The sequence below is a fragment of the Microbacterium sp. JC 701 genome, assembly GCF_021026215.1.
GTDB classification, from domain to species: Bacteria; Actinomycetota; Actinomycetes; order Actinomycetales; family Microbacteriaceae; genus Microbacterium; species Microbacterium algihabitans.
On the sequence record NZ_JAJNCV010000001.1, the window covers coordinates 225,015 to 282,685 of the forward strand.

A 57,671-nucleotide genomic window follows, 5' to 3' on the forward strand; every position below is an offset into this window, starting at 1 on the left:
TGGAACTCGGCCTGGTTCCGGAGCGCTTCGGCGTTGTTCTCGAGGTACTTCGTCTTCAGGTCGTCATCGACGATTCCGTTGAGCTGCTCCGACTCCGTCTTCTGCTCGGTGAACGCGCTGAGGACCCCGTCATCGCCGATGACGCGCTCGATCTTCCGGTCGGCCTCGCCGATCCAGATGAACGGCGGGACCTTCACAACGAACTCATGGTCGCCCGTGCCGTCGATGGTCACGGCATCGACGCCGAGCTCCGCTTTCAGGCTGTACTGCACGAGCCGGACCTTCTGCACGAGCGGAAAATTCCGCAGTACGGCCGGGGGTATTCCCTCGGCGTCGGATACACCTCCGACGCCGAGCGTGAGGAGCACCGTCTGCTCCTCCTTCGTGATGAAGGTGACGACCTGCTCGTTGCGGACGACGCTCTGCGATCCGAGCGCGGAAGCCAGCCACGGCGGGGTCAGCAATCCCGCAGCGACGCCGACCGCCAGGACGCCGAGCACGAGCACGACGACGCCGAAAGTGGCCAGGTGAGACCACAACGGCACCGGGCGACGAAGGAACCTCACGACGCCCCCTCGACGGTGAGCTGCGGAAGCATGGGCGTGGCAGTCATGCGGCGAATCCCCCCAGATTCGTGCGGCGGTGCAATGGTGCGAACATACCGGCTCTCCGTTCCTCAGGCTCCGGCGTCCGCGGCGATGGCCTCGGCGTCGCGCACGCGGAGCTTCCCCGACATGAGCTGGGGGAGGAGCGCGTCGCGGGTCGCGGCGAGGGTGCGGTTTTCCTCGCGCGCGGCATCTGCCCGATTGACGAGAGCATCGATCGCGAGACCCAGCGACCGCGCCTTGTCAGCATTGGGGATACGAACTTGGGCTTGACCGAGTTGGATACGGCTAAGTTCTGTCTGCCCCGTACTTCCTTCGCCCAACGCCTCGATATCTGCCTCTATCGCCAGGATTGCCTGGCCGATGACGGAGGTTGGGGACACCATCGGGTTCGGACGAACGATCGTGATGTGCGAGTCGACGGTTGCTGTCTCAGTACTGGACCATCGAGCAACCCGGCCCAAGGTGCCCTGCCCGGTTGAGTTGACGAGGACGTCGTCGCGACGCAGCAGCTTCTCTGGTCGGACTCGTGGTGGGCTCGTCCATCGTGACGGTTCGAGGTTCACTGATTGGTCGCGGATGCATTTCTGGTTGAGCACGCGCGTGCCCTCATTCGGCTCCACATACTGCGGGGAAATTCCTCGGGCGACAAGGGTCGCGGCCTCGGCGATCGTCACCACGACATGGCCGTCGCGTAGCGATCCTGCCATCTCCCACCTCGCCGCACTCGAAAGCGACGCCGCGAGCGCCGTGTTCGCTGCGATCTTTTCGTCGAGTGCCCCCAGCACCTCCGCGGAGGCCCACTGTTCAGCGACGGGGGGCAGATCTATCTGCCATCGATTACAGAAGAGCTCGAACTGAAAATTCGATATCCCGGTGGACTGATTCTGGAACTCCCAGGTGCCACCTCTTTCATATAGGTCTTGGAGCGCGTAGAAGACGTACCAGGGAGATGCCTTGGACCGGTCTACCCGAACGAGCCGGCAAAAGCTCGCGGGGATAGAGTCCTCCGAAACTGACGAAAGCAAGGCGTCAGAAACGTATATGGTGCGGCCTGTCGGTCGGTCTTTCGTTCCTCCCGAAACTTCGAGCAGTATGTCTCCGTCGCGCAGTATGCGCTTCGCCGCCTTTCCTTCAAGTTCAAAACGAAGAGGCGCAGAGGAGATGTTCCGCTGAAGCGCTGCGGGGAAATCTGCCCCCCGGATGACGCGAACGGGGATGGTGCCAGGCGCTTGATTTTCTTTGCCCCATCCTCCGCCAATTGCAAAGTCAAGAATGTCGCCGAATCGTGTGCTCACGACACACGTCCCAACTGCTCGCGCACGACCTCCGCCAGCCGCGCCGACTCCGCGAACTGAGCCTCCAGCTCCGCGCGCAGCCGGGCAAGCTTCTCCCCGATCGGCTCGCCGTCGTCCTCGAGTTCCGCGGCGCCGACGTAGCGGCCGGGGGTCAGGGCGTAGTCGGCGGCCTTAATCTCGGCGAGCGTCGCCGAGCAGCAGAAACCCGGCACGTTCTCGTACTCGTCGAGAGCGGCATCCGAATCGATTCCGCGCCAGGCGTGGAAGGTGCCGGCGATTCTCGCGATGTCGTCGTCACTCAGGGCGCGTTCGGCGCGGTCGACCATGTGACCGAGGTTGCGTGCGTCGATGAAGAGCACCTCGCCGGCGCGTGCGCCCTTGTCCTTCGCGAAGAACCAGACACACACCGGGATGCCGGTCGAGCGGAAAAGCTGCGTCGGCAGGGCGACCATGCACGACACCAGGTCGGCCTCGACGATCTCGGCGCGGATGCGTCCCTCGCCGCCGGAGTTCGACGACATCGACCCGTTCGCCATCACGACGCCGGCCTGGCCGCGGGGAGCGAGCTTCGACAGGATGTGCTGGATCCACGCGTAGTTCGCGTTGCCCGCGGGCGGCACGCCGTAGCGCCAGCGCGGGTCGTCTTCGCTGCGCGACCAGTCCTTGATGTTGAAGGGCGGGTTGGCCATGACGAAGTCGGCCTCGAGGTCGGGGTGCAGATCGCGTGCGAACGTGTCGCCCCAGCGCGACCCCAGCTGGCCCGTGAGTCCGTGGATCGCGAGGTTCATCTTCGCCATGCGCCACGTGCGCTCGTTCAGCTCCTGCCCGTAGACCGAGATGTCGCTGCCCTCGCCGTGGTGCGCGTCGATGAACTTCTCAGCCTGCACGAACATGCCGCCCGAACCGCAGCACGGGTCGTACACGCGACCGCGCGTCGGCTGCAGCAGCTCGACCAGCACGCGCACGACGCCGGCCGGGGTGTAGAACTCGCCGCCGCGCTTGCCCTCCGCGGCGGCGAACTTCTCGAGGAAGTACTCGTACACCTCGCCCAGCAGGTCACGTGCGCGGCGGCCGTCGGAGCCACCCTGGCCCTGGGCGGCGAAACGCGCCGAGTTGAAGAGGTCGACGAGCTCGCCGAGGCGCCGCTGGTCGACGCTGTCGCGATTGAAGATGCGCGGAAGGGTGCCGTTGAGCTGCGGGTTCGCCTGCATCACGGCATCCATCGCCTCATCGATCAACGCGCCGATCGACTTCTCAGGGGCATTCATCGACGGCCCAGAGCCCTTAGCTCGCTCGGCGAGAAAGCCCCATCGAGCATTGGTGGGTACCCAGAACACGCCACGGCCCGTGTACTCATCCGTGTCGTCGATCAGCCCAGCGATCTGCTCCTCGTCGTATGACTCAGCGAGGAGCTCGGCGCGGATGGCCGCGCGGCGCTCGTCGAAGGCATCCGACACGTACTTCAGGAAGACCAGGCCGAGGATCACGTCCTTGTACTGCGAGGCATCCATCGATCCGCGCAGTTTGTCCGCGGCTTTCCAGAGCGTGTCCTTCAGCTCTTTCATCGTCGACGGCATCTGGGGCGCGGCTTTCGGGGTGCGGGGCATGCGAGTCCAATCTTCTTCGTTCAGGGGTTTTCGTCATCCGGGGCGTCGACCAGGGCGACCGCCCCGGACGTTGCGGCGGTTACGAGCAGGGCGGCGTACTCATTGAGGCGCGCAGAGCGAGCCTCGAGATTGGCGCGGGCTTCGGCGATGGTGTTGAGAGCCCGAGCAAGGGGAGCTGCGCTCCGATGGTCGACGCGACGGAAGGTCCATCGCTTCCACGCCCCGGGACCGGTCATCGCATCGAAGATGTCCGCGGCAACCACTTCGGAAACGAGCCCTCCGGGATCCTTCTTGTTGATGCGAAGGACTCGAGCGGGGTATGCGACGACCTTTGAGCCATCCCTATCGACCCACGCAGCGGCAGTCGGGCTCGTACGGAACACGATGTCACCCGGTTGAGTAAGCGAAGCCCGGGAATGCTCGGAGGCGAAGGTGAGTTGATCGATTCGCGCACCGCCAATGGTCGACGGATCATCAAGGTCGGACACGCACACGACCACCAGGCCATCTGAACCGAACAGCTCGCTCCTCACGCGTGTTCCTGAGACAACCCGCAGGTGCCTATTGCGGATGAGGTCGGATACCGGCGCAGGCCGCGGGACATCGTGGGGCGACGGGTCGATCTCGACCGGAACGAAATCAGCGCGGATGGAGTCGCCCGCAATGTCTAGGCGCGCGGCGACCTCGGCCCCAGTCGAGGGGCTCCTCTTCACTCTGCGCGCGGAAGAAGTCACGAGAGACTCGCTTCGTGCCTGCAGAGACGTGGTCGGCACTAGTCCCGCAAATCGAAACTGGCGCGCTTGCACATCGCGCGCGGCACCCATCGCGGCCGCGATATCGGAGACCATGTCGAAACGGGCCGCGGGGGTGAGCGAGACCGCGGACAAATCCGCCGTCGCCGTGAACCTGTCGGCAATCGCGGGAGCGCCCGCAGGGTTGCCCAGAACCCACAGGGAGAGCGACTCGCGTGAGGCGCTGGGCACCAACCCCTCGCCCAGCCGCACGATGCCCCGAACCCATCCCGACCGCAGAATGTCGGCGCGTTCGCGCTCCTCGGACCGCGGAAGCTCGTCCACGAGCGCGCGGGAGGGCCCGACCACCACAGCGGAGTCCGCGGCCCGCAAGGACAGGGCGACTTCCTCGGCGATGTGAAGCATCGAAGAGACATCGGCACCTCGCGTCGCGGGTACGCGCGTAACGATCACCGCCGGCAATGTCGCATCGTCGATGAGCGTATGTCCGTCAACAAGCAGGCGGCGCTTCAGCCGCCGGGCGGGTACGTCGGGCGGGAGGGAAAGACTTACGCCGTCGCCGAGCTTCTGGGCAAGCATCGACGAGAGGGACGCATCGTGAGGGTCCAGCCTCACAACACTGTCTTCATGCGCAAGCATCCGCACCATCTCAACGACAAGGGCCTTCGCCTCCGGGGCGAGTGCTCCCGCCGATGCGGTCGCGCGGCCCACGGATGACGAACGACCGGCAATCAACTGAATCGCCGCCGACGGCGAGTAGACGGAGTCGGTAAGGCTGAGGGCGTATTCAACCCACGGTGAACCTCGACGAGCGTGCTCTTCGATCTCGCGGCGCAGGAAGTCGTCTGAAGAGTCGACTTCGCGAGCAAACCGTGCGATGTCTGCGCCCGTGCTTCCATCAAGCCCTTCCGTGAAATGGGACAGCGCAACGAGCGCTTCCAACTCGGCCACGGCCTGCGCGTCTGAGAACGAGAGACCTCGGGGAGCAGCCACGCTCGCAACATCAGCGGCAGCGTGCGGGTTCTTGCCGTGGTCGGTGCGCGCCAGCCACTCAGCCACGTCGGGAGCTGAGAATTGCGGACGCCCTTCCTCTTCGAAGACTGGTGCCGGAAACGCGTCGGGCCCGTCATTGAACCGCGTTCGCCACATCGATGCGACGGATCGCCGCACGCCTGCCAGGCGAGAGACGCCTGCCAGATCGATGAACAGCGGCAAAGGTGGGGACACCTTCCGAGGCTATCGCTCCTGGCCCTTGTGACCTGTAGGTAACTGATAAGAGGGCTTATCACTGGCAAAGGTTTTGCTACAACGAACCCGCCGCACTATCGGATTGGCAGCGCAATCCGCGGCCAACCGCAGGGCGATGACGCGCCCTCGACCCTCAAGGAGACAGAAATGACCAGCACGACAAGCAAGCCCGCCACCTCTGAGATCAAGTGCCCGCACTGCGGCACCCTGTTCGCCATCGACGGCGCGCAGTACGCCAGCATCAGCGGACAGGTGCGCAACGCAGAGTTTGAATCCGAACTGCATGCACGCCTCGCTCAAGCCGAAACGGTCAAGGCGGCCGAGATCGCCCGGGCCGTCTCGGACACAGCCCTCAAGGCGCAGCAGCAAGCTACTGCAAAGGACGCGGAGATCGAGAAGCTCCGCGCCGAAGCAAAGGCGGCCGACACGGTTCGCGACCTGGCCGTCGCCACGGCGATGTCCGAGGCTCAGCAGAACCTCAGTGCCGCGAACGCCAAGCTCGCGCTCCAGAGCGCCGAGCAGAAGGCGAAGGACGCGGCCATTCGCGAATCGCACGCCAAAGAGCTCGCGCTCAAGGACGATCTCATCGAGCGATACAAAGATATGAAGGCTCGCCTCTCAGTCAAGCTGCTCGGCGAGACGCTGGAACAACACTGCGAGACCGAGTTCAACCGCATGCGGTCGCTCGCCTTCCCCGACGCGCTCTTCGGGAAGGACAGCGACGCAGCCAGCGGAACGAAGGGCGACTACGTCTTCCGTGACTTCAGCGACGGGGTGGAGTACGTGTCTGTCATGTTCGAGATGAAGAACGAGTCCGATGTCTCGGCGACCAAGAAGAGGAACGTCGACTTCCTGGCGAAGCTCGACAAGGACCGACGAGAGAAGGGATGTGAGTATGCCGTCCTCATCTCAATGCTCGAAGAGGACTCCGACCTCTACACGGGCATCACGGACGTCTCACACCTGTACCCCAAGATGTTCGTCGTCCGCCCGCAGTTCTTCCTGGCAATCATTGCGCTCCTTCGTAATGCCGCACAGGACACCATCACGGTCCGAGCCGAGCTGGAGCAGATCAAGAAGCAGAACATCGACATCACCGACTTCGAGTCCGACCTCGAGGAGTTCAAGTCGGCGTTCGGCCGCAACTACGACCTCGCCAAGCGCAAGTTCGACGCAGCGATCAAGGAGATCGACGTAGCAATCGATCGACTCCAAAAGGTTAAAGAGGGTCTGCTCGGGTCCGAGAACAACCTGCGCCTTGCGAACGACAAGGCGACGGCACTCACCCTCAAGAAGCTGACCAAGGGCAACCCCACAATGGCTGCCAAGTTCGACGAGGCTCGGAGTCAGGCCGACGACGAGGCGGCCTGAAATAGGACCCGCCTGATCTGAGAAGGGAAGATAAGCATGGATGCGACTGTCGACCCGATAGCGCATCTCGTTGATCGGGCGATTAAGGGCCTCGCAGCGCTGCCCGGTCCTTGATCCTCGGAAACTCAGCCCTGGCACGAAGTCATGCGCCGCAGCAGGGTGGACCGTGATGCACCTCGAGAAGATTGCTCAGGCGACAGCTCGAGGTGTTTGCCCCGAAAATTTTGCATGATTCCTGGACCGGTTTCCGAATGTGGGCCCGGGGCAGCGATACGAACCAGTTATGAGAGTCTGTACGCGAGGAGCGTTTTACGTATCGCGGGCATGCAGCCCAGCTGGGGGGTAGGGGCCAGTGTGCGTTGGACGACAGGCTGAAGTTTTCCGGGGGGTTTCGCGTGGTCGTGAAGTTGGACGTGAAGAGAACACAGTGGGCGGTGGGGAATGGGTTCTTCCACAGCGGTCAAGTCGCAACGCCGGCCACCGCAATCAATTATGTTTACGACTGCGGCGCCCTCGACCGAACGGCAAATCAAGCCTCACTGCGACGAGAGGTGTTGGTCAGCACCGAGCGGGAGAATAGTATCCAGCTGCTATTTATCTCGCATTTCGACTTCGACCATGTTTCTGGGCTGCCAACCTTAGCCGCCACCGCCACTATCGACCGCTTCTTCATTCCTCTGGTCCCCGCGGGGGAACGGTTACTGTCTTTCGCAGCCAACCTGACTGCTGGCAACGGAGATGCCTCACCAGTGATCGAGAGCTTCTACGAAGATCTCATCATCGACCCCGCACAGGCCCTAGCCAACCTAACTGCGAATCAGGCAGAGCGCGCGGCCATCGTGACCGTAGAGCCCACCACATCAGCAGACGTCCCCCTCAAGGACAGGGTGACAGACGCCCCGGAGGGACTGACACGAGATGAGGTTGCCGGAGCTCAGATCGATGCGGGCCTCGGGCTTGATTTCGAGCCCATTCGAGTGACTGCGTCGGCACAAGGGGCGGTTGTTTGGGAGTGGGTGACATTCGTCTCACAGCGGGCCCTCGATGCCGTTCCCGCGTTCGTCAACGCGCTCATCCGTCGCAAGCTCATCGCGGGCGCGGATGATCTAGGCAAGCCCGCGAAAGTCGAAGATCTCGTCCGAAATCACCAGCGGCTACTCACGGACGCTTATGACGAGGCTGTTCGAACCGTCGGCTCCTCGTTCAACAAGAACCTGACATCTTTGATGCTGTACTCGGGACCCCCGCCCTCTTCTCGACTACGGGCCTACAGGGCGAAGGCCAGTCCCGCCGAACGTCCGGAAATTGGTGCCTGGGGACCCCGACCAGGATGGCTCGGGTTGGGAGACGCGGACCTGCGCTCACAGGCTCGATTGGATGAGGTCAACAACGCCTTCAACAGCCGTAAACCCTTCGTGGGTACGTTCGCGCCGTCGCACCACGGCTCACGTCATGACTGGAACACTGACCTGCTTCGGGGGTTCTACCCTGAATGTTCGCGCCTTCCGACCCATGTATTTGCAGCCTCCGGTGCATATGGGCACCCGCACGGAAAGGTGATCCGCGACATCAACGAAGCCGGCGCAACGTCGGTGGTGGCGGGGCTGTCAGAGTCCTCCCGATGGACGGAGGCGCTCAGCGTGTTTGTCGACGGATGATGCCTCTCCGGGTTGGGTAAGGCCCTTTCGGTCCGCCGGTTGCTCAGGCAGGGCCGCCTGCAGTCCACGACGTGGGGCTGTCGAGGCCTCGCGTTGGAGTGGGTTACGCACGCCCCCCCCCGGCCCCTTCTCGTCTGCGCTCCGGCGGTACGCGGGAGAGAAACGGCTTTGAGCGATCCCCCCAAGCCGAGCTCGATCACATAAGACGTCGGCATGGCTCCGCGCCTGCATCGCGGCGCCACTCAGGACGACGGCCACCCAGTCCCTCGCGCTGCTTCGGCGAACGCTACTGATCCAGGATTTCGACGAAGATCAAGTCCGGGACGGCATCGGCGCGAGGGGGTCTGGCCCATATCCGACCCCGGGAGTACCCTCCCCCCCATGAGCCCCGCCACTCTCTTCCTCCACGCCGACGCCGCACTCCGCGAGGTCGTCGATCAGCTCGATCCGGCTGACTTCTCGGCATCCGTGCCGAAGGAGTGGAGCCAGCTCGAGTCGCCCACGTTGCTCGGCATCCTGAGTCGCCATGCCTACGACGAAGCGTGGATGCCCGACGTGATCGTCGGGCGCGCGGCCGCCGACGGTGATCCGTTCGCCGATGCCGACCTGCTGGGCGATGATCCGATCGCCTCGTACGACGCCCTCAACGACAAGGCCACGGCCGCGGTACGGGCGGGCGACTTCGCCGACACCTTCCACTTCACCTACGGCGACTACCCGGCTGACGAGGGCTTCGCGCACCTCGCGACGTATCGCGCGTTCCAGGCGTGGTCGATTGCGAAGGAGTTCGGCATCCCGTTCCACCTTTCCCCCGAGCTCATCGAGGGGATGAACGAGCACGTCACCCCGCACGCCGATGAGTGGCGTCAGTTCGGGGTGTTCCCGCCGGCCATCGAGCCGCCCGCCGACGCCGACGACGAGACCCGTCTGCTGTGCACACTCGGGTTCTGGGAGCCGTAAGCCTCCTCGCTACATCCCCGGCGCCATATCCGCGAACCGCGAGTAGTGCCCCTGGAACGCCACCGTGATCGTGTCGGTCGGCCCATTACGGTGCTTCGCGACGATCAGGTCGGCCTCACCGGCACGCGGGGAGTCCTTCTCGTACGCGGCCTCGCGATGCAGCAGCACCACCATGTCGGCATCCTGCTCGATCGAGCCCGACTCACGCAGGTCGCTGAGCGCCGGCTTCTTGTCGGCGCGCTGCTCGGCACCACGGTTCAGCTGCGACAGCGCGATGACCGGAACCTGCAGCTCCTTCGCCATCAGCTTCAGCGCGCGCGAGAACTCACTGACCTCCTGCTGACGCGACTCGACGCGCTTACCGCTGGTGAGCAGCTGCAGGTAGTCGATGACGACCATCTTCAGACCCTCGCGCTGCTTCAGGCGACGGCACTTGGCGCGGATCTCGACCAGCGTCATGTTGGGGCTGTCGTCGATGTAGAGGGGCGCGTCGTTGATGCGACCGCGGGTCGCGGCGACGGTGGTCCAGTCGCGCGAGTCGAGGGTTCCCTTGCGCATGCTCTGCAGGGGGATCTGACCCTCGGCGCTGAGCAGACGCATCGCGATCTCGCTGCGACCCATCTCGAGCGAGAAGAAGATGCAGGGGGCGTTCGACTTGATCGCGGCGGCGCGGGCGAAGTCGAGCGCGAGCGTCGACTTACCCATGGCGGGGCGGGCGGCCAGCACGATCATCTGGCCCGGGTGCAGACCGTTGGTCAGCTGGTCGAGCCCGGCGAAGCCGGTGGGAATGCCCGTCATCGACCCGTCGCGACCGCGAGCGGCCTCGATCTCTTCGACAGCGGCATCCACCGCCGTCGTCAGGGGGATGTAGTCCTCGGCGCTGTCGTCGCCCGACACGTTGTAGATCTCGGCCTGCGCGCTGTTGACGAGCTCGGTCGGGTCGCCCTCACCCGCGTACCCCATCTGCACGATGCGCGTGCCGGCCTCGACCAGACGGCGCAGCAGCGCGCGCTCGGCGACGATCGACGCGTAGTAGCCGGCGTTGGCGGCGGTCGGCACGATCGAGGTGAGCGTGTGGAGGTAGTCCGCTCCTCCGGCGCGCTGCAGCTCGCCGGTCTTGATGAGCTCGTCGGTCACGGCGACGACGTCGGTCGGCTCGCCGTGCGAGTAGAGCGTGAGGATCGCCTCGAAGATCAGCTCGTGCTTCGGCACGTAGAAGTCCGGACCGCGGAGCGTCTCGATGACATCGGCGACCGCGTCTTTCGACAGCAGCATGCCGCCCAGCGCGCTCTGCTCGGCGAGGATGTCGTGCGGCGGCGTGCGCTCGGGACGAGGTGCTTTACCGAGACGTTCTTCGGCGATGTCGGCGATCGACACGGACTCTCCTTCTGCTCTCGGGCTGCCCCGCCGCCCTCCTCGCGCGCGCGAACGGCTTCGGCGGAGAGAGGTGGAACGGCCTCGGGAGCACGAAAACACGAAGTTCCGACATCGGAGCGTGCACGGGTGGTGAAGCGCTGTCCGAGGGGGCTGCACCCACGCTAGATACGCGACTCTCCCCACGCAAACAGGCCTGTGGATAACTCTGTGGACAGTTTGCGGGAAACGCCGCCATGTCTGTGCACAAGTGCTGTGGAGAACTCGGTGGATGGATGTGAATTCGGCACCCGATACGTCCTTTGAGCAGGTGTTTATCTCTCCACAGGCTTTCTGGGCAAAACCCGTGTGAAGTGTCGGTTGAAGGTTGTCTGCTAGGGCCTCCACATGTGTACAACCCGGGGGATAACTCGCCGGACGCCTATCCATCCCGGGGCCTCGCTGTCAAATCTTTTTTCCCGTCCGGCGTGTCGCTGGCCACCCGCTGATTCCCGCTGGACTACCGGAAATTCACCGGACCCCTTTTGCTGGGGTGAAACCGGGCGTATCGTCGCCGCCCAGGAATCACCTTGGATTCACCTATGGGGGGCGAATCGTGGATGACACGTTGAAGAGTGGGGTGCCGCGCACACTGCGCATCGCCCTCTTCGGCGTGCTCGCCGCCCTCGCGCTGGCGCTCGTCTCGCTCTTCATCTCGACCTCGTCCGCCTCGGCCGACGACGGCTCGGGTCTGCTCGGATCCATCGGATCGACCGTCGACGACGTCACCGACACTGCCGGAAAGGTCGTCGACGACACCGCGAAGAAGGCCGCCGACACCACCGAGAAGGTCACCGAGAAGGTCGAGAAGGCCGCTCCCGCCCCGGTCGCCGAGGTCGTCGAGAAGGCTCCCGCCGCCATTGTCGAAGCCGTCCCCGCACCCGTCGCCGAGCCCGTGCAGCAGGTGGTGTCGGCGGTTCCGGATGCCGTGGCCGACGTGAACGACGCCGTCACCGACACCGTGAACGACGCCGGCTCCACCGTGAACGAGGTCGTCGACACCGTCGCCGACGCGGATGTCGTCGGAACGGTCGTCGAGCCCGTGGTCGACCCGATCGTCGAGGTCGTCGAACCGCTGCCCGTCGTCGGCGGAATCGTCGCTCCCGTGGTCGACGAGGTCGTCGACACCGTGGGTGGCGCGGTCGATGAGACCGTGCCCGAGGTCGTCGGCGAGCTGCCCACGATCGACCCGGTGCTTCCGACCGTCCCCGCACTCCCCTCGACTCCCGTGGTCGGCGTCGAGCCCGGTGGAGAAGTCGTCGTGCCGAGCCCCGTGGGCTCGCTGCCATCGCTTCCCGCCGTCGAGCCCACCGCCACGGCTCCCGAGCCCGCCGAGGCCCCTGTGGCCCTGCCCGAGGCTCCCACGCCCCTGCCCGAGGCTCCGACGACCCTGCCCGCGGTCGCCCAGCCAGTATCGGCCGCCCCGACCTCCGGCATCCGGTCGCTCGGGGCCCAGACGGCCGACCTCGCCGTCGCGTTCGACGAGGTCGCGGGCCATCTGGCCACGGCATCCGTCGCCCTTCCCTCGTCCGACGAAGACGCCCCGGCACAGCCCCACTCGCTGATGCTGCCGGGCGCTAGCGCCGGTTCGGCGTCGACGGCCTCCCCCGGCTCCGGAGCGGGTGGCACCACCCCCGCGACCGCCGGCGATGCTGCGAACCAGCCCGCGATCGTCCTTCTCGCACGCGGAGGCGACGTCGACGACGATCTGCCTTCCGTCCCCGTCTACGACACCGACGTCTCTCCTGACTGAGGCCGGTCTCGCCGTGTTCGACACGGCTGACGACCCCGCGCACACGCGCACCCTCACTCATCTACAGGAGAAACTCTCATGCGCAAGATCTACTCGCGCGTCCTCATGGGCGCGCTCGTCGGAGGCGGCTTGGCCGTCGCCGGATGCGGCATCGCCAATGCCGCGGACACCTCGGGAGCAGACGGACTGCTCTCGGGCGACCAGGCGGCGATCTCGGTGGACGCACCGGTCACGGTCGGCGGCAACGCCGTCTCGGTGATCGGCGACAGCCACAGCGAGAACGCCGACACCTCGGCACCGAAATCAGCCCCCGCCCCCGAGGCGACCACCGACGGTGGCGACAGCCTGCTCGGCGGCAACCAGGGCCTGGTGTCGGTGAACGTTCCCGTGACGGTCGGCGGCAACGCCGTGTCGGTCGTCGGAGACAGCGACACCGCGGATGCCGACACCTCCGCCCCCGCAGAACCGACCCCCGCGCCGGCTCCGACCGCCCCGGCTCCGGCTCCGGCCGCGCCTGCCCCGGCCCCCGTGGCCGACACCACCACCGACGGCAGCGACAGCGTCGGCGGCGGAAACCAGGCCATCGTGCCGGTCGAGGTGCCCGTAACCGTCGGCGGCAACGCCGTCTCGGTCGTGGGCGACAGCCACAGCGAAGATGCCAGCACGTCGGGCGGCTCGGACTCGGGCTCGAGCGCCGGTGACACCACCACCGACGGCACCGACAGCGTGCTCGGCGGCAACCAGGTCGGCCTGCCCGTCGAGGGACCCGTCACCATCGGCGGCAACGCCGTGTCGGTGGTCGGCGACAGCCACTCCGAAGACGCCACCACCACCGGCGGCGGCACGACAGACGGCGCGAGCTCCGGTGACACGACGACCGACGGCACCGACTCGATCGGCGGGGGCAACCAGGTTCTCGCCCCGATCGAGCTGCCCGTCACGATCGGCGGAAACGCCGTCTCGGGTGTCGGAGACAGCACCACCTCGGATGCCGATGTGACCGGCGGATCGACCGGCTCGGGCTCCGGCTCGGGTGACGTCGTCAGCGACGGCACCGACTCGATCGGCGGCGGCAACCAGGTTCTCACTCCCGTCGAACTGCCGGTCGTCGTCGGTGGAAACGCCGTCTCGGGTGTCGGCGACAGCACGACCGAGGGCGCCGGTACCACCGGCGGATCGACCGGCTCGGGCTCCGGCTCGGGTGACGTCGTAACTGACGGCAGCGACAGCGCCGCCGGCGGCAACCAGGTTCTCGCTCTCATCGGCCTGCCGATCACCGTCGGCGGAAACGCCGTTTCGGGTGTGGGCGACAGCACCACGGAGAACGCCGACACCACCGGCGGATCGACCACCGGCACCGGCGCAGGCGACATCGTCACCGACGGCACCGACTCGATCGGCGGAGGCAACCAGGTTCTCGCCCCGATCGCACTGCCCATCACCGTCGGCGGAAACGCCGTCTCGGGCATCGGCGACAGCCACTCCGAAGACGCCACCACCACCGGCGGCTCCACCGGCGGCATCGGTGACGTGATCACCGACGGTTCCGGCAGCATCGGCGGGGGCAACCAGGTGCTCATTCCGATCAACCTGCCCGTCACCATCGGCGGAAACGCCGTCTCGGTGATCGGCGACAGCGACACGGACGGCTCGAACACCGGAACGCCGGGTGAGCCCGGAACGCCTGGTACCCCGGGAACGCCTGGAACGCCCGGTGAGCCCGGTACCCCCGGCACCCCGGGAACGCCCGGTGAGCCCGGAACACCTGGTGAGCCCGGAACACCTGGTGAGCCCGGAACACCTGGTGAGCCCGGAACGCCTGGAACCCCGGGAACCCCCGGCGAGCCCGGAACGCCCGGAACGCCCGGCGAGCCCGGCACCCCCGGTGAGCCCGGCATTCCCGGAACCCCCGGCCTGCCCGGCCTGCCCGGCCTCCCGGGTCAGCCCGGCACGCCCGGAACCCCCGGCCAGCCCGGCACCCCCGGAACCCCCGGAAACCCCGGCACCTCCGGCACTCCCACGGTGATCGGCTCCGTCGCCTCCTCGGCGTCGGCTCCCCTCGCCGCCACGGGCACCGCGAAGGCCGGTTCGTCGCTCGCCATGACCGGATCCGACGGCTCGTCGGCCGCCGGCCTCGGCGTCGCGGGTCTGCTGGCTCTGATGCTCGGGGGCGCGCTGCTCGTGCTGCGTCGTCGCCGCGCAACCGTCTGAGTCACGTTCGACGGGCGCCGGATGCCAACTGTTGGGGGTGGCATCCGGTGTCGCGGCGTGCCCGGGCCGGGCTTACTCGGCGAGACGCCAGTCGTCGAAGCTGAAGCCGGGCGACACCAGACAGCTGACCACGACCTCGGAGTCACCGGCCGGCCGCGCGGCCTGCCAGACACCCGCGGGAACCGTGTGCTGCAGCACGTTGCCGGCGGCGAGATCGGGCCCCAGGGTCACGGTCTGCGCCTCGCCCGGCGTCTCGCCGTCTCCGCCCAGCGACAGCTCGAGAGAGCCCGGGCCATGCCACAGCCACACCTCGTCGCTGGTGACGACGTGCCACGCGCTGCGCTCGTCGGGCGTCAACAGGTAGTGGATGCACGTCGCCGCCGGCCGCGCCCCCGCGGGGGTGTCGACGGCGTAGCCGCCCGTCCACATGCGGCGGAACCACCCTCCCTCGGGATGCGCCTCGAGATCGAGCAGGCGAGCGGTGGCGGGGCGGTCGTCGGTCATGCGCGCACTCCGGTCTGGTCGGTGAAAGCGGCGGATGCCCAACGCACCTCGCCGTCGATGAAGGTCGCCGCGGCGCGTCCGGCTCCGCCGACGACCAGATGCTCGATGGTGTCATCGACCCCCGACATCGCGCCCGCAGAGGTCGGAGGGCCCGCGATGTCGAAGAAGGAGAGGTCGGCCACGGCGCCCACGGCGAGGTATCCGGTGCGGGCAGGGCCGGTGTCGAGGCCCATCGCGTGTGCTCCCCCGAGGGTCGCCGCCCGCAACAGCAGGGCCGACAGGTCGCGATTCGCGTATCCCTGCGCCCGCGCGAGGCGGTGCAACTCGGCGACGTCGGCGAGCAGGTCGAGAGAGGGGCTGGATGCCAAGGAGTCGGTCCCCACCGCGATCGCGTTGCCCTCGACGAGATAGGCGGCGATCGGTGGCTCATCCAACCCGATCACGGCGTTCGACCGCGGGCAGAGCGCCACCGTCGTACCGCGGGAGCGCAGCGTCGCGCGATCGCGCGCGGTCATGTAGACGCCATGGGCGATATGACAGTCGGGACCCAGCACGCCGAGCTCGTCGACGAACTCCGTCGCGCCCGTGCCGATGCCCTCGTCGCGCAACGCCATGAAACTCGCCGGACGCCTCTCCTGCCACGGCACCGCCTCGCCATGCTCGCGCTCGAAGGCCGCCTCGCCCAGGTGCAGGTGCAGGCGACTCCCCCGCTCGCGCACGATGTCGGGGATCTCGAGCAGCGGCTCAACGTCGAGCGAGTAGGGCGCGTGCGGGGAGAGCCCGGTCCCAGGGGGCGCCGGCAGCGCATCGAGGCGCGCCTCGACCTCCGCGCGTCCGCGTTCGGCCCACGCCTCGTTCGTCCAGCTCATCACCTCCCAGTAGGTGATGCCGTGCAGCCGCGCGTCGTGCAGCGCCGACGCGGCCTCGACGTCGGTGACGATGTCGGCGACGGCGGTCGTTCCGGCGGCGATCATGGCGCGGGCTCCGGCCGCGGCATCCGCCCCCCAATCCAGACCCCGTTCGTACACCGGCTGGAACGCGTGCGCCCACTCCTCGAAGCCCGCGTAACGCCCCTGCCCCACCTCGGCCATGCCGGTGTACTGCAGGTGCGAGTGCGCGTTGACGAGGCCGGGGGTGAGCACGCCGTTCCAGTGCACCTCGTCGAAGGCGAGTCCGCGGGTGTGCAGCTCGTGCAGCACCCACGCCCGGTCGCCCACGTGGCGGATACGCCCCGCGGCCACCGCGATCGCGCCGTTGCGGATCGGCGGGGCGGTGATCGGCAGCACCACGGATGCCGAGAACACCACCACACGCCCGGATCGCTCTTGCACGGCGTCAGCCTAGGCAGGCGGTGTGTCGGTCATGTGTCGTGCGCCGCGCGCCCGGTGGCTGAGCCCACGCCCGGCGGCTGAGCCCGCGCCCGGCGGCTGAGCCTGCGCCCGGTGGCTGAGCCCGCGCACGGTGGCTGAGCCTGTCGAAGCCACCCCCGGACCGGTTTGGGGCGCATTCCGCACTTCGGGGCGGACAATTCACGCCCCGAACGCAAAAACCCGCCCCAAACCGGGCAGGTCCCACCCGCGGTGCCCCGGACCCTTCGACAAGCTCAGGGACCTCCCTTCGACAAGCTCAGGGACCGCCCTTCGACAAGCTCAGGGACCTCGCGCCTCGCGACGGTTGGGCCCACACAAGGTGGCTGAGCCTGTCGAAGCCACCCCCGGCCCTTCGACAAGCTCAGGGACCTCACGCCTCGCGACACTCAAGCCCGCGCACGGTGGCTGAGCCTGTCGAAGCCACCCCCGGACCCTTCGACAAGCTCAGGGACCTCACGCCTCACAACGCGGAACGGCCCCGCCCTGCCGGAGCAGGAACGGGGCCGTTCTCGAGAGTGCAGCGAATTACTTCGCGGCGACCACCTGGAGGGTGATCACGGCGGTGACGTCGTCACGCAGGCGAACGGTCGCCTCGTGCTCGCCGACCGACTTGATCGAAGAGGTGATCTGGATCTTGCGCTTGTCGAGCTCGCCCAGACCGGCGGCCTTGACGGCGTCGGCGACATCGGCGGGCTTGACCGAACCGAAGAGGCGTCCCTCGTTGCCGGCCTTGACGGCCAGCTTGACGGTGTTCGACTCAAGCGTGTTCTTCAGCGACACGGCCTCTTCGTGGTCGTGGATCGCACGGGTCTCGCGAGCGGCGCGGATCGACGCGACCTGCTTCTCGCCACCACGGCTCCACGACACGGCGAAGCCCTGCGGGATGAGGTAGTTACGGGCGTACCCGTTCTTGACCTCGACAACATCACCGGCGCTACCGAGCCCGGTGACCTCATTCGTGAGAATCAGCTTTGCCATCGGGTGCTCCTTAGCGGCCGGCGCCGGCGTAGGGCAGAAGAGCCATCTCGCGCGCGTTCTTGATGGCGCGGGCGATCAGACGCTGCTCCTGCACGGAGACACCGGTGATACGACGGGCGCGGATCTTGCCGCGCTCCGAGATGAACTTGCGGAGGGTGGGGACGTCCTTGTAGTCGATGACGCCGACGCGGATCGCCTTCGCGGGGGCTGCGTTCTTGGCGCCCTTCCGCGGCTTGCGGCGGTCGCCAGTGGCCTTTCCAGCCATGCTTCCTTCTTTCGTGTGGTTCGGACGCCGAGTCGGTCACGCGGACCGGGACATGGCATCCGGAATTTCAGGGGTCGTCTCGCTCGAGAGCGGGGCGAAGTTTAGAACGGGGTGTCGTCTCCGTAAGAACCAGGAGTGCTCCACGCGTCTGCGCCGCTGTTGTTGCCGCCGCCGTTGTTCGAACCGGGCGTCGACCACGGCTCGTCGTTCGACTGCTGCACCTGCGGGCGCTGACCGCCACCGCCGCCGCCACCATTGCCGCCACCGGCGGCACGGGTGACCTGGGCGGTCGCGTAGCGGAGCGAGGGACCGATCTCATCGACTTCGAGTTCGATGGAGGTGCGGTTGTTTCCCTCGCGGTCCTGGTACGAACGCTGCTTGAGGCGACCGGTCGCGATGACACGGCTGCCCTTCGTCAGCGAACCGGCGACGTGCTCGGCGAATTCGCGCCACACCGAGGCACGCAGGAAGAGCGCCTCGCCGTCCTTCCACTCGTTCGCCTGACGGTCGAACGTGCGGGGGGTCGACGCGATGGTGAAGTTCGCGACCGGGAGCCCGTTCTGCGTGTACCGCAGCTCGGGGTCGGCCGTGAGGTTACCCACGACGGTGATGACGGTTTCGCCGGCCATCGTCGTTACTTCGCAGCCTTCTCGGCGGACTCGACCTTGCGGGGAGCGGCGGCCTTGCGGGCGGCCTTCTCCTCGGAGCGCTTGGCCTCGGCGGCGACCTGGGCGATCGCTTCTTCGGCGCGCAGGACCTTGGTGCGCATGATCTGCTCGTTCAGCTTCAGCTGACGGTCGAGCTCGTTCGTGGCCTCGCTGGTCGCGACGAAGTTGACGACGGCGTAGATGCCCTCGTTCTTCTTGCGGATCTCGTAGGCGAGACGACGGCGGCCCCAGATGTCGATCTTGTCGATGGTTCCTCCATCGGCCGTGATGACCTTGAGGAATCCGTCGAGCTTCGGAGCGACCTGGCGCTCGTCGACCTCGGGATCGAAGATGACCATGAGTTCGTACTGGTGCGTCACTAACCCACCTCCTTCGGACTAGAACGGCTGACGGGCATTTCCCGGCAGCAGGAGGGTGTGTTGCACGTCATCACGGGCTCACACGCGCATGGGCGTCGCCGGACAACCTTCGTAGTCTAACGGATGCCGCTGGCAGCGGGGAATCGGTCATCGGTAGCGTGGACGTTCCACCGACGGCGAGGGGGGCCGCATGGCAGGGATCCGACCGTTCGACGCGCGAGCACTGCAGGTCGCGCCCGACCGCGCGGCGGCGAAGGCGTTCACGAAACGGCTGCGCGACGAGGGCCGTCTGCCCGGCAACACCACCGCGACGATCGTCGGCTGGGTGTGCGCGTTCGTCTTCCTCGGCGGGATCGGCATCGCGCTGGTGGTGCTGCTCATCGTGCTGTCGACGTGGCTGCGCGAGGGGACCCTCGTGGTGGGCCTGCTCTTCGCCCTGCCGCTGCTGATCGGCGTCGGCGGACTGATCGCCGCCCTGCTGGTGGGCCTGCGCGGGCAGCGCATCGTCGAGGACCGCCGGTGGCGCCTCGCGGGGTTCGCGCGCGACGTGGGCATGGAGTACGTGCCGGCCGTGCAGAACCCTCCGCTCCCGGGCGTGATCTTCGGCATCGGCAGCTCCCGCACGGCATCCGACATCGTCCGCGGGCGCCGCCCGCGCTTCGTCGAGGTCGGAAACCACGCCTACACGGTGAGCGACGGCAAGAACACGACGACCGTGCGCTGGAGCTACATCGCGATCAAACTCGACGTGCCGCTCCCCCACATCGTGCTCGATGCCACGGCGAACAACGGCATGTTCGGCTCGAACCTGCCCGCCTCGTGGGGTCGTGGCCAGCGCCTGAGCCTCGAGGGCGACTTCGACAAGCACTTCACGTTGTACTGCCCGCACGGCTACGAACGCGACGCCCTCTACCTCTTCACCCCCGACGTCATGGCGCGCTTCATCGACAGCGCGTCGGTGCTCGACGCCGAGATCGTCGACGACTGGCTGTTCCTCTACTCCCGCGACGAGCTGTCGACGATCGACCCGGCGCGCTGGGCATGGGTGTTCTCGGTGATCTCGGTGCTGCTCGACAAGCTCGACCAGTGGGGTCGATGGAGAGACGACCGGATGCCGGTGGCCCTGCCTCCCGCGTCGGTTCCGGCCGCTGCCGGCCCCGGTGGAGCCCCGTCGTCCGCGGGTGCGCCGACGGTCGCCGCCGCGCAGGCCGCCCTGCTCGCCCGCCCGCCCGCGGGGGTCGCCGTGCCCGGTCGACGGCTGCGGCGCGCGAACCCCTGGATCGTCGTGGCGATCGTGCTGGGGGTGTTCGGGCTCGGCGGACTGGTGCTGGCCGTGGCTCCGCTGCTGCTGCTGATGGTCGCGCGATGACCCCGGGCGCCGCCCCGACGATGTCGGACACCACCGCTACGGTCGAACGAGGGGGCACGACATGAACGCACAGACCCGGCTCGACACCGCGCCGCTGACCGAGCCCGTCGACCGCGCCCAGGTACGCGCGTTCACGAAAGAGCTGCGGCAGCAGGGCAAGCTCAGCAGCAACGTGGCCGGCATCATCGTTTTCGCGGTGGTCGGCGTGGTCTTCTTCTTCATCATCGGCCCGGTGTTCGTGGGCGTCATCTCTTCCGTCGTCGGCAGGAGCTCACTGAGCCTGGTGGCCGCCGCTCCCCTGCTCGTGTTCGCCGCGGTCATCGTGGTGATCGTCGTGGGGCTGATCCGCGGCGTCGGCGGCGCGGGTGTGCGCCGATTCCGCCTCGACCGCTTCGCGCGGGCCAACGGCATGACGTGGGAGCCGGGGTTCGCGAAGCCGCAGCTGCCGGGCATGATCTTCAGCCTCGGCGGCGATCGCAAGAACTCCGACCTGCTGCGGAGCACGTCTCCGCGCTTCATCGAGGTCGCGAACTACACGTACGAGACGGGGTCGGGCAAGAGCAGGCAGACGCACCGCTGGGGCTACGTCGCGCTCAAGCTCGAGACGCCGCTCCCCCACATCGTGCTGGATGCCGTGGGCAACAACGGCCTGTTCGGCTCGAACCTGCCGGTCACCTTCGGGCGCGACCAGCGGCTCAGCCTCGAGGGCGATTTCGACCAGCACTTCGCGCTGTACTGCCCCGAGGGCTACGAGCGCGACGCGCTGTACCTCTTCACTCCCGACGTGATGGCGCGCTTCGTCGACAACGCCGCAGCGCTAGATGTCGAGATCATCGACGACTGGCTGTTCCTCTACGCCAAGCGCGACCTGTCGACGCTCGATCCGGCCACCTGGCAGTGGCTGTTCACGACGATCGACGCGATCGACGAGAAGTTCGCGCAGTGGGCGCGGTGGCGCGACGACCGTCTCGCCGCAGAGGTCGCCGCGAGCAGGAACGCCGGCACCGCGGCATCCGGAGCCCCCGCCCCGAGCGTGCCGTTGCTCACCCCGCCCCCGGCGGGCGTGGCCGCGCAGGGTCGGCGACTCAAGCGCGGGTTCCCGGTGTGGACGGTCGTGGTGGGCGTCGCCGTCGTCGGCTGGTGGATCCTCACGACGGTGTTCGGGCGCTGACGCGGCGGGGCTCTGTCGGCGGGTGCCGCGCAAACTCCGCGATCGGCACAACCTCAGCCAGGATCCGCCGCATCGCACCGAGAATGTGCGAATCACTGACCCTGCGCAACGCGCCGCGCGATCGCCGCTCCGCGCACACTCCGCGATCGGCACAACCTCAGCCAGGATCCGCCGCATCGCACTGAGAATGCGCGAATCACTGACCCTGCGCAACGCGCGCCCACACGACGCGGGGCCCCCACGCTGCGCGCGTGAGGGCCCCGAGGTCGTCAGCCGTCAGACTCCGCGGGTGGTGCGCCACAGCTCGCGGCGCGCCTCCTGCTCGACGGGATCGGGCACGGGCAGCGACACCAGCAGTCGCTTGGTGTATTCGTCGCGCGGCTCGGTGAGCACCTGCACGGTCGTCCCCTGCTCGCGGATCACGCCCTGCTGCAGCACGACCACGCGGTCGGCCACCTCGTCGACGACGGCGAGGTCGTGGCTGATGAACAGGCACGCGAAGCCGAACTCCGCCTGCAGCTGCGCGAACAGCTGCAGCACGCGCGCCTGCACCGACACGTCGAGCGCCGAGGTCGGCTCGTCGGCGATGAGCAGCTTCGGGTCGAGCGCGAGGGCGCGCGCGAGCGAGGCGCGCTGACGCTGACCGCCCGACAGCTCGTGCGGGTACCGGTCGCCGAACGCGGTCGGCAGCTGCACCGCGTCGAGCAGTTCGTTCACGCGCTGGCGCGCGGCCCGGGCACCCGAGGCGCGCTTGTGCACGATCAGCGGCTCGGCGATACACTCCGCGATCGTAAGGAGCGGGTTGAAGCTCGTCGCCGGATCCTGAAAGACGAACCCGATGTCGGGCCGCGTCTTGGCCAGCTGCCGCGGCTTGGCGCCGTTCATCTCGGTGCCGAGCACCTTGAGCGATCCGCCGACGACCGAGGTGAGTCCGACCATCGCGCGACCGATCGTGGTCTTACCCGAGCCCGACTCCCCCACCAGGCCGAGCACTTCGCCGGGTCCGATCCAGAAGTCCACGCCCTTCACCGCGACGACGCCCGGCGAGCCGAAGCGTCCGGGATACCCGATCTCGACCTTCTCGGCCACGACGAGGCTCCCCGCCGGTGGCGAGGTGGGCGCGGCATCCGCGAGCGACTGCTGCGAGCTCTTGCCGCGACCCACGTGCGGCACCGCGGCGAGCAGTTCGCGCGTGTACTCCTCGCGCGGGGCGGCGAACAGCTCGCGCACCGGAGCCTGCTCGACGATGTCGCCGCGGTACATCACGATCACGCGATCGGCGAGGTCGGCGACGACGCCCATGTTGTGCGTGATGAGCACGATCGTCGCGCCGAACTCGTCGCGGCACGTGCGCAGCAGGTCGAGGATCTCGGCCTGCACCGTGACATCGAGCGCCGTGGTCGGCTCGTCGGCGATGATCAGCCCGGCGTTCAGCACAAGCGCCATCGCGATGACGACGCGCTGCTTCTGACCGCCCGAGAACTGGTGCGGGTAGTCGTCGACGCGCTTCTCGGGGTCGGGGATGCCGACGCGCCGGAGGATGTCGATCGCCTTGGACTTGGCATCCGCGTTCGACATCTTCTCGTGCGCGCGCAGACCCTCCGCGATCTGCCACCCCACGGTGTACACGGGGTTGAGGGCGGTCGAGGGCTCCTGGAACACCATCGCCGCGTCGCGCCCGCGCATCTCGCGCAGCTGCGCCGAGGTCGCGTGCACGATGTCGGTCTGCTCGCCGTCGCGCCCGCGCACGATGACCGCACCCGAGAGCGTGGCGGTCTCGGGCAGCAGCCCGAGCAGGGTGTTGGCGGTCACGGTCTTGCCCGAGCCCGACTCGCCGACGATCGCGAGCACCTCGCCGGCGTGCGCCTCGAGCGAGATCCCGTTGATCGCGGCGACCGGCTCGCCGTCGGTGGCGAAGGCGACGCGCAGGTCGTCGATGCGGGCGACGGCTTCGGTGGTGCCGGTCATGAGGGGCTCCCGTCGGAGGGGGCGGATGCCGGAGGCCCGGCCGGGGACGCGGTGGCCGACGCCTCGGCCGGAGCCGTCGACGGATCGATCGCCGTGACGGGCGCGGGTGCCCGGCCCGCGCGGCGGCGCGTGCGCAGACGCGGGTCGCTCAGGTCGTTGAGGCTCTCACCCACGAGGGTGATGCCGAGCACGGCGAGCACGATCGCGACGCCCGGCGGGATCGCCGTCCACCAGATGCCACTGGTCACATCGCTCACCGAGCGGTTGAGGTCGTAGCCCCACTCGGCGGCGGCGGTGGCCTCGATGCCGAAGCCGAGGAAGCCGAGGCCGGCCAGGGTCAGCAGCGCCTCGGAGGCGTTGAGGGTGACGACCACCGGCAGCGAGCGCGTCGAGTTGCGCAGCACGTGACGCAGCAGGATGCGGCCGGTGGGAACGCCGATCACGCGGGCCGACTCGACGAACGGCTCGGCCTTCACCCGCACCACCTCGGCGCGGATCACGCGGAAGTACTGCGGCACGAACACCACGGTGATCGAGATCGCAGTGGCGAGGATTCCGCCCCACAGCGTCGACTGGCCGCGTGTGATCGCGATCGACATCACGATCGCGAGCAGCAGCGACGGGAAGGCGTAGATCGCATCGCACAGCACGACGAGGATGCGGTCGAGCCAGCCGCCGAAGTAGCCGCCGACCAGGCCGAGGAAGATGCCGAGGAAGATCGAGAACGCGATCGCGCACACGATCACGAGCAGCGCCGTCTGGCCGCCCCAGATCACGCGCGAGAGCACGTCGTAGCCGCCGACGGTCGTGCCGAGCAGGTTCATCGCGCTCGGCGCCTGCTGCGTGCCGAACTTGACGCCGTCGGCCTCCTGCTGCGCGAAGCCGTAGGGCGCGAGCAGCGGGGCGAAGATCGCCGTCAGCAGGAACACCGAGGTGATGACGAGTCCGAGCACCAGCATGGTGCGCTGCAGACCGACGCTGCGGCGCAGGTGCGAGATGACCGGCAGGCGGTCGCGCAGGGGGACCTTGCGCACCGTCACGGCATCGGGGGTCGTGGGGGTCGTGGCATCCGACATGTCAGTACCTCACTCGCGGGTCGATGATCGCCGCGATGACGTCGACGAGGAAGTTGGTGAAGGCCACCAGCACGGCGATGATCACGACGATGCCCTGCACGGCCACGAAGTCGCGGGCCTTGAGGTACTCGCTGAGCATGAAGCCGAGGCCCTTCCACTCGAAGGTGGTCTCGGTCAGCACCGCGCCCGAGAGCAGCAGGGCGATCTGCAGACCGATGACCGTGATGATCGGGATGAGCGCGGGGCGATAGGCGTGCTTGGTGACGAGGCGGTACTCTCCCACGCCGCGCGAACGCGCCGAGGTGACGTACTGCGCGCCGAGCGTGCCGATGACGTTGGTGCGCACCAGGCGCAGGAAGATGCCCGCGGTCAGGATGCCGAGGGCCACCCCGGGAAGGATCGCGTGGATCAGCACGTCGCTGATCGCGTTGCCGTCGCCGAGGCGGATGGCGTCGAGCAGGTAGATGCCGCTGGGGTTGTCGAGCGTCTGCAGCTTCAGCTCGGTGCGGGTGCCCGCGCGTCCCGCGACCGGCAGCACGCCCAGCCACACCGAGAAGACGAGCTTCAGCAGCAGGCCGACGAAGAAGATCGGGGTCGCGTAGCCCAGGATCGCGCCGATGCGCAGCGTGGCGTCATGCCAGCGGTCGCGCTTGTACGCGGCGATCAGACCGAACGGGATGCCGATGAGCAAGGCCACGATGAGCGCGTAGATCGCGAGCTCGAGGGTGGCCGAGCCGTACTGCAGCAGGATCTCGATCACCGGACGGTTGTCGGTGAGCGTCGTGCCGAAGTCACCGCGCAGGATGCCGCCGATGTACTCGAAGTACTGCACGATCAGCGGGCGGTCGTAGCCGGCGGCGGCGATGCGCGCCTCGAGCTGATCGGGTGGGAGGCGGCCGCCGAGCGCGGCGGTGATGGGGTCACCGGTGATGCGCATGAGCACGAACACCACGGTGACGAGGATGAAGACCGTCGGGATGATCAGCAGGAGGCGGACCAGGATGTAGCGCCAGAGTCCTCCCCCCTTGGGGGCGACGGGTTTGGCGATGTCGGCGGCGTCGACGGCGGTGACCATACGGAAAAGAGACCTCACTCGATGGGGAACGGCGCCTCGTCGCTCCGCTCTCACCCGACGACCGAGGGTACGTGACCCCCGGTCGTCGGGCGAACGGAACGCGACGAGACGCCGTGTGGGTGTTACTTGTGCAGCGGCGCGTAGCGGAACTTGAACGAGCCGTCGAGGACGGCACCGTCGACGCTCGAGCCCACGATCGCCACCTGCTTGCCCTGGAGCAGCGGCAGGGTCGACAGGTCGGCGGCCACCTTGTCCTGGATCTCGCCGATCTCCGACTCACGCGTGGACTTGTCGGTCTGCGTCGCCTGGTCGACGAGCAGCTTCTGCACGTCGGCGTTGTCGTAGTGGTTCAGCAGGAAGTTGTCCTTCGAGAAGAACGGGGTGAGGTAGTTGTCGGCATCCGAGTAGTCGGGGAACCAGCCGAGCTGGTACGCGGGGTACGCGTCGGCCTTGCGGTCCTTCGTGTACTGCACCCACTCGGTCTGAGCGAGGTTGACGGTGAAGAGGCCGTCCTTCTCGAGTTGCGCCTTGACCGCGGCGTACTCGTCACCCGACGAGGGGCCGTAGTGGTCGCCGTTGTACTGCAGGTTCAGCGTGACGGGCGTCGACAGACCGGCCGCCTCGAGGGTCGCCTTGGCCTTGGCGGCGTCGGGGGCTCCGCTGCCGTCGCCGTACATGTCCTTGAGCGCCTCGTTGGCACCGGCGAGACCCTGCGGCACGTAGGAGTACAGGGGCGAGTAGGTGTCCTTGTACACGTCGGTGGCGATGGCCTGGCGGTCGACGAGGTCGGCCGCGGCCTGACGGATCGCGAGCGACTTGGCCGGGTCGGCCTCGGCCGTCTTGGTGCCGTACGGCATGGTGTCGAAGTTGAAGACGATGTAGCGGATCTCGCCGCCGGGGCCGTCGATGACCTTGACAGCGTCGTCCTTCTGCAGGTCGGCGACGTCGGTCGCGCTCAGGCTGCGGTAGGCCACGTCGATCGCACCCGACTGCACGTCGAGCTTGAGGTTCGAGGAGTCGGCGTAGTACTTCGCCGAGATCCCGCCGTTGGCGGCCTTGGGCAGCGAGCCCTGGTAGGCGTCGTTGACCTTGTACGAGATGAGCTCGTTGACCTTGTACGAATCGATCGTGTACTGGCCGGCGAACGCCTTGCCCTCGACAATCGTGTCGTCGGGCGTCACGGCATCCGCCGAGAAGACCTCTTCGTCGACGATCGGAGCGGCCGGGCTCGACAGGATCTGCGGCCAGACCTGGTCGTTGCCGTTCTTCAGCGTGAAGACGACGGTGGTGTCGTCGGGAGCGGCGACGCTGTCGAGGTTGCCCAGCAGCGATGCGGGGCCGTTCGGGTCGTTGATGGCGACCTGGCGGTCGAACGAGAACTTGACGTCGGACGACGTGAGGTCGTGGCCGTTCGCGAATTTGAGACCCGACTTGAGCGTGACCGTGTACTCGGTCGGCGAGGTGAACTCGGCCGACTCGGCGATGTCGGGGGTGACCTCCGACGTGCCGTACTGGCTGCTCATGAGGAACGGGTAGACCTGCGTCATGACGGCGAACGAGCCGTTGTCGTACGAGCCCGCGGGGTCGATCGAGGTGATCTTGTCGGTCGTGCCGACGATCAGGGGGTCGGTCGATCCGCCGCCGTCACCCGACGAGGCGTTGTTGTCGCCGCCGGAGCAACCCGCGAGAAGAAGGGCCGAAGCGCCGAGGGCGGCGCCGATGACGAGGCCGAAACGGCCGCGTCCACTGGTGTGCAGTGTCATGAATTACCTCTGCTGTGAAGTGTCGACTGCGACAAGCGCCGTAGTCCCTCGGACATCCTTGACCGGGGAAGTGTCCACCGTAAAGCACTCCCGCGCATATTTACGAGACCGAAACCCGCCGGAGACCCCGCTGGGACCCTCATCTCACCGGATCCCTTCCGGCATTCACCCGCTGTGTGTCGTAAATCGTCCTGCCGTGGGCGATGACGACGAGAGCGGCCCCCGCGAGGCCCGACCCCGTCAGTGCGCCGACCAGCCGCCGTCCATGAGGTAGCTCGAGCCGGTGACCATCGCGGCGTCGGGACCGGCGAGCCAGAGCGCGAGCGAGGCGACCTCCGCGGGCTCTACGAGCCGCTTGATCGCGGCATCCTTCAGCAGGATCGTCTCGAGCACCTGCTCCTCGGCGATGCCGTGGGTGCGGGCCTGGTCGGCGATCTGCTTCTCGACCAGCGGCGAGCGCACGTAGCCGGGGTCGATGCACACGCTCGTCACCCCGCGTGGGCCGCCCTCGAGGGCCGTGGTCTTCGACAGTCCCTCGAGGCCGTGCTTGGCCGTGACGTAGGCCGACTTGTACTCCGAGGCGCGGATGCCGTGCACGCTCGACATGTTCAGCACCCGCCCGAACCCGCGCTCGTACATGCCCGGCAGGGCGGCCCGGATCAGCAGGAACGGCGCCTCGAGCATGAGCCGCAACATGAACGAGAAGCGCTCGGGGTCGAACTCCTCGATGGGGCTGACGTGCTGGATGCCGGCGTTGTTGACGAGGATGTCGACGTCGAGGTGCAGCTCGCGCAAGGCCGCCGTGTCGGAGAGGTCGACGGCCCACGCCTCTCCCCCGACCTCGGCCGCCACGCGCTCCGCCTGCTCGCCGTTGACGTCGGCGACGGTGACGTGTGCTCCGGCACTCGCGAAGGCGCGGGCGATGGCTTCGCCGATCCCGCTCGCTCCCCCGGTGACGAGGGCGCGGCGGCCGGTCAGGTCGGTGCTCATCGGACTCCCTTCGCCCCCGTCGTGGCGGGGCCTGCCGCCGTGCGCGCGGCGTCGGCGGCGTCGATGTCGCGCAGCGAGATGCCGCGCGTCTCCTGCAACGACAGCACAGCGATCGAGGTGACGATGCACGCCACGACGATGTAGATCGCGATCGGCAGCCACGAGCCGAAGTCGCGCAGCCACTGGGTCGCGAGGATCGGGGCGAGCGAGCCCGCCAGGATCGCCGTGACCTGCGCACCGAGCGAGACGCCCGAGTAGCGCATGCGGGTCGGGAACAGCTCGGCCATGACCGCCGGCTGCGGGGCGTACATGCCGGCGTGGAAGACCAGGCCGATCGTCACCGCGAGCACGATCATCACGGGGTTGAGCGTGTCGAACATCGGGAAGGCGAAGAACGCCCACGTGGCGCTGAGGATCGCACCGGCGAGGTACACCGGGCGGCGTCCGATGCGGTCGGACAGGCGGCCGAGCGGCGGAATCACGGCGAAGTGCACGATGTGGGCGATCAGCAGGGCGAGCAGCAGCTGGCTGGTGTCGTACGAGTGCACGATCTTCAGGTAGACGATCGAGAAGCTGACGACGATGTAATAGACGATGTTCTCGGCGAAGCGCACGCCCATCGCCTGCACGACACCCTTCGGGTAGCGGCGCAGCACCTCGACGACGCCGAACGAGGTCGCCTTCTCTTTCTCGACCTGCGCCTTGGCCTCGAGGAAGATCGGGGCCTCCTCGACGTGTCGCCGGATCCAGAAGCCGACCAGCACGATCACGGCCGACAGCCAGAACGCGATGCGCCAGCCCCAGTCGAGGAACGCGGCGGGGCTCAGCACGAACGAGGTGATCAGCAGCACGAGGGTCGCCAGCAGGTTGCCGACCGGAACGGCGGCCTGCGGCCAGCTCGACCAGAACGCGCGGCGGCGATCGGGGCTCTGCTCGGCGACGAGCAGCACGGCGCCGCCCCACTCCCCACCGACCGCGAAGCCCTGGATGAAGCGCAGCGCGACGAGCATCGCGGGGGCCCAGTAGCCGACGCTCGCGAAGCCGGGCAAGCAGCCCATGAGGAAGGTCGCGACGCCGACGATGATGATCGTCGCCTGGAGCGTGGGCTTGCGGCCGAAGCGGTCGCCGATCTGGCCGAACACGATGCCGCCCAGCGGACGCGCGACGAAGCCGACCGCGTAGGTGACGAAGGCGGCGATGATGCCGTCGAGGGGCGACCCCGACGAGGGGAAGAAGAACGTGCCGAAGACCAGGCTCGCGGCGGTGGCGTAAAGGAAGAACTCGTACCACTCGACGACCGTGCCGGCCATGGAGGCGGCGACGACGCGGCGGATGCGTCTGGTGGCGTTGCCGTTCGGGGTGGCGTCTGCGCTGTGTCGCGACGCGGCGGTGGGGGGTTGCATGGTGCTCCTTCGGTGTCGACGGTGACGACCGCGCCTCAGTCTGAGGTGGTCTGCGGCGCGCGACAATGCCCAGTACCGCTCCCCCGCTGTGCAGAATTGCACACATGGATGCCGGGAACGTACGCGCCGATGACTTGCTGATGCTGCTGGCCGTGGCCCGCACGGGTCGATACACCGCCGCCGCCCAGCTGCGCGGGGTCGACCACACCACCGTCGCGCGACGCATCACCGCCCTCGAGGAGGCCCTCGGCGGACGCCTCGTGGCGCAGTCCGGCCGCGGGTGGGAACTCACGACGCTCGGCGCGCACGCCGCCGAGACCGCCGGACGCATCGAGGCGGCCATGTCGCAGCTCGCCGCCGGGGGAGCGGAGCCCGATCCCGTCTCAGGAGTCGTGCGCATGTCGGCCACCGACGGGTTCAGCGCCTACATCGCCGCCCCCGCCATCGCGGGCCTGCGTGAACGGCATCCGGACCTCGTCGTCGAAGTCGTCGCCGCCCAGCGGCGCGCGGCCCTGCACCGCCCCGGTCTCGACCTCGAGGTAGTCGTGGGTGAACCGCAGACCTCGCGCGGCACGACCGTCGAACTCGGCTCGTACGCCCTCGGCATGTACGCCTCACGCGCGTACCTCGAACGGCACGGCCGCCCGCGCGACCTCGACGAGCTGCAGCGCCACGGACTCGTCTACTTCGTCGACGCGATGCTGCAGGTCGAAGCCCTCGACCTGCCCCGCCGCGTCGTGCCGCAGATGCGCGACGGCGTCACCTCGACGAACGTGCTCGTGCAGGTCGAGGCGACGCGCGCCGGCGCGGGAATCGGAATGCTGCCGTGCTTCGTCGCCGACCGCCACGCCGACCTCGAGCGACTGCTCCCCGAGACGATGACCGAGCGGTTGCCGTACTGGATGATCGTGCGCGCCGACTCGATGCGCATCCCCGCTGTCGCCGCCCTCGCCGATGCTCTTCGCGAGCAGACGGCGCGGTCGAAGGCGATGCTCGACGGCGTGGGGTGAGGGCCCCTCAGGCCACGGCGCCGATCGCGCGCAGTTCATCGGCAGCCTCGGCACCCGTGCGGAGCCCGAGCTGAGGGGCGACCTCGGTCGCCAGCAGCTCGATCGACCGGAGGGTCACCTCGTGAACCGAGTCGACCGAGTGCACCTGGAAGGCGACGTCGGTCGCGAGCTCGAGGGTGCGATCCGCTCGGAGCGAGGCGACCACGTCATCGGCGGTGCCCAGGTGGGTATTGGTGACGTCCGCCAATTCCCGCAGGTCGCCATCTGCATTCCGCTGAAGGAATGTGCGCGCGAGGCGCCGGATGCCGGCATCCGCCCCCGCCCACACCTCGTCGAGGCGGTCGGCGTCGACGACCACGGCGGTGCGCGACGCGAGGATGCGCGGAGCGACGCCGCGAGGGAGGGCGGCCAGGTAGGCCTCGACGATGGGCACCTGCACCTCGTGCAGATCTTGACCCTCGGCACGCGGCTGCGTTCGCGAGAGCAGCAGTCCGTCACCGGCGGATCCGGCTCGTCGACCGCCGTCGATGGAGAATGTCGCCTGCCACAGCCGACCGCCGAGGTGCGGCGCCGCGGGGTTCAGGCGCAGATCGGTGTTCCGAATGCCGCGCCCAGCGAAGGCGTCACGCAGGACGTCGAGGTGCGCGGCGTGGATCGCCCGGCGATCGTCGGAGGACCGCTCGAAGGCCGCGAACGACGAGGGCGTGCCGCCCGTGCCGATGCCGAGCTGTACGCGACCGCCGCTCAGGGCGTCGACGAAGGCGGCGTCCTCCGCCACGCGCACGGGGTCGTCGATCGGAAGGGTCACGATGCCCGTTCCCAGCGCGATCCGTTCAGTCTGCACGGCCGCCGCGGCCAGGAACGGGAACGGCGACGGCAGGCCTCCCTCGTCACGGTCGAAGTGATGCTGAGCGACCCAGAGGGATGCGAAACCGTGCTCGTCGGCGGCACGGACCTGTGCGAGCGCCTTGCCGTATCGGTCACCGTCGGTACCGGCATCCAGCACCCGTGTGAAGAATCCGAGGCGTGCGCCGCTCATCGAACCGAGTCCCTTCGGGGCCACGCGGCCCGATATCGCTGTATGCGCGGAGTGGAATACACCCGCGCACACCAGGCTAGGCCCGTGTCGTCGAGCTGGAGGCCTCTCTCGGGAACCTGTGACGGGATGCTCAGCCGGCCGCCACCCCGATCGGATCACCCGTGCGCGCGAGATCCGCCTCGAGCTCGCGCACGATCGGGATCACCGTCTCACCGAAGTGCTCCAGCTCCTCCTGGAAGTGCAGGAAGCCGAGCAGGAACAGGTCGACGCCGCGCTTCTTGTACTCGATGATGCGCTCGGCGATTTGCTGCGCGTCGCCGAAGAGCTGCGTGCGGAACCCGTCGTTGTACTGCACGAGATCCTCGAGCGACGAGTCGGCCCACATCCCCTTCTTGTCGGACGTCGCGTTGCCCGCCTCCTGCACGCTCTTGCGGAACCCCTCGACGGCGCCCGAGTCGGCGTGGGCGATGATCTCGCGCAACTGGGCCTCCGCCTCAGCGCGGCTGTCGCGCTGGATGACGAACCCGTTGAGGCCGAATCGCGTGCGCCGACCGTGCTCGGCCGCGATGCGCGTCACGTCGTCGTACTGCTCGGTGAAGCCGTCGAAGTCCTTGCCGTTCGAGAAGTACCAGTCCGAGAACGCGCCGCCGTTGAAGCGCGCGGCCGTGGAGTTGCCGCCCTGGAAGATGTCGGGGTGGGCTCGCCCCGGCACCTCGTACGGGAAGGGGCGCAGCGTGAAGTCGGTGATGTCGTAGTACTTCCCGTGGAAAGAGAACTTCTCCTGCGTCCACAGGCCCCGCAGCACCTGGATGAACTCCGCCGCACGCTCGTAGCGATCGTCGTGCTCGAGCCATTCGAGACCCAGGTCGGTGTACTCGTCTTTGAACCAGCCGCTGACGACGTTGACCGCCGCGCGCCCGTGCGAGAACTGGTCCGCCGTGTTGATGAACTTCGCCAGGACGGCCGGATGCCAGATGCCGGGATGGATGGCGGCGATGACCTTCAGCTTCTCGGTGGCCAGCAGCAGCGCGAGGCTGATCGAGGTGGACTCGTGCTGCTGCGCGGCGCCGTAGCTGGAGGCGTACCGCACCTGGCTCAAGGCGTATTCGAACCCGACGCGCTCGGCCGTGCGGGCGAGCTTCACGTTGTAGTCGTAGTCCCAGTCGGTGCGCTGCTCGATCGAACTGATCACGAGCCCACCGCTGACGTTCGGCACCCAGTAGGCGAACTTCAGCGGCTCGTGGGTGGGGGTGGAATCGGTCATGGAATCCTCCTCGCGGATCGGAATCCGGCCAACCTCCCACCGCGTCGAGCATCGGTCAACGACATGTGACGGACCGTTTCGTCCCGTGACGCCGGCCGACATGAGGCGGGTGAGGATGGAGCCATGACCTCCCCCCAGCGCGTGCGTTTCGGCTACTGGACCCCCATCTTCGGCGGATGGCTGCGCAACGTCGACGACGAGCAGACGCCCGTGTCGTTCGCCCATATCGCCGCGATCGCTCGCGCTGCGGAAGAAGGCGGCTTCGACCTCACGCTCATCCCCGAGCTGAACCTGAACGACATCAAGGGCGTCGAGGCGCCGTCGCTCGACGCGTGGGCGGTGACGGCGGGGCTCGCCGCCGTCACCTCGAAGCTCGAGCTGCTCGCGGCCGTGCGCCCGGGCTTCCACAACCCGTTCCACACCGCCAAGCAGGCGGCGACCATCGACGAGATCAGCGGAGGGCGCTTCACCCTCAACGTCGTCTCGGCGTGGTGGGCCGAGGAGGCCAAGCAGTACGACGGCCTCTTCAGCGCCCACGACGACCGGTACGCGCGCACGATCGAGTGGGTCGAGGTGCTGCGCGGCCTGTGGTCCGAGACGCCGTTCGCGTACGAGGGGGAGTACTACCGCACCGAGGGCACCTATCTGGAGCCCAAGCCCCAGGTGCTGCCGCGCCTGTACGCCGGTGGCGAGAGCGAGGCCGGGCGCAACGCGATCACGCGCTTCGCCGACGCGTACCTGACGCACGGCGGCACACTCGAGGAGCTCGGGACGAAGGTCGCCGACATGCGCCGGCGCCGCGCCGAAGCCGGGGCGACGCCGTTCGAAGCGTTCGGCATGGCCGCCTACGCCGTCGTCCGCGACACCGAAGAAGAGGCTCAGGCCGAGATCGACCGCATCACCGACGTGCGCGGGGGAGCGGCCTACGGTTCGTACCAGGACTTCGTGAGCAAGTCGAAGCTCGACACCCAGATCGACCTCAAGGAGTACTCGGTGTCGAACCGCGGCCTCCGCCCCGACCTCGTCGGAACCCCCGACCAGGTGGCAGAACGCATCGTCGCCTTCGCGAACGTCGGCGTCTCGACCCTGCTGCTGCAGTTCTCGCCGCACCTGCCCGAGTTGCAGCGGTTCGCCGCCGAGGTGATCCCGCGCGTGCGCCGCCTGGAGGCCCAGCGCGACGCCTGACCGCGCTTCGCGCCGCGGGGCGTACCCCCCGTTGAGTGGGGGCGCGTCCGGGCTGGGGCTCGGGGCGCCGCTCTCCGGTGCTGAGTGTCCAAAACACCCGGACGGAAGCGAAAACCGTCCGGCTGTTTTGGACACCGAGGTGGGTTCGAAGGCTCCGGATGCCAGGAACCCGGGCCTGCACCGACGGCGGGTCCCGTGGGCGCCGGAGCGTGGGACCAAAGCGCCGGGAAACCGCCGGGACGGGAGCGCTAGGACGCGGCGCGGAGGGCCTGATCGAGGTCGGCGATGAGGTCTTCGGCGTCTTCGAGGCCGATCGACAGCCGGATGAGGCCGTCGCCGATGCCGAGGCGGTCGCGTGTGTCTTGCGTGAAGCCGAGGTGGGTCGTCGTCGCGGGGTGCAGGGCCATCGACCGCGTGTCGCCGATGTTGGTCATGCGGCTGAACAGACGCAGAGCGTCGAAGAAACGCTCCGCGGCGGGGCGACCTCCGCGCACGGTGAACGAGAAGACGGAGCCCGACAGCCCGTCGTAGTCGCGGACGGCGAGCGCGTGCTGCGGGTGCGACGGCAGACCCGCGTAGTCGACGCTCTCGACCGCGGCGTGCTGCTCGAGCCACTCGGCGATCGTGCGCGCCGTAGCGAGGTGCTGGCGCATGCGCACCGACAGCGTCTCCATGCCTTGCAGCAGCAGGAATCCGTTGAGCGGTGACAGGGCGGGGCCGGTGTCGTTCGCGATGCCGAACCGCAGCGACAGCTCGAACGCGCGCGGGCCGAACGCCTCGACGAACGAGGAGTGTCCCGAGATCGGCGTGTCGGTGATCGCGGGATAGGAGCGATCGGATGCCATCCAGTCGAACGTCCCGCCGTCGACCACCGCACCCGCGAGGTTCGCGCCGTGTCCCGAGAGGAACTTCGTCGCCGAGTGCACGACGATGTCGGCTCCGTGCTCGATCGGTCGGATCAAGAACGGCGTCGCGATGGTGTTGTCGACGACGAGCGGGATGCCGTGCCGTCGCGCCACGCGAGCGACGACGTCGATGTCGACGACGTCGTTCTTGGGGTTCGGGAGCGTCTCGGTGAAGATCGCCTTCGTCTCGGGGCGGATGAGGGCGTCCCACTCCGCCTCGTCCGCCGGATCCCAGACGTACTCGACGGTGACGCCCATGCGGGCGAAGGTGCGGTCGAACAGCACCCGCGTGCCGCTGTAGATGCTGGCGGTCGAGACGATGTGCTCACCGCTGGCGGCGAGTCCGAGAAGCGCGATCGTGATCGCCGCCTGACCCGATCCGACGACGATCGCTCCCGATCCACCCTCGAGGGAGGCCAACCGAGCCTCGGCAACCTGATTGGTGGGGTTCGCGTTGCGGGAGTACAGGTGACCCAGATCTGCGCCGGCGAACCGATCGGTCGCCTCTTGGAACGAATCGAATCGGTACGCGGCAGACAGGTGCACCGGGGTGATGCGCGAGCCGTGGGTGAGGTCTTCGATCTCGCCCGCATGGACCTGGCGCGTGGCGAAGCCGAAGCCCTGCCAGTCGAAGTGCGGGGGAGCGGGCTCAGCCACGCAGACCCACCGCTTCTTGGGGGAGCAGCGTGCCGAGCCAGCGGGCGATCTCGCGGGGTCCGGAGCGCGGTGCGGTGGCTTCGACGTCGGGGTTGTAGTTGGTGTTCGTGTTGACGTCGTACGTGACGGTGCGCCCGTCGCGGGTCTCGATGAACTCGATACCCGCGATGCCGACCCCCTCGGCCGCGAGGAACGCGAGGTACCGGTCGATGAGCGCCGAATCGACGTCGTCACGCAGGCGGAACAGGGGTTCGGGCTCGACCCCGTCCGCCCCCGGAACGGCGCAGGCTTCGGCGGGGCAGAGCTCGAAGCTGCCGGCACTGGTGTCGACCCGCACGGCGTACACGAAGTCGCCGGCGACGAACTCGGACCGCGTGATGAAGGGCGTCTTGGCGACGAGCAACTCCTGCAACAGCGTGATGCCATCGGGGGAGGGCTCGAAGTCGGGACTCTTCACCCAGGCGGCGAACTCGTCGACGGTGTCCCAGCGCCGTACCCCGAGGCCCTTGCCGCCTTGGTTGTGCTTGCTGATGAAGGGGGCGCCGAACTCCTCGGCCTTCGCCGCGAGGTCGTCGACGCCGAACACGGCGACCGTGCGCGGAACCTCGATGCCCGCGTGCCGCAGAGCCGCGTGCTGCGCGACCTTGCTGACCTCGAGTTCGAGCACGTCGGCCCCGTTGATCACCGTGCGACCCCACGACGCGAGCCAGCGCAGCACGGCGCGGCCAAATTCTTTGCTGTAGGCGTGGTCGCGGGTGTGGGCTGAGGCGCTCAGCCGCGACCAGAAGATGCCCTCGGGCGGCTCGACGGCCAGGTCGATCGACCCGTCGGTCAGCATCCACTCTTCGAACGGCACACCCTCGGCTTCGAACGCCGCCGCGAACGGCGGGATCCATTGAGGGTTCTCGTGGATGACATAGACCTTGCCCGACATGCCGCCAGGCTAACCCGGACCTCCGACATCGGGTCGACCGTGCGTCACCTGACGACACCGGGCCGCCGGCATCCGCCCCCTAGGCTCGGATGCCGGAAAGGGATGCCATGACCTCGGACTACATCGATGCCAACCGCGCCAACTGGGACGAGCGCGCGACTCTGCACGCCGCGCGAGACGGTTCGGGGTACGGCGTACAGCGCTATGTGGAGGATTCCGCGGCGTTGTCGGACGTCGTGCGGTTCGATCTGCCGCTGTTGGGCGACATTGCGGGCAAGCGGGCGGTGCACCTGCAGTGCCACATCGGCACCGACACCCTTTCGCTCGCCCGGCTGGGCGCGCGGGTGACGGGACTCGACTTCTCGGAGAACGCCGTCGCAGAGGCGCGACGCCTCGCCGACGAAGCCGGGGTGCAGGTCGATTTCGTCAGATCGGATGTTCGGCGCGCGGCGGAGGCGCTCCCGCGCGGCGAGTTCGACCTCGTCTACACGGGGATCGGCGCGCTGTGCTGGCTCCCGTCGATCACAGAATGGGCCGGGGTGGTCACCGAGCTGCTCGCGCCCGGCGGCACGCTTCACATCCGCGAGGGGCATCCCGTGCTGTGGGCGATGAACGAGGACCTGCCCGGGCTGACCCTCGCGTTCCCGTACTTCGAGCAGACGGCACCCCTGGAGTGGGATGACGACAGCACCTACGTCGCGGTGTCGGCTCCGCTGACGTCGACGAAGACGTACGAGTGGAACCACGGCCTCGGCGAGATCGTCACGGCCCTGCTGGAGCGCGGCCTGCGTCTCGACACTCTCGTCGAGCACGACAGCGTTCCGTGGGAGGCCCTGCCCGGCCGCATGACGGAGCGCCCGAACGGCGAGTTCGCGCTGACCGAGCAGCCGTCGGTGATGCCGCTGAGCTACACGATCAGGGCGACGAAGGTGGCGTGACGGTCGGAGCGCAACCGTTTCCTTCGTGTGCGTCCGTGCCGTGCGCTTTACCCCTGTGGAGACTCAAGATCCGCAACGCGGCCCGGAACGCATCTTGACTTCGCGCGGAAAAGCACGACCTCCGGACTGATTGAAAGCTGAGTGAACCCGCCGTCGTCGCGCAAACCCTCTAGGGATGGTGGGTCTGACACCAGATAGCTTGATTCAGTCGGTAGTGAGTCCGGTCCTGCAGCGGGACTCAAGCCGCGCTCGGTCCACTGGGCGGCGACTTTGTCGCCATAATCCCGCGTTTCACCCGCGAGTGCCACAAACTTTTGCGCGGCAAATGTCCACTGCACCTCGTCTTCCCTGCCTGGAACCTCGCACGGTCCCCAGAAGGTCCGGGGCGCCCAGCCACCTGTACCGATAACTTCCTCCGCGTCGGCAAAGAGCGCCTTCACCTCAGCTTTGGCCTCGTCCGGACTCATCGTCTCTCCTCCATTTACCTGGGGGGTGGCTCCGCATGCACTCAGAGTGAGCGCGAGGAACACGAAGACCGCCGACTTCCCAAACTTCCTCACCTGTATCGCTCCTCCTCTGCCTCGACGAGCTTGCGCTGGTCGCGCTCCTCGGGGTTTCCCCATTCCGGTATTTCAGGTCCGCGGCCCATCGCGATCATTGCCGTATATTGCTGAGCCGACGCATTCGGGTCCAGGTAACTCAGCGTTGAGGCACCGTCGCCGAAGGGTCCGTGTTGCCCAACTGCGGGGTGGGTCTTCCCATCGATAACCGAGGCCTCCGAACTGAAGACATGGGCATTGAACGAGTCTGCCGTCGGGTCGACCCGACCTGAGAAGTACTGCCCAATGGGAGCCCACCCATCGCGAGTCGACTGCGTGGCATAGACCTCGCCGGCGGGCACTTGTAACGCCGCCGCGTCCGACACTTCATCCGCCACCCCAGCGGAACCAAGAAGCGCGACGTGATCAACTCCGGTGGATTGCAAAGCGAGCGTGAGAACGTCCGTGCCGTATGAGTGGCCGATCGCAGTGAGGGAGAAAGTGGGCGCTTCCGCTCGGACCTCACGCAGCGCCTCAAGATCGATAGCCAACGCATTAGCGCCGGATCTCGCTCTTTCATTCTCGAACACTTCGAGTGGCGCGGCATTTGTGGGTGGGTGGTAACCGAGCCAGGCCAGGACAGCGATGTCGCTAGTCGCCACCCCACTGACGTAGCTCTGAGCGAATCGCATATCTTCTGCTGCCACGGCGTAGGACTGCACCCCATTCACGACCGAAGTATTCATCCCCGGAACAATCACGCTTACGTAAGAAGCCGAGTCAAGGTCACCCACCGCGACCTGCGCTAAAGGCGGCCTATCGAGAATCACGGAAGCCAGCGTCCGCCCTCGGCTAGCCGTCTCCAGCGCCTCCAACGCCGCCACCTGCTCCGACTGGTCCCACGGGCTGTTCCGCGCCTCTTCGAGCGCCTGGGCGAGCACGATGCGGTTCGCGCGGTCGCGCGCGGCGTAGGCGACGCCGCCGAGGTTGCCGATGATCCCGGGGGCGCAGGCGATCAGTGCATCCTGCTGCGCCGAGCTCAGGCCGCGCCACCACGGTGCGACATCAGCCGGGTTGCTCTGCGCCAGACGCTCCAGCAGGTCGGGTCGTGCCCCGAGCAGGTCGGTGAGCGTGTCGGCGTCGAGGGTGCGCATCATCGCGAGCACGCGTCCGGGCGGAAGCGCTGCGACTCCGAGACCCTCACCGACCCTCGCCCATGCCTCCCCGCGGGCGCGCACGGCCTCGATCGCACGCCGCACGGCGGCTGTCGCGACATCGCCCGCCGCTTTCACGTCGGCGCACGCGTCAGCCACCATCGCCTCGGCCCGCGCTCGCGCCTCGCCGGCGGTCGTCGGAGCCGGCCCGCGGTGGCGGGGATCCGACACCAGCACGGGCCACCCCCGCGAGAACGACGAGAACCCGGCGGGCGTCCCCGGCGTCTCAGGCAGCGTCGACGCGAAAGCCCACGCCTCGATCGCCTGCGCGGCCAGCCCCTGCGCCGAACTCAACGCCCGGGCGTACGTCTGCAGCGGGCCGATGACCGCGGAGAGTCCGTCGCCGATCTCGGACCAGCGTCGCGCAACCGATGCCACGCGATTCGCGTACGCCTCGGCCGCCTGCCCGGTCCATCCGTCGATCTCGCGCATGCGCAGCAGTCGGTCGACCAGATCCGAGGCGACGCGTTCTCGCTCGGCGGCGAGATGCGCGACCTCGTACGCGGCCTCCACCGATCCCGGAACGAGCCCGGTCGCGTGTGACGAGTGCCCCAGAGCGGTCACAGCAGCGCCTGCAACGCCTTGAGCGTGACGTCAGCGTCATCGTCCACGCGTTCGTACATCGCCGCCACTTCTCGCAGACCGGATGCCACGTCGTCGACGCTCGCGACCGCCTCGGTCCAGCCGCCGGCCAAGGCTCCTGCGAAGTCGTCGACGGCCTCGCAGAGCGCCTCGTGACCGAGGGTGCGGGTCCACGGCATCCGGAACTGAGATTCGGCGGGCCGGATGACGTTGTCGAAGATCAGGGCGGTGCGGCGGAGCTCGTCGGGGATCACGGTGAATGCACGCATGCGGGGAAGGTACTGAGAATCGCGGCGACCCCGAGCGAGTTATCCACAGGGAAAAGCCCGGTCCAGGGCATATTCACCCGTCGATTGGCCAAGTTCACCCGAGAGACCCATGACGAACGTCACCCCTGAATGGTGACGGCCGGCTGATGTGCCCTCCCGGCCCCACGGCCAGCATGAACACATGACCTCCTCCACCCCCACCCCCGCCGCGATCGACGCGCGGGGCGTCGTCAAGAGCTTCGGCTCCGTCCACGCCGTCCGCGGCGTCGACCTCACCGTCCGACCAGGCGAGATCGTGGCCTTCCTCGGCCCGAACGGCGCGGGCAAGACCACCACGATCGACATGATCCTGGGCCTGACCACCCCCGACGCCGGCAGCATCGAGGTGTTCGGCCACAGCGCTCGCGGAGCCGTCGCCCGCGGCCTCGTCTCGGCCGTGCTTCAGTCGGGCGGACTGCTGAAAGACCTGACCGTGCGCGAAACGGTCGAGCTGACGGCGAGCCTCTTCGCCGAAAAGCGTCCCGTCGACGAGGCCCTCGAGCGTGCCGGCATCCGGAATCTCGCCCGTCGCAAGGTGGGCCTGTGCTCGGGCGGGGAGCAGCAGCGACTGCGCTTCGCGATGGCGCTCGTCAGCGACCCCGCGCTGCTGATCCTCGACGAGCCCACCACCGGCATGGACGTCGAGGCGCGCCGCTCGTTCTGGAACGCGATCCGGGCGGATGCCGCGCGCGGACGCACTGTGATGTTCGCCACGCACTACCTCGACGAGGCCGACGAGTACGCCGACCGCATCGTGCTCATGCGCGGCGGACAGATCGTGGCCGACGGCAGCACCACCGAGATCAAGAACCTCGTCTCGGGGCGGGTCGTTCAGATGACGCTCCCGGATGCCGACCTCACGGCCCTCGCGTCCGTTCCGGGCGTCGATTCGGTCGAGGCCGCCGGCGAGCGCATCACCGTGCACACGCGCGATTCCGACGCTCTCGCGCGTCACCTTCTCACCGCCACCGCGGCGCGGGATCTCGAGATCACCGCCCAGAACCTCGAGAGCGTGTTCCTGACGCTCACCGCCGAGCCCTCGGCATCCGACCTCGTCTCGAATGGATCACTCCGATGACCGCCATCGCCCTCGACCGCCCGGTTCCCGCCTTCGGCGGCTTCACACTGACCTATCTGCGCATCGAACTGGTGCGCAAGCTGCGCAATCCGCGCAGCATCGTGTTCACCGTCGCGTTCCCCGTGCTGATGTTCTTCATCGTCGGGTTCCAGACGCTCGACGTGCCGCTGACGGATACTCCCCTGGCATCCGGGGGAGTGTCGGTGGCCGCGTACATCATGGTCTCGATGGCGATGTACGGAACCATGATGTCGGCGACCCAGACCGGGGCGTCGGTCGCGGTCGAGCGCGCACAGGGCTGGTCGCGACAGCTGCGGCTCACCCCCCTCAACCCGATCTCGAACGTCGTGGTCAAGATGCTCGCGGGCATGATGTTCGGCCTGATCGCGGTCATCGCGACCTACGCCGTCGCCGCCGGAGCCGGCGTACAGCTCGCCCCGGTGCAGTGGATCGTCACGGGTCTCGCAGCCTGGGTACTCGCGGGAGCCGTCTTCACCACCCTCGGCCTGATGGTCGGCTATATGGTGCCGGGCGAGAACGCGGCGCAGATCACGAGCCTCGCGGTGGTGCTGCTGTCGTTCCTCGGCGGGCTGTTCTTCCCCCTGTCGTCGATGCCCGACTTCCTGCAGGTGATCGGCAAGCTGACGCCCGTCTACGGCATCGGCGAACTCGCCCGGTCGCCCCTCACCGGCGACGGTTTCGACCTCGGCGCCCTCGTCAACGCGGTGGTCTGGCTCGCGGTGTTCATCGCCGGCACCGTGTACTTCTTCCGTCGCGACACGCGTCGCGGCTGACACGCCTAGGGTGAACCACGTGAGCACGACGACCGGCCCGGAGCGCACCCGCGTTCCGGGCCGCCGTCCGTTCCGCCGTGGCTGGTTCATCGGCGCGTCGATCTCGCTGATCTGGACCTATCCGGTGCTGGTCGAGCTGTGGCAGGGCCCGAGCGTGACGGGTCACCTGGCCGGCACCGCGATCATCATCGTGTTCGCCGCCGTGTTCATGGCGACCGTTCCCTACGCCCGCGTCACCCCGTCGCGCATCCGCAGGCTGCTGCCGACGGTGGTGCTCTTCGCGCTGAGCCTCACGCTGCTGCCCTGGCTCGGCACCGACATCCGCTGGATGTGGACCTTCGTCGGCGTCGCGTTCGCCGTCTCGGCTATGGGCCGGAGGACCACCTGGCTCTTCGTCCCGGCCCTCAGCGCCGTGTCGTTCATCGTCGGCGACGCGATGGGGGCCGACGCGTTCTCGAACGTCGTGAATTCGGCGATCATCCTGTCGATCTCGATCATGATGTTCAGCTTCGTCGAGAACATCTCGACCCTCGAGCGCCTGCGCGCGGCTCAGGAGCAGATCGCCGAACTCGCCGCCGAACGAGAGCGCGGCCGCGTCGCCCGCGATGTGCACGACATCCTCGGACACTCGCTCACGGTGATCACCGTCAAGGCCGAATTGGCAGGACGACTGATGGATGCCGGCTCCCCGGCTGCCCGCGACGAGATCGCCCAGATCGAAGGCCTCTCCCGCGGGGCGCTGGCCGACGTGCGCGCGACCGTGCACGGGTATCGCGGCGTGAGCATCAGCGGCGAGCTGGCCGCGGCCCGCGCGGCGCTCGAGAGCGCCGGCGTCTCCGCCGACCTCCCCGGCTCCACCGACCAGGTGCCCGCCGATCGCCGAGAACTCGCCGGGTGGGTCGTGCGGGAGGCCGTCACCAACGTGGTGCGCCACTCCGGCGCGAGCGCCTGCCGCGTGCGACTCGACAACCGCTCGATCGAGGTCGCCGACGACGGGTGCGGCCCGGCGTCCACGGCATCCACCGGCTCAGGACTCACGGGACTCCGCGAACGCGTCGAGACCTCGGGAGCGCGGTTGACCATCGGTCGCAGCGACCTCGGCGGCTTCAAAGTGAAGGTGGCGTGGTGATCCGACTGCTCATCGCCGACGATCAGGCCCTCGTGCGCGGCGCCCTGGCCGCCCTGCTCGGGCTCGAGGCCGACATCGAGGTCGTCGCTCAGGTCGGACGCGGAGACGAGGTGGTCGAGGCGGCACGCACGTCGGAGGCCACTGTCGCCCTGCTCGACATCGAGATGCCGGGCATCGACGGGATCGCCGCCGCCGCGCAGTTGCGCGCGGAGGTTCCCGGATGCCGCGCCCTCATCGTCACGACCTTCGGACGCCCCGGCTACCTGGCGCGGGCGATGCAGGCCGGCGCGTCGGGCTTCGTCGTCAAGGACACCCCCGCGACCGAGCTCGCGGCTGCCGTGCGGCGGGTGTCCCAGGGACTCCGCGTTGTCGACCCGCAACTCGCCGCCGAGTCGCTCGCGCAGGGCGACTCGCCGCTGACCGAGCGGGAGACCGACGTGCTCGCCGCGGCACGCGACGGCGGCACGATCGCCGACATCGCGCGGACCGTCCACCTCTCGGAGGGCACGGTGAAGAACCATCTTTCGAGCGCGATCGGCAAGACCGGCGGGCGGAATCGGGCGGATGCCGTGCGGGTCGCTGTGGAGCGTGGGTGGCTCTAGCGGTCGGCACCCACCCCGAACGCCTCCGCCTCCTCCTCCGTCAGCATCCGGGAGCGGATGAGGAAGCGCATGCCCGTCGGCCCCTCGACCGAGAAGCCCGCGCCACGACCGGGGACGACGTCGATCGTCAGGTGCGTGAACTTCCAGTACTCGAACTGCGACTCCGACATGTAGACCTGAATGGGGTCGTCGAGACCGACCTCGATATCGCCGAGGTGCACGTCGCTGGGACCCGTGATGAACATCCCCACGGGGTAACACATGGGGGAGCTGCCATCGCAGCATCCGCCGGACTGGTGGAACATCAGCGGCCCGTGCTTGACAGTGAGCTCGCGCAGCAGCGCAGCCGCGGCATCCGTCACGTCGACGCGGGAAAGCTCGGCCATGTCCCGTTCCTTTCGAACGATGTCCCACTTTCGGTCGCCTGAAGGGTCCTCAGGAGACCAAAAGTGGGACATGGGGATGCGGCGCCGGGAAAGCCCCGGCGCCGCTGCGACTCAGAAGAAGCCCATCGCCCCGTCGGCGTACGACACGAGCAGGTTCTTCGTCTGCTGGTAGTGGTCGAGCATCTTGAGGTGGTTCTCGCGACCGATGCCCGACTGCTTGTATCCGCCGAACGCCGCGTGCGCGGGGTACTGGTGGTACGTGTTCGTCCAGACGCGGCCCGCCTCGATCGCGCGTCCGGCGCGGTAAGCGGTGTCTCCGCTGCGTGCCCAGACGCCCGCGCCCAGGCCGTAGAGGGTGTCGTTGGCGATCGAGATGGCGTCGTCGAAGTCGTCGAACGACGTCACCGACAGCACGGGGCCGAAGATCTCCTCCTGGAAGATGCGCATGTCGTTCGTGCCCTCGAACACCGTCGGAGCCACGTAGTAGCCACCCGAGAGGTCGCCGCCGAGGTCGACGCGCTCACCGCCGGTGAGCAGCTTCGCCCCACCCTGCTTTCCGATGTCGATGTACGACAGGATCTTCTCGAGCTGGTCGTTCGAGGCCTGCGCGCCGATCATCGTCTCGGGGTCGAGCGGGTTGCCCTGGCGCACCTTCTTCACACGCTCGAGGCCATCGCCGAGGAACTGGTCGTAGATCGACCGCTGGATCAGCGAGCGCGAGGGGCACGTGCAGACCTCGCCCTGGTTCAGCGCGAACATCGTGAAGCCCTCGAGCGCCTTGTCGTAGTAGGCGTCGTCGGTGTGCAGAGCGACGTCTTCGAAGAAGACGTTGGGGCTCTTGCCACCGAGCTCGAGCGTCACGGGGATGAGGTTCTGCGAGGCGTACTGCATGATCAGGCGGCCGGTCGTGGTCTCACCCGTGAAGGCGATCTTGCGGATCCGCTTGTGCTGCGCGAGCGGAGCGCCCGCCTCGATGCCGAACCCGTTGACGATGTTCACCACGCCCGCGGGGAGCAGGTCGCCGATGATGTCGAACAGGAAGAGCAGCGATGCCGGCGTCTGCTCGGCCGGCTTGATCACGACGCAGTTGCCCGCGGCGAGCGCCGGCGCTAGCTTCCACGCGGCCATGAGGATCGGGAAGTTCCACGGGATGATCTGACCCACCACACCGAGCGGCTCGTTGAAGTGGTATGCCACTGTGTTCTCGTCGAGCTGGCTGAGCGAGCCCTCCTGCGCCCGCAGCACGCCCGCGAAGTAGCGGAAGTGGTCGACCGTGAGCGGAATGTCGGCGGCGAGCGTCTCGCGCACCGGCTTGCCGTTCTCCCACGTCTCGGCGACGGCGATCTTCTCCAGGTTCTCTTCGATGCGGTCGGCGATCTTGTTCAGGATGACGCTGCGCTCAGCGGGAGTGGTCTTCTTCCACGACGCGAACGCCTTCCACCCGGCCTCGACGGCGCGGTCGATGTCGTGCGCGTCGCCGCGGCCGACCTCGCAGAACGGCTTGCCGGTGACGGGGGTGATGTTCTCGAAGTACTCCCCGCTGTGCGGCTCGACCCATTCGCCGCCGATGTAGTGCCCGTACCGCGAGCGGTACTCGGCGACGGCCCCGCGGGTTCCGGGAGCGGCGTAGACGCTCGAGACGCCTTCTTCGACGATGGTCATGCGTGTCTCCTTCGACGGTCATGAGTCGCCGCGTCGGCTTCGGGCGGCGATGCGCCGACGGTACGCCGCAGGAGGTTGCATCGGGTTGCGCGGGCGAGCGTGCGTGCGCTCAGGACGCATTCGTTCGACGAGACCGCACGAGATCGACGCCAAACAGGTGCGTCGTCGACGAACGAATGCGGCTTCGACGCACACGCGGGCGGGACGCCCGGACAGAACGACGGATGCCGCGACCCTCGGGCCACGGCATCCGTTCGAGTGAACGCGGTCTAGGCGTCGGCGTCGGCGAGCACCGAGCGCAGCGGGGGCACGTTGACCTCGTGCAGGTCGACGTCGTCGAGGCGCTCGATGCTCTGCACGCGCGGCGCGATCGCGCGGTCGTCGGCGACGATCCAGCTGCCGACGAGCAGGAAGCGGTCGTTGCCCGCGGTGATCGGCCCCGTGAGGGCAAACGTCTGGTGCGTGGGCGTGAGGAAGGTCACGCGCACGGGCGTGCCGTGGGGGAGGGTCGAAGGATCGACGACGTCGGCCTCGAGCTCGGGCTGAGGCGCCTCGATGCCCAGGTCGATGCGCTGGATCTCGGAGCTCGTCGCGAGGATGACGTCGCCGACGAGCGGCTGCCCGCCCACGCCGATGCGCACGGTGCCCTCGAGCGCGTACAGGCCGTAGCGCGGTGAACGGACGATGACGCGGGCGACATCGCCCGCCTTGACCTCGGCCAGTGCCTCGCGGATACGCCCCACGTCGCGACGGGCGCGGGCTGCCGAGAAGATGTCGAGCGCTTTTTCGTCCATATGTTCAGAGTAACGAGGGCCTCCGACATCGGGCTCCGAACCCGCGGGGTCGGGTGCGGGCCTCAGTCGCGATCGAGCCTCTCGATGCGGGCGACGAGTCCCGCGCGCTTGGGAGATCGAGCCGGGAGCATCGACAGGCACAGCCGCAGCACCTCGCCGTCGTCCCGCCCGTCGAGGGTGTCGGCGTAGGCCAGCAGCACATCGACCCCCGCCTCGGCGATGAGGGCCTCGCGCAACGCCGAGCGCACCGATTCGCGCACCTCGACCACCCCGGGCGCGTCGGAATCGGGCAGCACCGGGCCCGGATATGCAGCCAGTGCGACCCTGTGCGCCCCGCGGTCCAGCAGTGACAGCACGTGCTGCGCGTCGGTCTCGAGGCCATCAACCAAGCGGTACGGCCGCGATTGCGGCACCAGCTGCGGAGCCGTCGGCACCAGCGCGCGGCGCAGACGCACCATCTCGGGCCGCAGCGTCTCGACGGCCGGGTGCCCGTACACGGCTTCGCTGAGCGCCTCGGCCGAGAGTCCCTCGCGGTGCATCGCCAGCAGCAGCAGGATCTCGGCGTGCCGCGCGCTCAGTTCGAGGGTCGACCCTCCGGCCTCCAGCAGCGCGCGATCCCGTCCGAGGATGCGCAGGAGGGCCCGCGAGGGCGCCGACCGGCGCGGGGGAGGAGCCTGCTGCGCACGCAGTCGTGCGACGAGGATCTCGCTCTCGATCGCCCGGGCCGTGGCATCCACCAGCAATTGCGCTTGAGGGGTCACGGCCTCGACTCCGCCCGTGACGTCGATCACGCCGAGCAGTCGCCGGGTCTCGGGATCGTGCACGGGCGCGGCGGTGCACGACCACGGCTGCACGAGGCGGTTGAAGTGCTCCGCGCCGCGGATCTGCACCGAGCGGTCGAGGGTCAGGGCTGTTCCGGGGGCCGAGGTGCCGACGGCGTCTTCCGACCAGTTGGCTCCGGCGACGAAGCCCATGTCGCCCGTCAGCGCGCGGATGTGCCGGTCGCCCTCGACCCACAGCAGGCGTCCGGCGGCGTCTCCGACCGCGACGACCACGCCGGATTCCTCGGCCGTGCCGGGCAGCAGCAGCGAGCGGATCATGTCCATCACCCCGGCCAGCGGATGGCCCTGCCGGTACGCCTCGAGCTCGTCGGTCGTCAGATCGAGCGGGGGCAGTCCCTCGGGACCGACGAGCGAGGCGAGCGAGCGCCGCCACGACTCCTGCACGAGGGGGCGGACGTCGTTCAGCCGGCGGTCCTCGTTGCCGGCGATGAGTTCCTCGTGAGCGCGCGCGATGAGCAATCCCGAGGTCTCGGGGGAAACGGCCGGTCGCGACCATGGAGAGGACACACGACTCCCATCGGCGGTGACGGAGGTGGGTCCAGTGTAGGTCGGGCGGCACGCGGGCGGGAGGGTCAGCCTCCACGGGGTGCTTCCGCGGAAACGCCGTCAACCCCGGTTGCCGCCAGTGGGCGAGAAGAGCACGGTGGAAGGACCGACAGAAAGGAACGCCATGAAGGCTGTGCAGTACCGCGAAATCGGCAAGGGACCCGAGGTCCTCGAGATCGAGGAGCCCCACGCGGGCCCGGGCCAGGTGCGTCTGAAGGTGACCGCGGCGGGCCTCTGCCACTCCGACTGGTTCGTGATGGACCTCCCCGAAGACCAGTACACCTACGGCCTGCCGCTGACGCTCGGCCACGAGGGCGCGGGCATCGTCGACGAACTCGGCGAGGGCGTCGAGGGCGTGAAGATCGGCGCGGCCTACGCGATCTACGGCCCGTGGGGCTGCGGGCGCTGCCACGCGTGCGCGCAGGGCGCCGAGAACTACTGCCCCTACGCGTCCGAGATGGGCATCACCCCTCCGGGTCTGGGCAGCCCGGGCGCCATGGCCGAGTACGTCATCGTCGACGACCCGCGGCACCTCGCCCCGCTCGGCGACCTCGATCCGGTCGAGACGGTGTCGCTGACCGATGCCGGACTCACGCCGTACCACGCGATCGTCTCCGCGAAAGAGAAGCTGTACCCCGGTGCGACCGCCGTGGTCATCGGCGTCGGGGGGCTCGGGCACGTCGGCGTGCAGATCCTCCGCGCGATCACCCAGGCCACCGTCATCGCCGTCGACCTCGGCGAAGACAAGCTGGCCCTCGCCCGCGAAGTCGGCGCGCACCACACGGTGAACTCCGACGAGCATGCGGCGGAGCGCATCCGCGAGCTCACGGACGGACTCGGCGCCACGGCGGTGTTCGACTTCGTCGGCGTGCAGCCCACGATCGACCTTGCGCGCGCGGTTGCCGGAATCGACAGCTTCATCCACATCGTCGGAATCGGCGGTGGCATCATGCCTGCCGGCTTCTTCTCCACGCCGATGGGCGCGGCGGTCCGCGCTCCGTACTGGGGCACGCGCAGCGAGCTCATCGAGGTGCTCGATCTCGCCCGCAGCGGCGCGGTCGGCGTCCACGTCGAGCGCTACGGCTTCGACGGTGCCGTCGAGGCGTACGCGAAGCTGCACAAGGGGCAGGTGCGCGGGCGCGCCGTCGTCGTGCCCTGACGCGAACCTCGAGGGGGTGGCATCCGGATCATGGATGCCACCCCCTCGGTGTGTCCGCCGGGTGAGCGGGGCGAGAAGTAACGGTTTCGCACTACGCACTACTGCGCACTGCGTGGTACTGTCCGTGGCAGACAAGCGAAGGGGGCCGCGTGGATACGACGCAGCTGTTGAAGGGGGTGCTGGACGCCGCGGTGCTCGCCGTCGTGCAGCACGACGACGGGTACGGGTACGACATCGTGCGGCGCCTACGCGAGGCGGGGCTCGGTGAGGTCGGCGACGCATCGGTGTACGGCACGCTCCGCCGCCTGTACTCCGCGGGCGCACTGTCGAGCTACGTCGTGCCGTCGGAGGGCGGGCCGCACCGCAAGTACTACGCGATCAATCCGCAGGGCCGTGAGCTGCTCGATGCGCAGCGCACCAGCTGGACGCACTTCGCATCGGCCATGACGAGCCTGCTCGACGACACCACTCCCGCCCCGAAGCTGCGCACGATCGGAGACGCACGATGATCACCACGACCGTCCACGACGACATCCGCGCCTTCGCCGCGGCCGTCCGCTCGCATCTCGACGACCTTCCTCTCGACGAGGTCGACGACCTGCTCGACGGTCTCGAAGCCGACCTCGCCGACCAGGCGAGTGAGGCCGGAGAGGAGTTCACGCTTCCGGATGCCGCGACCTACGCCGCCGAACTACGCGCGGCCGCGGGGCTTCCGGAACGCGGATCCGCGGACACCCCGAAGAAGCGTTTCGCCCTCGTCAATGACGTGCGCCGCGGCTGGACGGAGTTGCACGACCGGGTCCGCGCCACCGCGGTCGGCGCCTGGCTGCTCGACCTGCTCGTTTCGCTCCGGCCCGCGTGGTGGGTGCTGCGCGGCGTCGTGTTCTACCTGTGGTTCTTCCTCGCCTTCATGCCGCGGCCCGGCACGGGCGGCATCCTGGACGCGATCCTCACGCTGAGCTACAACCCCGTCTCGTGGACGATCCTGCTGGCCTGCCTGCTCGTCAGCGTGCAGTGGGGAAGGGGTCGCTGGGCGCCATTCGCGTGGCTGCGGGTGGTGCGCACCACGCTGACCGTCATCGCCGTAATCGCGGTGCCGATGTTCGCGAGCTCGTTCTCGACGGCTCTCACGCAACTCTTCGTCGGCTGGGTGGACGCTCCGCAGGCGGCGGACGCGACGCCCGGACTGGCCGTCGACGGACAGCGGATCCGCAACATCTACGCTTACGACGCCGCCGGCAACCCCATCACGGGAGTGCAGCTGTTCGACCAGGACGGCAATCCGCTGCGCACGATCGGCGGCGTGGGATCGTCCGAGCCCTACGACGCCTACTTCGCCGGGGGCGGCGGCCCCGTTCCCGTCGCCGACTCGTACCCGGGCGCCGCGCCGCTGTGGAACGTCTACCCGCTGCGTGAGGTCCCGGCCGACGACTGGGCCTGGGACGCCATGACCGACCTGGCGACCGCGACGATTCCCGCGTTCCCGTTCGACCGCGTGCAGCCTCTGCCGCAGGGCGACCGCTCCGCATCCGCGGCCCCGACCCCCGGGCCGACGCCCAGTACAGAAGCGACCCCCGCGGCGCAGCCCACGCAGGCGGTGACCCCGTGACCGATCAGCCGCTCATCATCAGCATCGACCTGACGCACCTCGTGCTCGAGGCCCTCGGCCAGGCCAACGACGATGGTGATCGGCCTCAGTGAGACGGGCGCCCGGGACGGATCTTCGGGGGAGTGGGGGCTCCCGAATGCCGTGCCGGGCGCCGCTGCAGCGGCTTATGCCGGATCGGGCATGTACCGTCGTGCGGATCAGACCGGTGACACGCCGTCAGCCGTCGTCCACCGCCGGCGTGTCACCCACGAGATCCGCATAACGGTCGCGCCGACGACCACCGACCGGTGAAGGAACGGGCTCAGCCCCGCGCCGCCCACCACTCGCGCAGGCGCTTCTCGGCCTCGTCCTCACCGAGCACGCCCTCGTCGAGCCGCAGCTCGAGCAAAAAGCGGTAGGCCTCGCCGACCTCGCGACCGGGCGTGAGTCCGAGGACCTCCTGGATGCGGTTGCCGTCGAGCTCGGGGCGGATCGAGTCGATCTCCTCCTGCTCGCGCAGTGCGGCGATGCGGGCTTCGATGTCGTCGTACGCGGATGCCAGGCGCTGGGCCTTGCGCTTGTTGCGCGTGGTCACGTCGGCCCGGGTCAGGATGTGCAGGCGCTCGAGCTCGTCGCCGGCGTCGCGCACGTATCGCCTGACCGCGGCATCCGTCCATGCCCCCTCGGCGTAGCCGAAGAAGCGCAGGTGCAGCTCGACCAGTCGCGTGACGACGGTGGTCGTGGCCGCGTCGAACCGCAGAGCCTGCAGCCGCTTGCGCGCCAGACGCGCACCCTTGATGTCATGGTGGTGGAAGGTCACCCCTCCACCCGCCTCGAGGCGCCGGGTCGCGGGCTTGCCGATGTCGTGCAGCAGGGCGGCCAGGCGCAGGGGCACGTCGGGAGCGGCATCCGGATGCCGTTTCTTCTCCAGAGCGATCGCCTGGCGCAGCACGATGAGCGAGTGCTCGTAGACGTCCTTGTGGTGGTGGTGCTCGTCGACCTCGAGGCGCAGAGCGGGCACCTCGGGCAGGAACTCCTCGATCAGACCGGTCTCGACGAGAACCCGGATGCCGCGGACGGGATCATCCGTCTGCAGAAGTCGCACGAGCTCGGCCTGGATGCGTTCGGGGCTCACGATCTCGAGCGAGCCGCGCAGCTCGGCGATGGCGTCGAGAGTGTCCGGATCAACCGCGAACTCGAGCTGCGAGGCGAAGCGTGCCGCGCGGAGCATACGGAGGGGGTCGTCGCCGAAGCTCACGGCGGGGTCGATCGGGGTGCGCAGGCGACCGGCCAGCAGGTCCTCGACGCCTCCGGTGGGATCGACCAGCGTCCGTGCGGGAACGCGCAGCGCCATCGCGTTGACGGTGAAGTCGCGGCGGCTGAGGTCGGCCTCGAGCGTGTCGCCGAACTCCACGGTGGGCTTGCGGGTGACGCCGTCGTAGCTGTCGGCACGGTAGGTCGTGATCTCGACCTGCTCGCCCTTCACCTTCGCGCCGATGGTGCCGAAGTCGCGGCCCACATCCCACTGCACGCTCGACACGGGCTTGACCAGAGCGAGGATCTCGTCGGGACGCGCGTCGGTGGTGAAGTCGAAATCGTGCGTCGTACGACCCAGCAGCGCGTCACGCACCGGACCGCCCACGATCGCCAGATCGCGCCCGGCGTCGGCGAACACGCGAGCGAGCGTCGCGACCACGGGGTGGGCGGCGAGCTCCTCGAGGCGCGCGAGGCTCTCGACCATGTTCAGCATGCCTTCGAGCCTAACCGGGGCGCCTCACGGCCACGGGCTGCTGCTCACGCGTCGGCGAACGACACGAAGCCGGTCACGAGCAACTCGCGCACGCGCGGCAGCACGTCGGCGCGCAGCTCGACGGCATCCACTTCCAACAACTGCGCGATGGCGTCGACGAGCACGCCCACGGCGAGGTCTCCGTCGCACGCGCCGACGAGGGCCGCGAGAGCGGGGTCGACCTCGATCGTCCGCGCGAACCCGCCGCCCTGGCGCAGCTCGATGACCGAGGGATCCTCCTCGCCCGGACGGTGATGGCGCGCCTCGGTGACGTCGGGCGACACCTTCAGCACCGCCGAGGCGAGGTCGTCGTCGTCCATGAGAGCCGCGCGGTCGTGCGCGGCGAGGCAGGCGGCCAGGTGCGGACCGAAGGCCGCCTCGCCCCCGCCCGCGACGCGCTCGTAGCGCGCGAGGGTCGGCGCGCCCGCGAGCGGCCGGCGCAGCAACACATAGCCGAATCCGACACCGGTGACGCCCCGACGTGCGAAGTCGTCGAGCCACGCGTCGATGAGGGCGGCGTAGGCCGGGGTTCCGGGAACGGTGCCGCCGTCGCGCACCCACAGCTCGGCGTAGGCGAGCGGATCGAGCACCTCGCGCTCGATCACCCACGCGTCCATCTCCGAGCCGACCCACCCGCGCACGCGGTCGAGGCCCGTCTGGCCCCAGCGGTACTCCCAGTTGCCGAGCGACTGCGCGACCCCACCGGGCGAGAGGTTCTCACCCACCCCCGTGATGACCGCGGCCACCAGGGCATCGCCCTCCATGCCGCCGTCGCGGTATTCGTACGAGGGAACACCCTCGACCCGTGGCGTGATGACGAACGGGGGATTGGATGCCACGCGGTCGAACGTCTCGCCCGCCACGGGCTCGAACAGCGACCCCCGCCGCGTCTCGATGCCGTCGACACCGTTCAGAAGGGCGTTCAGGCGGGTGAAGCGGAGGGCGCGCTCGGAGATGTCGGTGGCCACGACGTGGTCGACGAGCCGCCGAAGGCGGAGGGCTTGGATGCCGCAACCCGTGCCGAGATCGAGGGCGGTGCCCCCGCGTCGGGTCAGCTGCAGGCGGGCGAGGGTCTGAGAGGCTCCGCCGACGCCCAGCACGTGGTCTTCGGGCAGGGGACCCTCGAGCGCGGCCTCATCCAGGTCACTGGCGATCCACCACTCGACCTCTCCCTCGTCGTCGGCGAAGGCCTGCGGCCGCACCAGAACGGCGGGAGCGACCTCGTCGCCCTCGGCGCGGACGAGACCCAGAGCCGCGGCCCCGTCGACCCCGAGCGAGGGGAGCGCGGTCTCGGCATCCGCTCGGTCGACGGCGAAACCGAGTCCCCACAGGCGCCCGAGCACGGCCAGCGCGTCGGTGCGCTCACCGAGCGCGCGCTGGGCCGGACGCCGCAGGCCCCGCGCGACCGCGTCGTCGGCCTGAGCGCCCCACACGTCGCGCAGGGCGGCGCTGGCGTAACCCGCCTCACGGAGGTCGTCGGCGAGGGCCTGGCACAGCTGGGGATCGGGTTCGGGGAGCACCGGTCCATTCAACCGTCTGCGCGAGGCTATCGGGGGGCTCGAAGGGAGGCGGGCCTAGACTCGCAGGCGGTACGAGGCCCCCTCGTTCCACCGACGATCGTATGACCGTGACCTCCCAGCCCTCGGGCTCCCCCGTGCCGCGGCGCTCCCTCACGCGCCGGCTGCTGGCGACCCTCGCGGCAGGCGCTCTCGCGGTCGGAATGGCCGTTCCGGCCTCTGCGGCCGCGGCCGCGACGCCGACCCCGTCTCCCTCGGCATCCGCCAGCCCGGCGACGATCGCCGCGGCTCCGGCCGGCAACGGCGTGCTTCGGGCGGGTGAAGCGCTCTCCGTGGTGGTCACCGTCACGGCCGGCTCATCCGACACCTCCGTCGCCCCGCTCGTGCTGTCGCTCGGTCGCACGCCGCTCGGCGATGACGCCTCCCTCGACCGCTGGCTCGGCGGCGACACCTCCGGCGCCGGCGTGCAGCAGGTGGCGATCGGATCGATGGATGCCGCGTCCTCCGGCTCGCAGGCCACGACCACCCTGTCGGTCGCTGCCACCGACCCCGCCCTGGCCGGTCTCGCCGCGGGCGTGTACCCCCTGCTCGTCACCACGGGCTCGCTCACGGCGACGAGCGTCGTCGTGATCCCCGCCGACGGTGCGCCCGCGACCCCCATCGCCCTCGTCGTGCCGATCACGGCGGCTCCGATGACGCGCGGCCTGCTCACCGCCAACGAGCTCGCCGAGCTGACCGCCGTCGACGGAGCCCTCTCGGCCCAGCTCGACGCGGTCGACGGCACCACCGCCGCCCTCGCGATCGATCCCGCGATCCCGGCCGCCATCCGCGTGCTCGGTTCGGCGGCTCCGCCCACCGCCGTGTCGTGGCTGCAGCGTCTGCTGCAGCTGCCGAACGACCGCTTCGCCCTGCAGTTCGGCGATTCCGACGTGGCGGCGCAGCTGCGGGCCGGCCTGTCGGCTCCTCTCGAGCCGACGTCGCTGCTCGGCTACATGGCGGCCGCCGATTTCACTCAGCCCGCTCCCGCCGTCTCGGCCGTCTCGACGCCCGATCCCTCGCCCAGCTCGACCCCGGGCCAGCCCTCGTACCCCTCGCTGTCGACCTTGCTCGACATCGGCACCGCGACGTCGGGCGTGTACTGGCCGGTGACGGGCTCCGCAGGAGCGGACACCGTCGCCGCGCTCGGAGCTCTGGGCACCGCGGAGCAGCCCTCGCACGTGCTCGTGCCCTCGTCGAGCGTGATCGGCGGCGCCCGCCAGGCGGCCGCGAGCGTCGGTGGAGTGTCGACGCCCGTCTACGACGCCGAGGTGTCGCGGGCCCTGGCCGCCGCCGCCGGGCAGAACGACACCACGAGCCGCAGCGCCTCCCTCGCCGCCGCCCAGGGCTACCTCTTCGTCGCGCGGGCGACCACGGGCGGTCAGCCCGTCCTCGCCGTGCTGGACCGCGGCACCGACCGCTCGCGCGTGAGCCTGCGCGCCACCCTGGGTCTCGCGACCTCCGCCCCGGGGTTCGCGGCCTCGACCCTCCGCGAGGTGTCGTCGCTCCCGGCATCCGAGATCTCACTCGGCGCTCCCACCGTCGACGCCGCGCGGGTCACCGACATCGCCGACCTGGTCGGTGATGAGCAGACGATCGACCGGTTCGCGACGATCCTCGACCAGCCCGAATTACTGACCGGACGCGAGCGCGCCGAGGTGCTGCAGGTCACGAGCTCCTCGTGGACCGGCGACGCCGCGCGCCAGGCCGTGGCCGACCACCGCGCCGCGACCAACACGACGCTCGACTCGGTCGGCATCCTGTCGTCGGACTTCCGTCTCGTCTCCTCCAGCGCCCCGCTTCGACCGTGGGTGCGCAACGATCTGCCATGGCCGGTGACCGTCGTGCTGGCGGTCCGCACCAACGACGCCCGTCTGCGCGTGCAGGAGCGCACCACCGTCGACGCGCAGGCGTCGGCCAACACGCGCGTCGAGGTGCCCGTCGAGGCCCGCATCGCCAACGGCGAGGTCAGCGTCGACTTCCAGCTGTACAGCCCCACCGGAGAACCCGTGGGCGCCCCTCAGGCGGTCGACGTCGAGGTGCGCGCCGAGTGGGAGAGCATCGGGCTGATCGTCATCATCCTGCTCATCGTCAGCTTCCTGACCCTCGGCGTCGTGCGCACGGTCGCGCGACGCCGGCGAACCCGTTCCGAAGAGCAGTCCGGTGCGGGCGACCTCGATGACGACGCTCCGGTCGATGGGATCGGGGCGAAGGACCCGGATGCCGACGGCCGCAGTCCCGCCGAAGACGCCGACCACGATCTCGACCCACCCACCCCCGCGCAGAACCCCACCGAGCAGGAGACCCACCCGTGAGCAGTATCGGACGGGCGAGCGTTCTGATCGGAGCGGGCACGATCGTGTCCCGCGTCAGCGGCCTGCTGCGCATCGTCGTGCTCGTCGCGATCGTCGGCTCGGTCGGCAGCGCCGCGGGCGACGCGTTCGGGCTCGCCAATCAGCTGCCGAACAACATCTACACGGTCATCTCGACGGGCGTGCTGACGGCCGTGATCGTGCCGCAGATCGTCAAGGCCGCAGCCCACGCCGACGGCGGTCGCGCCTTCGTTTCGAAGCTCTTCACCCTCGGAACGGTGATCCTGCTCGCGGCGACCGCGATCGCGATGGTCGCCGCGCCCTTCATCGTCACGGTCTACATCGACCCGTCGAAGGTCGAGCCCGACCAGATCGCCCTCGCCACGGCGTTCGCGTACTGGTGCCTCCCGCAGATCTTCTTCTACGGCCTGTACGCGCTGCTCGGCGAGATCCTGAACGCGCGGAAGGTCTTCGGGCCCTACACGTGGGCCCCGATCGTCAACAACCTCGTCTCGATCGCCGGCTTTGGCCTCTTCCTCGTGCTGTTCGGGGGGCCGAGCCCCGACGTGGTCCAGTGGACCCCCACGATGATCGGCCTGCTCGGCGGGGTCGCCACCGGCGGCATCGTGCTGCAGACCGTCGTGCTGCTGGTGTTCTGGCGTCGGGCCGGACTGCAGCTGCGTCCCGACTTCCACTGGCGCGGCGTCGGCCTGCGCCACATCGGCCGTCTCGCCGGTTGGACCTTCCTGATGGTCATCGTCGGCCAGCTCGCGGGCATCGTGCAGACACGAGTGCTCTCGGGCGCCTCGGGAACGGGCCCGGCCATCCTCGCGTCGCAGAACGCGTGGCTCGTCTTCATGCTCCCGTACTCGATCATCGTGCTCTCGATCGGGACGCCGTACTTCACGCAGCTGAGCGAGCATGCCGCGGCCGGACGCGACGGCGACGTCAAGACCGACATCGTCCGCAGCATCCGGGTACTGGGTCTCTTCATCGTCGTCGCGACGGCCGCCCTCGCTGTCGCGTC

48 protein-coding genes (2 of these 48 cut by a window edge) are annotated in these 57,671 nt (G+C 68.7%); 19 read left to right on the plus strand and 29 right to left on the minus strand.

Features of this window, described 5'->3' with window-relative positions; genetic code table 11:
- From LPW41_RS01120 to LPW41_RS01135, 4 genes are all read right to left on the minus strand, one after another.
- Nucleotides 1–566: the 5' portion of a hypothetical protein gene (locus LPW41_RS01120; protein WP_230703898.1), read on the minus strand. Its footprint begins 64 nt before the window's first position; the window shows 566 of its 630 coding nt (coding positions 1–566); it begins with the start codon at nt 564–566; the stop codon falls past the left edge of the window.
- Nucleotides 567–676: 110 nt separating this feature from the next.
- Nucleotides 677–1,903 carry a restriction endonuclease subunit S gene (locus LPW41_RS01125; protein ID WP_230703899.1) on the minus strand — a complete coding sequence of 409 codons (1,227 nt, stop codon included), beginning with the start codon at nt 1,901–1,903 and terminating at the stop codon, nt 677–679.
- Nucleotides 1,900–3,510, minus strand: a complete 1,611-nt coding sequence (locus LPW41_RS01130; protein WP_230703900.1) for a class I SAM-dependent DNA methyltransferase — start codon at nt 3,508–3,510, stop codon at nt 1,900–1,902. Before LPW41_RS01130 ends, LPW41_RS01125 begins: the two co-directional genes overlap by 4 nt.
- Before the next feature lie 20 nt (nt 3,511–3,530).
- The gene (locus LPW41_RS01135) at nt 3,531–5,477 is read right to left on the minus strand and encodes a hypothetical protein (RefSeq protein WP_230703901.1); all 1,947 of its coding nucleotides are present in this window, start codon (nt 5,475–5,477) and stop codon (nt 3,531–3,533) included.
- A 180-nt stretch (nt 5,478–5,657) separates the two neighbouring features.
- Between LPW41_RS01135 and LPW41_RS01140 the strand changes: the two genes are divergently transcribed.
- The 3 genes from LPW41_RS01140 (at nt 5,658) to LPW41_RS01150 (ending at nt 9,499) form a co-directional block, all read left to right on the plus strand.
- Complete coding sequence (locus tag LPW41_RS01140) at nt 5,658–6,881, plus strand: DUF2130 domain-containing protein (protein ID WP_230703902.1); 1,224 nt, start codon at nt 5,658–5,660, stop codon at nt 6,879–6,881.
- A 413-nt stretch (nt 6,882–7,294) separates the two neighbouring features.
- The gene (locus tag LPW41_RS01145; RefSeq protein ID WP_230703903.1) at nt 7,295–8,539 is read left to right on the plus strand and encodes a hypothetical protein; all 1,245 of its coding nucleotides are present in this window, start codon (nt 7,295–7,297) and stop codon (nt 8,537–8,539) included.
- A gap of 381 nt (nt 8,540–8,920) precedes the next feature.
- Nucleotides 8,921–9,499: a hypothetical protein gene (locus LPW41_RS01150; RefSeq protein WP_230703904.1), complete on the plus strand. Its 579-nt coding sequence runs from the start codon at nt 8,921–8,923 to the stop codon at nt 9,497–9,499.
- Nucleotides 9,500–9,508: 9 nt separating this feature from the next.
- On the opposite strand, the gene dnaB is transcribed toward LPW41_RS01150, so the two are convergent.
- Complete coding sequence (gene dnaB, locus LPW41_RS01155; RefSeq protein ID WP_230703905.1) at nt 9,509–10,876, minus strand: replicative DNA helicase; 1,368 nt, start codon at nt 10,874–10,876, stop codon at nt 9,509–9,511.
- Between the two features lie 616 nt (nt 10,877–11,492).
- On the opposite strand from dnaB, the gene LPW41_RS01160 reads away from it, so the two are divergent.
- Together LPW41_RS01160 and LPW41_RS16710 are read left to right on the plus strand one after the other, a co-directional pair.
- Nucleotides 11,493–12,665, plus strand: a complete 1,173-nt coding sequence (locus LPW41_RS01160; RefSeq protein ID WP_230703906.1) for a hypothetical protein — start codon at nt 11,493–11,495, stop codon at nt 12,663–12,665.
- A 78-nt stretch (nt 12,666–12,743) separates the two neighbouring features.
- Nucleotides 12,744–14,876 (plus strand): chaplin family protein, encoded by a 2,133-nt coding sequence (locus LPW41_RS16710; protein WP_269074004.1) that lies wholly within the window; start codon nt 12,744–12,746, stop codon nt 14,874–14,876.
- A gap of 72 nt (nt 14,877–14,948) precedes the next feature.
- Here LPW41_RS16710 and LPW41_RS01175 read toward each other — a convergent pair whose 3' ends face one another.
- From LPW41_RS01175 to rpsF, 6 genes are all read right to left on the minus strand, one after another.
- On the minus strand, nt 14,949–15,380 hold the full coding sequence (locus LPW41_RS01175; RefSeq protein ID WP_230703908.1) for a cupin domain-containing protein: 432 nt from the start codon (nt 15,378–15,380) through the stop codon (nt 14,949–14,951).
- Nucleotides 15,377–16,711, minus strand: coding sequence for an amidohydrolase family protein (locus tag LPW41_RS01180; protein ID WP_230703909.1), 1,335 nt, complete (start codon nt 16,709–16,711; stop codon nt 15,377–15,379). Before LPW41_RS01180 ends, LPW41_RS01175 begins: the two co-directional genes overlap by 4 nt.
- A 564-nt stretch (nt 16,712–17,275) precedes the next feature.
- Nucleotides 17,276–17,728, minus strand: a complete 453-nt coding sequence (gene rplI, locus LPW41_RS01185) for a 50S ribosomal protein L9 (RefSeq protein WP_056224965.1) — start codon at nt 17,726–17,728, stop codon at nt 17,276–17,278.
- 10 nt (nt 17,729–17,738) lie between these two features.
- Complete coding sequence (gene rpsR / locus LPW41_RS01190) at nt 17,739–17,993, minus strand: 30S ribosomal protein S18 (protein WP_055832386.1); 255 nt, start codon at nt 17,991–17,993, stop codon at nt 17,739–17,741.
- A 101-nt stretch (nt 17,994–18,094) separates the two neighbouring features.
- On the minus strand, nt 18,095–18,622 hold the full coding sequence (locus tag LPW41_RS01195; RefSeq protein WP_154097038.1) for a single-stranded DNA-binding protein: 528 nt from the start codon (nt 18,620–18,622) through the stop codon (nt 18,095–18,097).
- A 5-nt stretch (nt 18,623–18,627) separates the two neighbouring features.
- Nucleotides 18,628–19,020: a 30S ribosomal protein S6 gene (rpsF, locus tag LPW41_RS01200; protein ID WP_058622540.1), complete on the minus strand. Its 393-nt coding sequence runs from the start codon at nt 19,018–19,020 to the stop codon at nt 18,628–18,630.
- Between the two features lie 190 nt (nt 19,021–19,210).
- Here rpsF and LPW41_RS01205 point away from each other — a divergent pair, with 190 nt between their 5' ends.
- Both LPW41_RS01205 and LPW41_RS01210 read left to right on the plus strand, forming a co-directional pair.
- Entirely contained in the window at nt 19,211–20,389 is a 1,179-nt protein-coding gene (locus LPW41_RS01205) for a hypothetical protein (protein ID WP_230703910.1), read from the plus strand.
- Nucleotides 20,390–20,450: 61 nt separating this feature from the next.
- Complete coding sequence (locus LPW41_RS01210; protein ID WP_230703911.1) at nt 20,451–21,560, plus strand: hypothetical protein; 1,110 nt, start codon at nt 20,451–20,453, stop codon at nt 21,558–21,560.
- Between the two features lie 276 nt (nt 21,561–21,836).
- On the opposite strand, the gene LPW41_RS01215 is transcribed toward LPW41_RS01210, so the two are convergent.
- From LPW41_RS01215 to LPW41_RS01240, 6 genes are all read right to left on the minus strand, one after another.
- Nucleotides 21,837–23,528, minus strand: a complete 1,692-nt coding sequence (locus LPW41_RS01215; RefSeq protein WP_230703912.1) for an ABC transporter ATP-binding protein — start codon at nt 23,526–23,528, stop codon at nt 21,837–21,839.
- A complete protein-coding gene (locus LPW41_RS01220) occupies nt 23,525–24,604 on the minus strand; it encodes an ABC transporter permease (RefSeq protein WP_230703913.1) in 1,080 nt (359 codons plus the stop codon). Before LPW41_RS01220 ends, LPW41_RS01215 begins: the two co-directional genes overlap by 4 nt.
- A gap of 1 nt (nt 24,605) precedes the next feature.
- Nucleotides 24,606–25,679, minus strand: coding sequence for an ABC transporter permease (locus LPW41_RS01225; protein WP_230703914.1), 1,074 nt, complete (start codon nt 25,677–25,679; stop codon nt 24,606–24,608).
- 122 nt (nt 25,680–25,801) lie between these two features.
- Nucleotides 25,802–27,442 (minus strand): ABC transporter substrate-binding protein, encoded by a 1,641-nt coding sequence (locus LPW41_RS01230; RefSeq protein WP_230703915.1) that lies wholly within the window; start codon nt 27,440–27,442, stop codon nt 25,802–25,804.
- A gap of 240 nt (nt 27,443–27,682) precedes the next feature.
- A complete protein-coding gene (locus LPW41_RS01235) occupies nt 27,683–28,432 on the minus strand; it encodes a 3-hydroxybutyrate dehydrogenase (protein ID WP_230703916.1) in 750 nt (249 codons plus the stop codon).
- Nucleotides 28,429–29,835, minus strand: coding sequence for an MFS transporter (locus LPW41_RS01240; protein WP_308071657.1), 1,407 nt, complete (start codon nt 29,833–29,835; stop codon nt 28,429–28,431). Before LPW41_RS01240 ends, LPW41_RS01235 begins: the two co-directional genes overlap by 4 nt.
- A 104-nt stretch (nt 29,836–29,939) precedes the next feature.
- Here LPW41_RS01240 and LPW41_RS01245 point away from each other — a divergent pair, with 104 nt between their 5' ends.
- Nucleotides 29,940–30,845, plus strand: coding sequence for a LysR family transcriptional regulator (locus LPW41_RS01245; protein ID WP_230703917.1), 906 nt, complete (start codon nt 29,940–29,942; stop codon nt 30,843–30,845).
- A gap of 7 nt (nt 30,846–30,852) precedes the next feature.
- Here LPW41_RS01245 and LPW41_RS01250 read toward each other — a convergent pair whose 3' ends face one another.
- The gene (locus tag LPW41_RS01250; protein ID WP_230703918.1) at nt 30,853–31,884 is read right to left on the minus strand and encodes a putative FMN-dependent luciferase-like monooxygenase; all 1,032 of its coding nucleotides are present in this window, start codon (nt 31,882–31,884) and stop codon (nt 30,853–30,855) included.
- A gap of 130 nt (nt 31,885–32,014) precedes the next feature.
- Nucleotides 32,015–33,148, minus strand: a complete 1,134-nt coding sequence (sfnG, locus tag LPW41_RS01255; RefSeq protein WP_230703919.1) for a dimethylsulfone monooxygenase SfnG — start codon at nt 33,146–33,148, stop codon at nt 32,015–32,017.
- Between the two features lie 123 nt (nt 33,149–33,271).
- Between sfnG and LPW41_RS01260 the strand changes: the two genes are divergently transcribed.
- The gene (locus LPW41_RS01260; protein WP_222123901.1) at nt 33,272–34,333 is read left to right on the plus strand and encodes an LLM class flavin-dependent oxidoreductase; all 1,062 of its coding nucleotides are present in this window, start codon (nt 33,272–33,274) and stop codon (nt 34,331–34,333) included.
- A 248-nt stretch (nt 34,334–34,581) separates the two neighbouring features.
- Here the strand turns inward: LPW41_RS01260 and LPW41_RS01265 are convergent, their stop codons facing one another.
- The gene (locus tag LPW41_RS01265) at nt 34,582–35,895 is read right to left on the minus strand and encodes an O-acetylhomoserine aminocarboxypropyltransferase/cysteine synthase family protein (protein ID WP_144831057.1); all 1,314 of its coding nucleotides are present in this window, start codon (nt 35,893–35,895) and stop codon (nt 34,582–34,584) included.
- Nucleotides 35,888–36,829 (minus strand): RimK family alpha-L-glutamate ligase, encoded by a 942-nt coding sequence (locus LPW41_RS01270; RefSeq protein ID WP_230703920.1) that lies wholly within the window; start codon nt 36,827–36,829, stop codon nt 35,888–35,890. The genes LPW41_RS01265 and LPW41_RS01270 overlap by 8 nt, the downstream gene beginning before the upstream one ends.
- Nucleotides 36,830–36,936: 107 nt before the next feature.
- Between LPW41_RS01270 and LPW41_RS01275 the strand changes: the two genes are divergently transcribed.
- Nucleotides 36,937–37,767 (plus strand): bifunctional 2-polyprenyl-6-hydroxyphenol methylase/3-demethylubiquinol 3-O-methyltransferase UbiG, encoded by an 831-nt coding sequence (locus LPW41_RS01275; protein ID WP_230703921.1) that lies wholly within the window; start codon nt 36,937–36,939, stop codon nt 37,765–37,767.
- A gap of 556 nt (nt 37,768–38,323) precedes the next feature.
- Here the strand turns inward: LPW41_RS01275 and LPW41_RS01280 are convergent.
- On the minus strand, nt 38,324–40,084 hold the full coding sequence (locus LPW41_RS01280; RefSeq protein ID WP_230703922.1) for an alpha/beta hydrolase: 1,761 nt from the start codon (nt 40,082–40,084) through the stop codon (nt 38,324–38,326).
- Nucleotides 40,081–40,371, minus strand: a complete 291-nt coding sequence (locus tag LPW41_RS01285) for a hypothetical protein (protein WP_144831043.1) — start codon at nt 40,369–40,371, stop codon at nt 40,081–40,083. The genes LPW41_RS01280 and LPW41_RS01285 overlap by 4 nt, the downstream gene beginning before the upstream one ends.
- A gap of 181 nt (nt 40,372–40,552) precedes the next feature.
- Here LPW41_RS01285 and LPW41_RS01290 point away from each other — a divergent pair, with 181 nt between their 5' ends.
- Genes LPW41_RS01290 through LPW41_RS01305 form a run of 4 tightly spaced genes read left to right on the plus strand, consistent with a single transcriptional unit; the run spans nt 40,553 to nt 44,013 of the window.
- On the plus strand, nt 40,553–41,488 hold the full coding sequence (locus LPW41_RS01290; protein WP_230703923.1) for an ABC transporter ATP-binding protein: 936 nt from the start codon (nt 40,553–40,555) through the stop codon (nt 41,486–41,488).
- Nucleotides 41,485–42,282: an ABC transporter permease gene (locus LPW41_RS01295; protein WP_230703924.1), complete on the plus strand. Its 798-nt coding sequence runs from the start codon at nt 41,485–41,487 to the stop codon at nt 42,280–42,282. Before LPW41_RS01290 ends, LPW41_RS01295 begins: the two co-directional genes overlap by 4 nt.
- A gap of 19 nt (nt 42,283–42,301) precedes the next feature.
- Complete coding sequence (locus LPW41_RS16960) at nt 42,302–43,411, plus strand: sensor histidine kinase (RefSeq protein WP_230703925.1); 1,110 nt, start codon at nt 42,302–42,304, stop codon at nt 43,409–43,411.
- On the plus strand, nt 43,408–44,013 hold the full coding sequence (locus tag LPW41_RS01305) for a response regulator transcription factor (RefSeq protein WP_154097020.1): 606 nt from the start codon (nt 43,408–43,410) through the stop codon (nt 44,011–44,013). Before LPW41_RS16960 ends, LPW41_RS01305 begins: the two co-directional genes overlap by 4 nt.
- On the opposite strand, the gene LPW41_RS01310 is transcribed toward LPW41_RS01305, so the two are convergent.
- From LPW41_RS01310 to LPW41_RS01325, 4 genes are all read right to left on the minus strand, one after another.
- Complete coding sequence (locus tag LPW41_RS01310) at nt 44,010–44,399, minus strand: DUF779 domain-containing protein (RefSeq protein ID WP_154097019.1); 390 nt, start codon at nt 44,397–44,399, stop codon at nt 44,010–44,012. The genes LPW41_RS01305 and LPW41_RS01310 overlap by 4 nt on opposite strands.
- A 111-nt stretch (nt 44,400–44,510) precedes the next feature.
- Entirely contained in the window at nt 44,511–46,061 is a 1,551-nt protein-coding gene (locus tag LPW41_RS01315) for an aldehyde dehydrogenase family protein (RefSeq protein WP_154097018.1), read from the minus strand.
- 269 nt (nt 46,062–46,330) lie between these two features.
- Entirely contained in the window at nt 46,331–46,855 is a 525-nt protein-coding gene (locus LPW41_RS01320) for a hypothetical protein (protein WP_154097017.1), read from the minus strand.
- 62 nt (nt 46,856–46,917) lie between these two features.
- Nucleotides 46,918–48,204, minus strand: coding sequence for a GAF domain-containing protein (locus LPW41_RS01325; RefSeq protein ID WP_230703926.1), 1,287 nt, complete (start codon nt 48,202–48,204; stop codon nt 46,918–46,920).
- Between the two features lie 163 nt (nt 48,205–48,367).
- On the opposite strand from LPW41_RS01325, the gene LPW41_RS01330 reads away from it, so the two are divergent.
- The 3 genes from LPW41_RS01330 to LPW41_RS01340 all read left to right on the plus strand — a co-directional run bounded on the left by LPW41_RS01330 (nt 48,368) and on the right by LPW41_RS01340 (nt 51,011).
- The gene (locus LPW41_RS01330) at nt 48,368–49,402 is read left to right on the plus strand and encodes an NAD(P)-dependent alcohol dehydrogenase (RefSeq protein ID WP_230703927.1); all 1,035 of its coding nucleotides are present in this window, start codon (nt 48,368–48,370) and stop codon (nt 49,400–49,402) included.
- Nucleotides 49,403–49,551: 149 nt separating this feature from the next.
- Nucleotides 49,552–49,911, plus strand: coding sequence for a PadR family transcriptional regulator (locus tag LPW41_RS01335; protein ID WP_144831012.1), 360 nt, complete (start codon nt 49,552–49,554; stop codon nt 49,909–49,911).
- Complete coding sequence (locus tag LPW41_RS01340; RefSeq protein WP_230703928.1) at nt 49,908–51,011, plus strand: hypothetical protein; 1,104 nt, start codon at nt 49,908–49,910, stop codon at nt 51,009–51,011. The genes LPW41_RS01335 and LPW41_RS01340 overlap by 4 nt, the downstream gene beginning before the upstream one ends.
- A 301-nt stretch (nt 51,012–51,312) precedes the next feature.
- Here the strand turns inward: LPW41_RS01340 and LPW41_RS01345 are convergent, their stop codons facing one another.
- Nucleotides 51,313–52,740 (minus strand): CCA tRNA nucleotidyltransferase, encoded by a 1,428-nt coding sequence (locus LPW41_RS01345; RefSeq protein ID WP_230703929.1) that lies wholly within the window; start codon nt 52,738–52,740, stop codon nt 51,313–51,315.
- Nucleotides 52,741–52,784: 44 nt separating this feature from the next.
- Nucleotides 52,785–54,299, minus strand: coding sequence for a methyltransferase (locus LPW41_RS01350; RefSeq protein WP_230703930.1), 1,515 nt, complete (start codon nt 54,297–54,299; stop codon nt 52,785–52,787).
- A 107-nt stretch (nt 54,300–54,406) separates the two neighbouring features.
- On the opposite strand from LPW41_RS01350, the gene LPW41_RS01355 reads away from it, so the two are divergent.
- Together LPW41_RS01355 and murJ are read left to right on the plus strand one after the other, a co-directional pair.
- Complete coding sequence (locus LPW41_RS01355) at nt 54,407–56,647, plus strand: DUF6049 family protein (protein WP_230703931.1); 2,241 nt, start codon at nt 54,407–54,409, stop codon at nt 56,645–56,647.
- Nucleotides 56,644–57,671: the 5' portion of a murein biosynthesis integral membrane protein MurJ gene (murJ, locus tag LPW41_RS01360; RefSeq protein WP_230703932.1), read on the plus strand. 595 nt of this gene lie beyond the right edge of the window; 1,028 of the gene's 1,623 nt are visible here — the first part of the coding sequence; it begins with the start codon at nt 56,644–56,646; its stop codon lies off the right edge, out of view. Before LPW41_RS01355 ends, murJ begins: the two co-directional genes overlap by 4 nt.

Excerpts from the sequence above, each read along its gene's own strand:
- LPW41_RS01130 (WP_230703900.1), bottom strand. The coding sequence starts at position 3,510 with ATGCCCCGCACCCCGAAAGCCGCGCCCCAGATGCCGTCGACGATGAAA.
- LPW41_RS01140 (WP_230703902.1), top strand. The coding sequence starts at position 5,658 with ATGACCAGCACGACAAGCAAGCCCGCCACCTCTGAGATCAAGTGCCCG.
- LPW41_RS01150 (WP_230703904.1), top strand. The coding sequence starts at position 8,921 with ATGAGCCCCGCCACTCTCTTCCTCCACGCCGACGCCGCACTCCGCGAG.
- LPW41_RS16710 (WP_269074004.1), top strand. The coding sequence starts at position 12,744 with ATGCGCAAGATCTACTCGCGCGTCCTCATGGGCGCGCTCGTCGGAGGC.
- LPW41_RS01175 (WP_230703908.1), bottom strand. The coding sequence starts at position 15,380 with ATGACCGACGACCGCCCCGCCACCGCTCGCCTGCTCGATCTCGAGGCG.
- rplI (WP_056224965.1), bottom strand. The coding sequence starts at position 17,728 with ATGGCAAAGCTGATTCTCACGAATGAGGTCACCGGGCTCGGTAGCGCC.
- rpsR (WP_055832386.1), bottom strand. The coding sequence starts at position 17,993 with ATGGCTGGAAAGGCCACTGGCGACCGCCGCAAGCCGCGGAAGGGCGCC.
- LPW41_RS01195 (WP_154097038.1), bottom strand. The coding sequence starts at position 18,622 with ATGGCCGGCGAAACCGTCATCACCGTCGTGGGTAACCTCACGGCCGAC.
- LPW41_RS01205 (WP_230703910.1), top strand. The coding sequence starts at position 19,211 with ATGGCAGGGATCCGACCGTTCGACGCGCGAGCACTGCAGGTCGCGCCC.
- LPW41_RS01210 (WP_230703911.1), top strand. The coding sequence starts at position 20,451 with ATGAACGCACAGACCCGGCTCGACACCGCGCCGCTGACCGAGCCCGTC.
- LPW41_RS01215 (WP_230703912.1), bottom strand. The coding sequence starts at position 23,528 with ATGACCGGCACCACCGAAGCCGTCGCCCGCATCGACGACCTGCGCGTC.
- LPW41_RS01220 (WP_230703913.1), bottom strand. The coding sequence starts at position 24,604 with ATGTCGGATGCCACGACCCCCACGACCCCCGATGCCGTGACGGTGCGC.
- LPW41_RS01225 (WP_230703914.1), bottom strand. The coding sequence starts at position 25,679 with ATGGTCACCGCCGTCGACGCCGCCGACATCGCCAAACCCGTCGCCCCC.
- LPW41_RS01230 (WP_230703915.1), bottom strand. The coding sequence starts at position 27,442 with ATGACACTGCACACCAGTGGACGCGGCCGTTTCGGCCTCGTCATCGGC.
- LPW41_RS01235 (WP_230703916.1), bottom strand. The coding sequence starts at position 28,432 with ATGAGCACCGACCTGACCGGCCGCCGCGCCCTCGTCACCGGGGGAGCG.
- LPW41_RS01240 (WP_308071657.1), bottom strand. The coding sequence starts at position 29,835 with ATGCAACCCCCCACCGCCGCGTCGCGACACAGCGCAGACGCCACCCCG.
- LPW41_RS01245 (WP_230703917.1), top strand. The coding sequence starts at position 29,940 with ATGGATGCCGGGAACGTACGCGCCGATGACTTGCTGATGCTGCTGGCC.
- LPW41_RS01250 (WP_230703918.1), bottom strand. The coding sequence starts at position 31,884 with ATGAGCGGCGCACGCCTCGGATTCTTCACACGGGTGCTGGATGCCGGT.
- sfnG (WP_230703919.1), bottom strand. The coding sequence starts at position 33,148 with ATGACCGATTCCACCCCCACCCACGAGCCGCTGAAGTTCGCCTACTGG.
- LPW41_RS01260 (WP_222123901.1), top strand. The coding sequence starts at position 33,272 with ATGACCTCCCCCCAGCGCGTGCGTTTCGGCTACTGGACCCCCATCTTC.
- LPW41_RS01270 (WP_230703920.1), bottom strand. The coding sequence starts at position 36,829 with ATGTCGGGCAAGGTCTATGTCATCCACGAGAACCCTCAATGGATCCCG.
- LPW41_RS01275 (WP_230703921.1), top strand. The coding sequence starts at position 36,937 with ATGACCTCGGACTACATCGATGCCAACCGCGCCAACTGGGACGAGCGC.
- LPW41_RS01285 (WP_144831043.1), bottom strand. The coding sequence starts at position 40,371 with ATGCGTGCATTCACCGTGATCCCCGACGAGCTCCGCCGCACCGCCCTG.
- LPW41_RS01290 (WP_230703923.1), top strand. The coding sequence starts at position 40,553 with ATGACCTCCTCCACCCCCACCCCCGCCGCGATCGACGCGCGGGGCGTC.
- LPW41_RS01295 (WP_230703924.1), top strand. The coding sequence starts at position 41,485 with ATGACCGCCATCGCCCTCGACCGCCCGGTTCCCGCCTTCGGCGGCTTC.
- LPW41_RS01310 (WP_154097019.1), bottom strand. The coding sequence starts at position 44,399 with ATGGCCGAGCTTTCCCGCGTCGACGTGACGGATGCCGCGGCTGCGCTG.
- LPW41_RS01315 (WP_154097018.1), bottom strand. The coding sequence starts at position 46,061 with ATGACCATCGTCGAAGAAGGCGTCTCGAGCGTCTACGCCGCTCCCGGA.
- LPW41_RS01320 (WP_154097017.1), bottom strand. The coding sequence starts at position 46,855 with ATGGACGAAAAAGCGCTCGACATCTTCTCGGCAGCCCGCGCCCGTCGC.
- LPW41_RS01330 (WP_230703927.1), top strand. The coding sequence starts at position 48,368 with ATGAAGGCTGTGCAGTACCGCGAAATCGGCAAGGGACCCGAGGTCCTC.
- LPW41_RS01340 (WP_230703928.1), top strand. The coding sequence starts at position 49,908 with ATGATCACCACGACCGTCCACGACGACATCCGCGCCTTCGCCGCGGCC.
- LPW41_RS01345 (WP_230703929.1), bottom strand. The coding sequence starts at position 52,740 with ATGCTGAACATGGTCGAGAGCCTCGCGCGCCTCGAGGAGCTCGCCGCC.